Source organism: Kitasatospora griseola (assembly GCF_014648555.1).
Lineage (GTDB): Bacteria > Actinomycetota > Actinomycetes > Streptomycetales > Streptomycetaceae > Kitasatospora > Kitasatospora griseola.
Genome location: NZ_BMRI01000022.1, coordinates 38355 through 82262, shown reverse-complemented (window position 1 = coordinate 82262; position 43908 = coordinate 38355). Strand labels below are relative to the sequence as shown.

The 43908-nt window shown below is 73.7% G+C and carries 24 protein-coding genes and 1 pseudogene; 15 read left to right on the top strand and 10 right to left on the bottom strand.

Going from position 1 to position 43908, the window contains the following annotated elements; all coding sequences use genetic code 11:
• From IEZ12_RS39000 to IEZ12_RS24890, 6 genes are all read left to right on the top strand, one after another.
• Nucleotides 1-4551 (top strand): type I polyketide synthase (locus tag IEZ12_RS39000; RefSeq protein ID WP_229847940.1); only part of this gene is annotated, 4551 nt, incomplete at its 5' end.
• Nucleotides 4552-4582: 31 nt separating this feature from the next.
• Nucleotides 4583-10831, top strand: a complete 6249-nt coding sequence (locus IEZ12_RS24910; RefSeq protein ID WP_189274861.1) for a type I polyketide synthase — start codon at nt 4583-4585, stop codon at nt 10829-10831.
• Between the two features lie 17 nt (nt 10832-10848).
• On the top strand, nt 10849-11718 hold the full coding sequence (locus tag IEZ12_RS24905) for a 3-hydroxyacyl-CoA dehydrogenase family protein (protein WP_189274859.1): 870 nt from the start codon (nt 10849-10851) through the stop codon (nt 11716-11718).
• A 71-nt stretch (nt 11719-11789) separates the two neighbouring features.
• On the top strand, nt 11790-12071 hold the full coding sequence (locus IEZ12_RS24900; protein ID WP_189274858.1) for an acyl carrier protein: 282 nt from the start codon (nt 11790-11792) through the stop codon (nt 12069-12071).
• Nucleotides 12064-13179, top strand: coding sequence for an acyl-CoA dehydrogenase family protein (locus tag IEZ12_RS24895; RefSeq protein WP_189274856.1), 1116 nt, complete (start codon nt 12064-12066; stop codon nt 13177-13179). Before IEZ12_RS24900 ends, IEZ12_RS24895 begins: the two co-directional genes overlap by 8 nt.
• Nucleotides 13180-13214: 35 nt before the next feature.
• Entirely contained in the window at nt 13215-14315 is a 1101-nt protein-coding gene (locus tag IEZ12_RS24890) for an HAD-IIIC family phosphatase (RefSeq protein ID WP_189274854.1), read from the top strand.
• Between the two features lie 53 nt (nt 14316-14368).
• On the opposite strand, the gene IEZ12_RS24885 is transcribed toward IEZ12_RS24890, so the two are convergent.
• Complete coding sequence (locus IEZ12_RS24885) at nt 14369-15031, bottom strand: O-methyltransferase (RefSeq protein WP_189274851.1); 663 nt, start codon at nt 15029-15031, stop codon at nt 14369-14371.
• Between the two features lie 84 nt (nt 15032-15115).
• On the bottom strand, nt 15116-16942 hold the full coding sequence (locus IEZ12_RS24880) for an AfsR/SARP family transcriptional regulator (RefSeq protein ID WP_268250265.1): 1827 nt from the start codon (nt 16940-16942) through the stop codon (nt 15116-15118).
• A 648-nt stretch (nt 16943-17590) separates the two neighbouring features.
• Between IEZ12_RS24880 and IEZ12_RS24875 the strand changes: the two genes are divergently transcribed.
• From IEZ12_RS24875 to IEZ12_RS24865, 3 genes are all read left to right on the top strand, one after another.
• Nucleotides 17591-18352: a thioesterase II family protein gene (locus IEZ12_RS24875; RefSeq protein ID WP_189274848.1), complete on the top strand. Its 762-nt coding sequence runs from the start codon at nt 17591-17593 to the stop codon at nt 18350-18352.
• Nucleotides 18353-18817: 465 nt separating this feature from the next.
• Nucleotides 18818-19780, top strand: a complete 963-nt coding sequence (locus IEZ12_RS24870) for an ACP S-malonyltransferase (protein WP_189274846.1) — start codon at nt 18818-18820, stop codon at nt 19778-19780.
• On the top strand, nt 19777-20871 hold the full coding sequence (locus IEZ12_RS24865) for a phenylacetate--CoA ligase family protein (protein ID WP_189274844.1): 1095 nt from the start codon (nt 19777-19779) through the stop codon (nt 20869-20871). Before IEZ12_RS24870 ends, IEZ12_RS24865 begins: the two co-directional genes overlap by 4 nt.
• Nucleotides 20872-20970: 99 nt before the next feature.
• Here IEZ12_RS24865 and IEZ12_RS24860 read toward each other — a convergent pair whose 3' ends face one another.
• A complete protein-coding gene (locus IEZ12_RS24860; RefSeq protein WP_189274842.1) occupies nt 20971-22302 on the bottom strand; it encodes an NADH-quinone oxidoreductase subunit D in 1332 nt (443 codons plus the stop codon).
• 474 nt (nt 22303-22776) lie between these two features.
• Between IEZ12_RS24860 and IEZ12_RS24855 the strand changes: the two genes are divergently transcribed.
• The 3 genes from IEZ12_RS24855 to IEZ12_RS24845 are packed head-to-tail and all read left to right on the top strand — an operon-like array spanning nt 22777 to nt 25930.
• Nucleotides 22777-23193: a hypothetical protein gene (locus IEZ12_RS24855; RefSeq protein ID WP_189274840.1), complete on the top strand. Its 417-nt coding sequence runs from the start codon at nt 22777-22779 to the stop codon at nt 23191-23193.
• On the top strand, nt 23190-25067 hold the full coding sequence (locus IEZ12_RS24850) for a GMC family oxidoreductase (protein WP_189274838.1): 1878 nt from the start codon (nt 23190-23192) through the stop codon (nt 25065-25067). The genes IEZ12_RS24855 and IEZ12_RS24850 overlap by 4 nt, the downstream gene beginning before the upstream one ends.
• Nucleotides 25064-25930 carry a hypothetical protein gene (locus tag IEZ12_RS24845; RefSeq protein ID WP_189274836.1) on the top strand — a complete coding sequence of 289 codons (867 nt, stop codon included), beginning with the start codon at nt 25064-25066 and terminating at the stop codon, nt 25928-25930. Before IEZ12_RS24850 ends, IEZ12_RS24845 begins: the two co-directional genes overlap by 4 nt.
• Nucleotides 25931-26145: 215 nt before the next feature.
• On the opposite strand, the gene IEZ12_RS24840 is transcribed toward IEZ12_RS24845, so the two are convergent.
• Both IEZ12_RS24840 and IEZ12_RS24835 read right to left on the bottom strand, forming a co-directional pair.
• Nucleotides 26146-26685 (bottom strand): RICIN domain-containing protein, encoded by a 540-nt coding sequence (locus tag IEZ12_RS24840; RefSeq protein ID WP_189274834.1) that lies wholly within the window; start codon nt 26683-26685, stop codon nt 26146-26148.
• 1490 nt (nt 26686-28175) lie between these two features.
• Nucleotides 28176-28860, bottom strand: a pseudogene (locus IEZ12_RS24835) (APC family permease); the annotation flags it as partial.
• A 976-nt stretch (nt 28861-29836) separates the two neighbouring features.
• Here IEZ12_RS24835 and IEZ12_RS24830 point away from each other — a divergent pair.
• On the top strand, nt 29837-30472 hold the full coding sequence (locus IEZ12_RS24830; protein ID WP_189274832.1) for a phosphate signaling complex PhoU family protein: 636 nt from the start codon (nt 29837-29839) through the stop codon (nt 30470-30472).
• A gap of 16 nt (nt 30473-30488) precedes the next feature.
• On the opposite strand, the gene IEZ12_RS24825 is transcribed toward IEZ12_RS24830, so the two are convergent.
• On the bottom strand, nt 30489-31700 hold the full coding sequence (locus tag IEZ12_RS24825; protein WP_189274830.1) for a Rossmann-fold NAD(P)-binding domain-containing protein: 1212 nt from the start codon (nt 31698-31700) through the stop codon (nt 30489-30491).
• Between the two features lie 145 nt (nt 31701-31845).
• Between IEZ12_RS24825 and IEZ12_RS24820 the strand changes: the two genes are divergently transcribed.
• The gene (locus IEZ12_RS24820) at nt 31846-35451 is read left to right on the top strand and encodes a hydantoinase B/oxoprolinase family protein (protein WP_189274828.1); all 3606 of its coding nucleotides are present in this window, start codon (nt 31846-31848) and stop codon (nt 35449-35451) included.
• A 473-nt stretch (nt 35452-35924) separates the two neighbouring features.
• Here the strand turns inward: IEZ12_RS24820 and IEZ12_RS24815 are convergent, their stop codons facing one another.
• The 4 genes from IEZ12_RS24815 to IEZ12_RS24800 form a co-directional block, all read right to left on the bottom strand.
• Nucleotides 35925-36920, bottom strand: a complete 996-nt coding sequence (locus tag IEZ12_RS24815) for a carbamate kinase (RefSeq protein ID WP_189274826.1) — start codon at nt 36918-36920, stop codon at nt 35925-35927.
• A gap of 2 nt (nt 36921-36922) precedes the next feature.
• Nucleotides 36923-37927 (bottom strand): ornithine carbamoyltransferase, encoded by a 1005-nt coding sequence (gene argF / locus IEZ12_RS24810; protein ID WP_189274824.1) that lies wholly within the window; start codon nt 37925-37927, stop codon nt 36923-36925.
• Between the two features lie 23 nt (nt 37928-37950).
• A complete protein-coding gene (locus tag IEZ12_RS24805) occupies nt 37951-39174 on the bottom strand; it encodes an arginine deiminase (protein WP_189274822.1) in 1224 nt (407 codons plus the stop codon).
• Nucleotides 39175-39255: 81 nt separating this feature from the next.
• On the bottom strand, nt 39256-40683 hold the full coding sequence (locus IEZ12_RS24800; RefSeq protein ID WP_189274821.1) for an amino acid permease: 1428 nt from the start codon (nt 40681-40683) through the stop codon (nt 39256-39258).
• Nucleotides 40684-41109: 426 nt separating this feature from the next.
• Between IEZ12_RS24800 and IEZ12_RS24795 the strand changes: the two genes are divergently transcribed.
• Nucleotides 41110-43890, top strand: a complete 2781-nt coding sequence (locus tag IEZ12_RS24795; protein ID WP_189274819.1) for a SpoIIE family protein phosphatase — start codon at nt 41110-41112, stop codon at nt 43888-43890.
• Nucleotides 43891-43908: the final 18 nt, after the last annotated feature.

Here is a 43908-nt window from a genome sequence, read left to right as displayed (position 1 = left end):
GAGGTGGACGTGGTGGAGGCGCACGGCACCGGCACCACCCTCGGCGACCCGATCGAGGCGCAGGCCCTGCTGGCCACGTACGGCCAGGACCGGCCCGCCGAACAGCCCCTGTTGCTCGGATCCCTCAAGTCCAACCTCGGCCACGCCCAGGCGGCGTCGGGCGTGGCGGGGGTCATCAAGACGGTGCTGTCCATGCAGCACGGGCAGGTGCCCCGCACCCTGCATGTCGGCAAGCCTTCCGGCCACGTCGACTGGACGCGCGGAGCGCTGGCCCTCGCGACCGAGCAGCAGCCCTGGCCGCAGCACGGCCGCCCCTTCCGGGCCGGCGTGTCCTCCTTCGGCCTGAGCGGCACCAACGTCCACACCATCCTCGAACACACCCCCCTGGAGAACGACGGCCCGCCGGCCGAGCGCACCCCCGTGCCGGAGGTGCCCTGGCTGCTGTCGGCGAGGAGCCCGCAGGCACTGCGCTCCCAGGCCGACCGGCTGCGCCGCCACCTGGACGGCAACCCGGGTTCCGACCCGCGCGACATCGGGTCCGCCCTGCACGCGCGCACCGCCTTCGAGTACCGGAAGGCACTGGTCGGGAGCGGAGACGAACTCCGCGCCCTGCTGGGGCGGATGGCCGACGACTCGGGAGCGTGGGACGGCGGTCGGCCGGTCGACGGCCGTTCGGTGCTGGTGTTCCCGGGTCAGGGTTCGCAGTGGGTGGGGATGGCGGTGGAGTTGCTGTCCGGGTCGGAGGTGTTTGCCGGGCGGATGGCGGAGTGCGAGCGGGCGCTGGCGCCGTACACCGACTGGTCGTTGGTCGAGGCGTTGGGTTCGGAGGCGCTGTTGGCGCGGGTGGATGTGGTGCAGCCGGTGCTGTGGGCGGTGATGGTGTCGCTGGCGGAGGTGTGGCGTTCGTTCGGCGTGGTTCCGGACGCCGTTGTCGGCCACTCGCAGGGTGAGATCGCGGCTGCGTGCGTGGCGGGAGGTTTGAGCCTGGAGGACGGGGCGCGGGTGGTGGCGCTGCGGTCCCGTGTGATCGGGGCGTTGGCCGGTCGTGGCGGGATGGCGTCGGTGCCGTTGCCGGTGGAGGCGGTGCGGGAGCGCCTGGGCCGTCTCTCGGTGGCGGCGGTCAACGGCCCGTTGTCGACGGTGGTGTCGGGTGATGCGGTCGCGGTTGCCGAGTTGGTGGAGGAGTTTGTCGGGGAGGGGGTGCGGGCGCGCCTGATCGAGGTCGACTACGCGTCGCACTCCGCGCACGTGGAGGAGGTCCGCGAGCGCCTGCTCGCCGACCTGGACGGCATCACCCCTCTCTCGGGTTCGGTGCCGTTCTTCTCAACGGTGACGGGCGGCTGGCTGGACACGAAGTCGTTGGACGCCGAGTACTGGTACCGGAATCTGCGGGAGACCGTCGAGTTCGCGAACGCCACGGAGGCGTTGCTGGGTGAGGGCTTCCGTTTCTTCGTCGAGTCCAGCCCGCATGCGGTGCTGGGTGTGGCGGTGGGGGAGTCGGTGGAGGCCGCGGGTGTCGACGCCGTGGTGCTGGGGACGTTGCGCCGCGGTGAGGGCGGCCTGGCGCAGGTGCTGCGTGCGGTGGGCCGCGGGTGGGAGCGCGGGCTGGAGGTGGACTGGTCCACGGCGTTCCCGGGTGCCCGGCGGGTGGACCTGCCGACGTACGCCTTCCAGCGCACCCGCTACTGGCCCGAGCCGGCACCCGCCACGGTGGCCGATGTGGGCTCGGCCGGGCTCGACCCGGCCTCCCATCCCCTCCTCGGGGCGGCCGTCGAGCTGGCCGACACGGGTGAACTGCTGCTCAGCGGCCGGATCTCGCTGCGCACCCACCCCTGGCTCGCCGACCACGCCGTGGCCGGTGCGGTCCTGCTGCCCGGCGCGGCCTTCGCGGAACTCGCGGTACGCGCCGCGGACGAGGCCGGATGCCACGCGGTGGAGGAACTGACGCTCCAGCAGCCGCTGTTGATACCCGCCGACACCGCCGTCCGCCTGCAGGTGCGGGTCGGTGCCGCGGATGCGCACGGCGGCCGCTCGCTGGACCTGTTCTCCTGCCGGGAGGACGCGGCGACCCCGCACTGGACCGCGCACGCGACCGGTCGGCTCACCGCCGACGCCGCGACCCGTAAACCGCCGTCGGCACCCGTGCCGGACGACGCGGGCTCCTGGCCCCCGCCCGGCGCCGTCCCGATCCCCGTCGACGACCTGTACGAGCGGTTCGACGCCTCCGGTTACGGCTACGGACCCGCCTTCCGCGGGCTTACCACCGCCTGGCGCCGGGGCGACGAGATCTTCACCGAGGTACGCCTGCCCGAGGACCGGAACCGGTCCGCCGCCGATTTCGGCGTGCACCCCGCGCTCCTGGACGCCGCCCTCCAGGGGCTGTTCCTGAGCGCCGAGCCGGAGATCGGGCCGGGCCCGGACCGGCCGTCCGCCGGACTGCCGTTCTCCTGGAGCGGGGTCAGGCTGCACGCCACCGGAGCCACCGCGCTCAGGGTGCGGCTCGGCCTCCGGCCGGACGGATCGGTGTCGATCGACGCGACCGACCCGCACGGCCTCCCGGTCGTGTCGGTCGAGGCGCTCGCCGTCCGCCCGATCGACCTCGACGCCCTCCGCCCCGCCGGCGGCCCGGAATCGCTCTACCGGCTGCAGTGGTCGGCGGCGCCCGCCATCACCGCACCCGCCGCCCCCCTCGGGGCGTGGGCCGTCCTCGGCGGCCGGGGGCTCTTCCCGGACAGCCATCCGGACCTGGCCGCGCTCGGTGCCGCGCTGGACGGCGGAGTGCCGTCGCCCGCCGCGGTGCTGGCCTGGTGCGACCACACCCCGGACCTCCCGTCCCCGCCCGACGTCGCTTCTGTGCACACCGCGCTGGACGACGCCCTGCGGCTCGTCCAGGACTGGCTGGCCGACCCGCGCTGGGACGACGGCACCCGGCTCGTTCTCGTCACCCGGGGCGCGGTCTCCACGGCGGCCGGCGAGGAGGTCACCGACCTCACCGGCGCGGCGGTCCGCGGCCTGGTCCGCTCCGCCCAGTCCGAGCACCCGGACCGCTTCCTGCTGATCGACACCGACGACCCGGCCGCCGTGGCTGACCTGCTGCCCGAGGCGCTGGCCGGAACGGAGCCCCAACTGGCGATCCGCGCCGGACGGCTCCTCGCCGCCCGCCTCACCAGGGCCATCGTCCCGGTGGACCCGGACACCTCGTCCGGTATCGCGGCGGCCGGCGGAACCGTCCTGGTCACCGGGGCCGGCGGCGCGCTCGGCGGCCTGGTGGCCCAGCACCTGGTGACCGCGCACGGCGCACGGAACCTGCTGCTCGTCGGCAGGCGCGGTGCGGACGCCTCGGGCCTGGCCGACCTTGCCGCCGAACTGCGCGGACGCGGCGCCCGGGTGGACGTGGCGGCCTGTGACGTCGCCGACCGGGACGCGCTCGCCGCCCTGCTCGCCGGCATCCCCGCCGACCGTCCGCTGAGCGCGGTCGTCCACGCGGCCGGCGTCCTGGACGACGGGACGGTCGAGTCGCTGACCCCCGACCGGATGCGCCACGTCCTGCGGCCCAAGGTCGACGCGGCCCTCAACCTGCACGCCCTCACCCGTGAGCTGCCGCTGTCGGCCTTCGTCCTGTTCTCCTCCGCGTCCGCCACGGTCGGCAACGCCGGGCAGGGCAACTACGCCGCCGCCAACGCCTTCCTCGACGCGCTCGCCCAGCACCGGCGCGCCCTGGGACTGCCCGCCCAGTCGCTCGCCTGGGGCCTGTGGGCGCGCCGCAGCACCATGACCGGCACGCTCAGCGCCGCCGACCTGCGGCGGATGTCCCGGGGAGGCACCGCGGCCATCGACAGCGAAGAGGGCCTGGCGCTGTTCGACGCGGCGCTCACCCTGGACGAACCGCTGCTCGTCCCGGTCAAGATCGACCTCGGCCGGCTCCGGACGGCGGCCCGGACCGGGCCCGTCCCGGCCCTGCTCTCCGCCCTGGTCCCCGGGGCCGCACGCCGCCCCGCCTCCGGGGCGGACGCCGCCGAGGCGGACTCGCTGCGCCGCCGGCTGACCGAGCTCGCCCCGGAGGAACGCCTCGCCACCCTGCTCGACCTGGTGCGGAGCCGGGCCGCCGACGTCCTCGGCCACGGCGGGGCCGGGGCCGTCGACCCGGACCAGGCGTTCAAGGACCTCGGCTTCGACTCGCTCACCTCCGTCGAGCTCCGCAACCGGCTCGGCGCCGCCACCGGCCGCCGGCTGCCCGCGACCCTGGTCTTCGACCACCCCACCCCGGCTGCCGTCGCCGCCTACCTCGCCGGGCGCCTGGTCCCCGACGGGCCGGGCGGACCCGCCGCCACCGGGAAGGCCACCGGAACGGCGGGCCGGGCGGACCGCGCGGACCACGAGATCAGCTCCCTGCTCGCCGCGATCCCACCCGCCGCCCTGCGCCGGGCCGGGCTCCTCGACGCGCTCCTGGACCTCGCCGACCGGTCGGAAGCACCGGCCCCCGCCGCCGACATCAATGCCATGGCCGTCGACGACCTCGTCCGGATGGCCCTGGGCGGCGAACGTGACTGACCGACAGCCGCAGAAGGAGAAGCCCAACCCCATGCCCACCGACACGGACCAGGTGGTCGCCGCCCTGCGCTCCTCGCTGCTGGACAACCAGCGCCTGCGGCAGGAGAACCGGCGGCTCCGCGACGACTCCGCCGAGCCCATCGCCATCGTGGCGATGAGCTGCCGCTACCCCGGTGGCGTGCGCACCCCGGAAGACCTGTGGGAACTGCTGCTCAAGGAGCGGGACGGGGTCTCGCCGTTCCCCACCGATCGCGGCTGGGACGTCGAGGGCGGCTTCGACGCCGACCCCGACACCCCCGGCACCTTCTACGTCCGTGAAGGCGGCTTCCTCCACGACGCGACCGGCTTCGACGCCGGCTTCTTCGGCATCTCCCCGCGCGAGGCCCTCGCCATGGACCCGCAGCAGCGGCTGCTGCTGGAGGCGTCCTGGGAGGCGGTGGAACGCGCGGGCATCGACCCGGCGACCCTGCGCGGCAGCCGCACCGGCGTCTACACCGGCGTGATCTACAGCGAGTACGGGTCCCGTCTCGGCCGGGTGCCCGACGAAGTGGAGGGCTTCCTCGGCACCGGCACCATCCCCAGCGTCGCCTCGGGCCGGATCGCCTACACCCTGGGCCTGGAGGGCCCGGCGGTCACCCTGGACACCGCCTGCTCGTCCTCGCTGGTCGCCGTCCACCTAGCCTGCCAGGGGCTGCGCTCCGGCGACACCACCCTCGCCCTGGCCGGCGGGGTGACCGTGATGTCCACCCCCGGCCTGTACGTCGGGTTCAGCCGCCAGCGCGGCCTGGCGCCCGACGGGCGCAGCAAGTCGTTCTCGTCCGCGGCGGACGGTGCCGGGTTCGGGGAGGGCCTGGGGCTGCTCCTGCTGGAACGGCTCTCGGACGCCCGGCGCGCGGGGCACCCCGTCCTGGCCGTCATCCGCGGCTCGGCCGTCAACCAGGACGGCGCCAGCAACGGGCTGACCGCCCCGAACGGGCCCGCGCAGCAGCGCGTCATCAACGGGGCGCTCGCCCACGCCGGACTCGCCCCGTCCGAGGTGGACATGGTGGAGGCGCACGGCACCGGCACCGTCCTCGGCGACCCCATCGAGGCCCAGGCGCTGATGGCCACCTACGGGCAGGACCGGCCCGCCGGGCAGCCGCTGCGGCTGGGGTCGCTGAAGTCCAACCTGTCCCACACCCAGGCCGCCGCGGGCGTCGGCGGGGTGATCAAGTCGGTGCTCGCGATCCGGCACGGCGTGATGCCGCGCACCCTGCACGTCGACCGCCCCTCGCCCCGCATCGACTGGACCGAGGGCGCCGTCTCCCTGCTCACCGAGGCCACCCCGTGGCCGGAGACGGAACGGCCGCGCCGGGCCGGGGTGTCCTCCTTCGGCGCCAGTGGGACCAACGCCCACGTCATCCTCGAACAGGCCCCCCTGGAGGACGACGGCCCGCCGGCCGAGCGCACCCCCCTGCCGGCGGTGCCCTGGGTCCTGTCGGCGCGCACTCCGGACGCGCTGCGCGCCCAGGCGGCGGCGCTGTACGAGCGGGTGGCGGCGGAACCGGGCCTGAGCGTGCTGGACGTGGGCCATTCGCTGCTGACGGGCCGTTCGCGGTTCCCGGAGCGCGCGGTGGTGGTGGGCGCGGACCGCGACGAACTGCTGGCCGGTGTCGCCGCCCTGTCGCGGGGCAAGGGCTCGGCGGCCGTGCCGGTCGGCGGCGGGCCGCTTCCGGGCCGATCGGTGCTGGTGTTCCCGGGTCAGGGTTCGCAGTGGGTGGGGATGGCGGTGGAGTTGCTGTCCGGGTCGGAGGTGTTCGCCGGGCGGATGGCGGAGTGCGAGCGGGCTCTTGCGCCGTATGTCGACTGGTCGTTGGTGGAGGCGTTGGGTTCGGAGGCGCTGCTGGCGCGGGTGGACGTGGTGCAGCCGGTGCTGTGGGCCGTGATGGTGTCGCTGGCGGAGGTGTGGCGTGCGTTCGGCGTCGTTCCGGACGCGGTGGTGGGCCACTCGCAGGGTGAGATCGCCGCCGCCGTGGTGGCGGGTGGTCTGAGCATCGAGGACGGGGCGCGGGTGGTCGCGCTGCGTTCCCGTGCAGTCGGGGCGTTGGCCGGTCGTGGTGGCATGGCCTCGGTGCCGCTGCCGGTGGAGGCGGTGCGGGAGCGGATTGCGGGACGCCTCTCGGTGGCGGCGGTCAACGGCCCGTCGTCGACGACGGTGTCGGGCGACGCGGACGCGGTCACCGCGCTGGTGGAGGAACTCCTGGACGAAGGGGTGTGGGCGACTCCCATCGAAGTCGACTACGCGTCGCACTCCGCGCACGTGGAGGAGATCCGTGAGCGCCTGCTCGCCGACCTGGACGGCATCACCCCCCTCCCGGGCGCGGTGCCGTACTACTCCAGCGTGACCGGCGGCCTGCTGGACACGAAGGCCCTGGACGCCGAGTACTGGTACCGCAACCTCCGGCAGACCGTCGAGTTCGAGCAGGCGACCCGCGCGCTCCTCGCGGCCGGGCACCGCGTCTTCATCGAGTCCGCCCCCCAGCCGGCCCTGATGTACGGGATCGAGGACACGGCCGCCGACGAGGGCGCCCCCGAGACGGTGGTGCTCGACACCCTGCGGCGCGGAGCCGGAGGGCTCCGCCGGCTCCAGCTCGCCCTCGCCGGGGCACACGTCCGGGGCCTGCGCGTCGACTGGGAGCGGCTGTTCGCGGGAACCGGCGCCCAGCGGGTGGACCTGCCCACCTACGCCTTCCAGCGCCGCCGCTACTGGCTCGACGCCCGGCCGGCCGACCGGGACCAGGCGGCCGCCGGCCAGTTGGCCGCGGACCACCCGCTGCTCGGCGCCGCGATCGAACTGCCCGACGACGCGGGCACCCTCTTCACCGGCCGGCTCTCGACGGCCACCCACCCCTGGCTCGTCGACCACGCCGTGGCCGGAACCGTCATCCTGCCCGGCGCGGCCCTGGTCGAGCTGGCCGCGTACGCGGGCCGCCGGCACGGCTGCGCCCTCGTGGAGGAACTGACCCTCGCCACCCCGCTGGTGCTGCCCGACGACCACGCCGTACAGCTGCGCGTACGGGTGGGGGCCGAGGACGGCACGGGCCGGCGCCCGGTGGAGTTCCACTCCCGGCCCGAGGCCGACCCCGGCGCCGCCGACCGGCCCTGGACCCGGCACGCGACCGGCACGGTCGGCCCCCGGGACGCCTCGGCCGACCAGGGACCCTCGGCCGATCTGGACGACATGGCCGGGGCGGCCGGCGCGTGGCCCCCGCCCGGCGCGGTCCCGCTGGACGTGGACGAGCTGTACGGGCTGCTCGAAGCCCGTGGCGTCGCCTACGGCCCGGCGTTCCGGGGCCTGCGCGCCGCCTGGCGCACCGCGGACGCGATCCACGCCGAAGTGGCCCTGCCCGACGGCCTCCTCGACAGCGCATTCGTCATGCACCCGGCCCTGCTGGACGCCGCCCTCCAGACGACCGGCCTGCGCGAAGGCACCGCCGTCGGCGGGCCTGCCGACGGCGTCCCCCTGCCGTTCTCCTGGCAGCGCGTGGCGATCGAAGCCTCCGACGCGCCGGTCCTGCGCGTCCGGCTGCGCCCCGACGGCCCCGACGCCGTCGCCGCGCGGATCACCGACCCCGCCGGACGCACCGTGGCGACGGTCGGCTCGCTCACCCTGCGCACGGCGTCCACCGCCGCGCTGCGGGCGTCCGCCGGCTCCGTCTTCCACGTCGGCTGGACGCCGGTCGCCGCCGGGCCCGGCCCGCGCCCGGTCACCCGCTGGGGCCTCCTCGGCCCGCGGGACGAGCGGCTGCTGCCGGCCGCCTTTCCCGTCGAATCCGGGTCCGCGACACCGGACGCGGTGCTGCTGACCTGCCCCCCGTCCGCCGACACCGCGAGCGCGGACGCGGACCCCGCGGCGGTGCACGCGGTCGCGGCCGGGGTGCTGGACCGCGTCCAGGCCCACCTGGCCGACGACAGCACCGCCCGGACGCCCCTGGTGGTGCTCACCCGGGGCGCGACCGGCCCGCTCGGCGCGCGGCCGGCGGACCCCGGCGCGGCGGCCGTCTGGGGCATGCTCAGGGCCGCTCAGCTCGAACACCCCGACCGGTTCGTGCTGCTGGACACCGAAGGGCCGGACCAGGACGGCCTCGGCGACGCGCTCGCCGACCTCCTCGCCACGGGCGAACCGCAGGCGGCCCTGCGCGGCGGCGTCCTGTACGCCCCCCGACTGGTACGGCCCACGGCCCCCGCCCCCGCGACCCGCTCGGCCGGCGCGTTCGGGCCGTCCGAGGGGACGGTGCTGCTGAGCGGCGGCGGCGCCCTCGCGGCCGTCCTGGCGCGTCACCTGGTCGCCGCGCACGGGGTGCGCCACCTCCTCGTGCTGAGCCGCCGCGGCGCCGACGCCCCCGGCATGCCGGAGCTGACGGCGGAGCTGGCCGGGGCCGGAGCCGAGCTGACCGCCCTGGGCTGCGACGTGTCCGACCGCCGGGCCCTGGCCGCCGCCCTGGCGGCCATCCCCGAGAACCGCCCGCTGTGCGCGGTGGTGCACACCGCCGGAGTGCTCGACGACGGCCTGCTGGACGGGCTGACGGCGGAGCGGACGGCCGCCGTCCTGCGGCCGAAGTTCGACGCCGCCCGCCACCTCGACCAGCTGACGCGCGGAGCGGACCTCGCCGCGTTCGTCGCCTTCTCCTCCGCCGCCGGCGTGCTGGGCAGCCCGGGCCAGGCGTCCTACTCGGCCGCCAACGCCGCGCTCGACGCCCTCGTCGCGGAACGCCGGCGGCTCGGGCTCCCCGGCCTGTCCCTGGCCTGGGGGCCCTGGGAGCGGGTGAGCGGGATGACGGCGGAGTTCGACGGCCCCGACCGGCGGAGGATCGACCGGCGCGGCGCCCGCGGCCTGTCCGACGAGGAGGCCATGGCCCTGCTGGACACGGTGTGCGCCGCGGACGCCGCCCCGCCGGGAGACGGGAGCCCCGTCGTCCTGGCCCACCTCGACCTCACCGTGCGCGGCGACGGCCCGGTGCACCCGATGCTGCGCTCCCTGGTCCGCCGCGGCCCGGCCGCGACGACCGGAGCGAAGGCGGCGCCGAGCGCCGCCGCAACGCTGCGGCAGCGGCTCGACGCCGCCGCCGACGCGCAGGAACGCGAGCTGGTGCTGCGCGAACTCGTCCTCGCCGAGGCCGCCGAAGTCCTCGGCCACACCGACGCCGGGGCACTGTCCGCGACGGCGCCCTTCCTCTCCGTCGGATTCGACTCGCTGACCGCGGTCGAGCTCCGCAACCGGCTGGCCGCCGCCACCGGAGTGCGGCTGCGGCCCTCCGCCGTCTTCGACAGCGCCACCCCCGCCGCGCTCGCGGCGCGCCTCGCCGCCGAGGTCCGGACGGACGACACCCCCCGGCCCGAAGCGGCACCCGCGACCGGCGCCGAGGCCGCCGACACCGACCCGGCGAGCGTGCTGTTCCGCCGGGCCTGCGCACTCGGCCGGATCGACGAGGGCATCGCCCTGCTCAAGCACGCCTCCGCCCTGCGCCCGGCCTTCCACAGCGGCAGCGACCTCGCGGCCGCCGGCGCCGGCCCGCAGCTGCTGCGCCTGAACGAGCGCGCCGACGCCCCCGTGCTCGTCTGCTTCGGCTCCGTCGTCGCCCTCGGCGGCGCCCACCAGTACGCCCGCTTCGCCTCCCGCTTCCGGGACCGCTACGCCGTCGCCGCGCTGGACGCCCCCGGGTTCACCCCCGAGGAGGAACTGCCCGCCGACATGTCGGCCCTGCTGGACCTCCAGGCGACGACCCTGCTCCGGGAACTGCCCGGCCGGACCCTCGTCCTGGCAGGCTCCTCCTCCGGCGGCACGCTCGCCCACGGAGTGGCCGCCGAGCTGGAGCGGCGCGGCGCGGGCCCGGCGGCCGTGGTGCTGCTGGACACCTACCTCTCCGACAACCAGGGGATCACCCAGTTCAACGATGTCCTGCTGGGCGGCATGTTCGCCCGCGAGGACCGGGCGGCCCCGATGGACGGGACCCGGCTGACCGCGATGGGCGGCTACTTCCGGCTGCTCGACGACTGGAAGCCCCCGGCGGTCCGCGCCCCGCTGCTGCTGGTCCGCGCCTCCACCCCGCTCGGCCGCCCGTCCGCCGACGCCGGTGACTGGCGCGCGTCCTGGGACGGCGTCGACACCGTCGTCGACGTCCCCGGAGACCACTTCTCGATCATGGAGCAGCACGTCGCGACCACCGGCGACGCCGTCGCCGACTGGCTCGACGCCACCCTGCGCACCCCCGACACCCTCCGTACCCCCGAAGACCAGTGAGAACGAAGGAGAACCCGTTGACCACGGCCCCGTACGACGATTCCCCCGCGCAGCACGCCCTCACCGTGCTGGGAGCCGGGGTGATGGGCGTCGGAATCACCGTCCTCGCCCTCGGGCACGGCCTGCCGGTCCACCTGGTCGACGTCGACCGGGAACGGCTCGACCGGGCCGCGGAGCTGATCGGCGACGACCTCCGGCTGGCCGAGCTGATGGGCGCGCTGCCCGCCGGGACGCCCCTCGGTGCCCTGGCCACCGGCACTTCGCTCAAGGCCGCCGCCGGAGCCACCGCCGTCGTCGAGGCGGTCACCGAGAACGCCGCGATCAAGGCCGCCGTCCTGTCCGAGGTCTCCGGACTGGTCCGGCCCGGCACCCTGCTGATCACCAACACCTCCTCCATCCCCGTCGACGAACTGGCCGGGGCCCTGGAGCGGCCGGAGGAACTGGTCGGCACCCACTTCATGAACCCGCCCTACCTGATCGGCACCGCCGAGGTGGTCCGCGGCGTCCGGACCGGGGACTCCGCGATGGCCGCCGTGGCGGCCCTGCTCACGGCACTGCGGCGGAAGGCGGTCGTCGTCCGGGACGCACCCGGCTTCGTGACCAGCCGCATCCTGCACCCGATGATCAACGACGCCGCCCGGGTCGTGCAGGAGGGCACGGCGACCGCCGCGGACGTCGACGCCCTGATGCAGGGCTGCCTGGGACACCCCACCGGCCCGCTGCGCACCGCGGACCTGATCGGCATCGACAACCTCGTCGACTCCCTCACTGTGCTGCACGAGCGCACCGGCGACGACGGCTGCCGCCCCGCCGAACTGCTGCTCCGGCTGGTCCGCGAGGGCCGGCTGGGCCGCAAGTCCGGGCGCGGCTTCTACGACTACACCTGATCACCCCGACCAGACCCGACCACACCCGACCACCTCTGATCACCCCTGATCACCCCGACAAGGAGACGGCCATGAGCACGGCGAACACGCCCGACACCCACACCCTGGAGAAGGAACTGCTGGAGTTCCTGGAAGGACGCACCGGAACCGCCTGGGACGCCGACACCGACCTGTTCGACGCCGGCGGGCTGTCGTCCCTCTTCGCCATGCAGGTGGTGGTGCACCTGGAGAAGACCTACGCCATAGCCGTCCGCGGCGCGGACCTGCGGCTGGACAACTTCCGCACCGTGCGCCGGATGGCCGAGCTGGTGGCCCGGCTCCAGACGCCCGCCGCCGGGGGCGAGCGTGGGTGAGGACCTGAGCGGCGCGATGACCGCTGTCACCCTGCGGGTCGGCGACCTGGCGGGGGAGTGGGACCGGACCGGTCTCATCCCGCGGGCCCTGCTCCGCGAGCTGGGCGCCGAGGGCCGGCTGTGCGCTGAAGTCCCGTCGCAGTACGGCGGCTGGGGGCTCAGCAGCACGGACAGCGGCGCCTACACCGCCCACGTGGGGGGCCTGTGCAGCTCGCTGCGCAGCGTGATGACCTCCCAGGGCATGGCGGCGTGGACCATCCAGCGCCTGGGCACCGCCGAGCAGGCGGCCGCCCACCTGCCCCGGCTGACCGGCGGCGAGCTGGCGGCGGTCGGCTTCAGCGAGCCCGGCGCCGGCAGCGACCTCTCGGCGATGACGACGACCGTCCGCCGCGACGGCGACACGGTCGTCGTCGACGGGCACAAGAAGTGGGTGACCGCCGCCCACTACGCCGACCTGCTGGTCGTCGTCGGCCGCTACGAGGACGGCGCGGTGGCCGTCGTGGTGCCCGCCGACGCGCCCGGCGTCCGGATCGAGCGGATCGCCGACCCGCTCGGCTGCCGCGCGGCCGGCCACGCCGACGTGCACCTCGACGGGGTGCGGCTGCCCGTCGACAGCGTCCTGGGCGGGCACGGACTGCCGCCCGCCCTGCTGGTGACGACCGCGCTGGCCTACGGGCGGATGTCCGTCGCCTGGGGGTGCGTGGGCATCCTGCGGGCCTGTCTGGCCGCGGCCACCTCGCACGCCGCCGGACGGGAGCAGTTCGGCAGGCCGCTCGCGGAGCACCAGCTCGTCGCCGGGCACCTCGCCGACCTCTACACGGCCGAGCAGGTGGCCACCCGGGTCTGCGAGCACGCCAGCCGCTGCTGGGACGAAGGCTCGCCGGACCAGGTGGTGGCGACCGTGCTGGCCAAGCACGTCAGCGCGACCCAGGCCGCCCACGGCGCGGCGACGGCCGTCCAGGTGCTGGCCTCGGCCGGCTCCCGGGACGGGCACACGGTGGCCCGGGCGTACCGGGACGCCAAGCTGATGGAGATCATCGAGGGCAGCAACGAGCTGTGCCGGCTGATGCTGGCGCAGCACGCCCTCTCCGCTCCGGGGGCGCCGTGAGCGGGCCCGCGGCCGACGAGACGAGGAAGGACGACATGGCTGCAACCGTCAAGTGCCTGGTCTGGGACCTGGACGGCACCCTCTGGCAGGGCACCCTGCTGGAGGACGGCGAGGTGCACCTGCCGGACGAGGTGCGCAAGGTGGTGATCGAGCTCGACTCCCGCGGCATCCTGCAGTCCGTCGCCAGCCGCAACGACCACGAGCACGCCTGGGCCCGGCTGGAGGCGTTCGGCCTGGCCGAGTACTTCGTCCTGCCGGAGATCGGATGGGGCGCCAAGTCCGAGTCGGTGCGCCGGATCGCCGACCGGCTGAACTTCGCGCTCAGCACCATCGCCTTCGTCGACGACCGGCCCGCCGAACGCGCCGAAGTGGCCTTCCACCTGCCCGACGTGCGGTGCTACCCGGCCGAGCAGGTCCTGGACCTCCCCGACCTCGCCGAGTTCACCCCCGCGACCAGCACCGTCGACTCCCGGCGGCGGCGCCGGATGTACCAGGCGGGCTTCCTCCGCGAGGCCGAGCGGGCGGCCGCCCCCGGCCCCGACGAGGAGTTCCTGCGCTCCCTGGACCTGCGGATGCGCATCGGCCGGGCCACCGGCGAGGAGCTGTCCCGGGTCGAGGAACTCACCCTGCGCACCAGCCAGATGAACGCGACCGGGGTCCACTACCCGGACGCGGTGCTGCGCGGCCTGATCACCGACCCCGGGCACGAGGTCCTGGTGGTCACCCTCGCCGACCGGTTCGGCCCGCACGGCGCGGTCGGCGTCCTGCTGCTGGAGCGGCGCCCGGGCCTGTGGCACCTCAAGCTGCTCGCCACCTCCTGCCGGGTCGTCGCCTACGGCGCCGGCGCGACCCTGCTCAACTGGCTGGCCGATGCCGCCGCCCGGTCCGGGGTCCACCTGGTCGCGGACTTCCGGGCGACCGAACGCAACCGGATGATGGAGATCGCCTACCGGTTCGCGGGCTTCGAGGGCCTGGACGAAGCCCCGTGCCCGTGCGCCGACGCCCTCGCACCGGCCGCGGAGGACAGCGGACTCCAGCGCCTGCACCTGATCCCCGGCCCGCGTGTGGTGTCCACCGTCATCAGCGTGGACGCACCCGACCTGAGCACGCCGGAAGGGGGCCCGGGAACGCCGTGACGGCCGCGGGGCCCGGCGCTCCCAGGAGCGCCGGGCCCCGGCCCGTCGTTCTTTCAGAGCTTGCGGACGAGGGTGATCCCGTCGGCCATCGTCAGCAGCGACAGCTCCACCCGGGGGTCCTCGTGCAGCACCCGGTTCAGCGCCCGGACCCCGGTGGTGTCCGGATCCACGGCGGCCGGATCGGCGACCCGGCCGAAGAACAGGGTGTTGTCGACCACGATCAGACCGCCGGGGCGCAGCAGCGCCAGCGAACTCTCGTAGTAGCGGACGTAGTTGGTCTTGTCGGCGTCGATGAACACCAGATCGAAGCTCTCCGGCCCGCGCTCCGCCAGCAGCGCGTCCAGGGTCGCGGCGGCATCGCCGATCCGCAGGTCGACCCGCGAGTCGACCCCGTCCCGCTTCCAGAACTCGGCGCCGATGGCCGGCCACCGCTCCTCGATGTCGCAGGACACCAGCACCCCGTCGGCCGGGAGGGCGCGGGCCATGCACAGGGTGCTGTAGCCGGTGAAGGTGCCGATCTCCAGCACCGCCCGGGCCCCCGTCAACCCGACCAGCAGGGCCAGCAGTTGGCCCTCCTCCGCCATCACCTGCATCGCGGTCCCGCCCGGCAGGTCCGCGGTGGTCTCCCGCAGCTCCCTGAGCAGGTCGTCGTCGCGGAGGGAGACCTCCCGGACGTAGGCGAGCAGGTCGCGGGTGGCTGTCGTCTGGTCGGCCATGGCGAAGGGTCCTCTCGGAGGGGATCGGATCGGTGGACATCGGGTCGAAAAGGATCGGGCGAAGGGGAGCGGGCTGCCGGGAGGTCACCCGGCGCGCATGTACGGGTGGTCGTGCTGCTGTACGGCGACCGCCTGCGCCCGCTCATGGGCGTAGGCCCCCAGCAGTGCGTCCAGCCGGTAGCGGCCCCCCGCCGGCGCGCCCAGCAGGTTCGCCTCGACCAGGGCGTCCAAGGCCTCCTCGGCCTGCTCCTCGGAGCAGCCGAACATCACCGCGACCCGGCCGGCGGAGACCGAACTCGCTCCGGCGGCCCCCAGCGCGGTGAACACCTCGGCCGGGTCGACCCCGGCCGGAGCGGTCCGCCGGAGTCCGGCGTGGTCGGCGTCGAGGCAGGGCCGGACGCCGAGGTCGCCCGCGTGCAGTTCGTCCAGCAGCCGCGGGGCCTCGGTGAGCCGCCGGGCGAAGTACCCGATGCTCCAGTGCGGGCGCTCCAGCAGCCGGGTCCCCGCGATCCGGATCGCCAGCGGCAGGCCCGCACAGACCGTCAGCACCGTACGGGCCGCCTGCGGTTCGGCGCCGACCCTGGCCGGGCCGACGATGCCGCCCAGCAGCTCCAGCGACCCGGCCTCGTCGAGCGGGCCGAGCTGGAGGGTGTGCGCCCCGTCCAGGTCGGCCAGTCGCCGCCGGCTGGTCACCAGCAGCCGGCTGCCCCCGCTGCCCGGAATCAGCGGTCGTACCTGCGCGGTGCTGGAGGCGTTGTCGAGCACCACCAGCAGGCGGCGGCCCGCGGTGAGCGAGCGGTACAGGCTCTCCCGCTCCGACGCCTCCTCGGGTATCTCGTCCCGGGGCACCCCGAGGTCGGCCAGGAACCGCGGCAGGACCGCCCGGGCGGTCAGCGGCCGCGCGGCTCCGCCGAGATCCGCGTAGAGCTGGCCGTGCACCGAGGAACCGCGTACGGCGTGCGCCACGTGCAGGGCCAGCGCGCTCTTGCCGACACCGCCCCGGCCGGTCACCACCGCCGTCGCCACCATGCCCGCGGGCATCGAGCCGGTCGTGAGGAAGTGCTGCAGCCTGGCCAGCGCACCGGAGCGGGCCGACAGCGGCAGCGGCACCGAGGGGAGCTGCGCCGGACTCGGCCAGCGGGATCTCTCCCGGGCGGCGGCCGGCGTCGGCGCGGGGGCCGCCGCCCGGGCCGGCGCGGGCTGCTCCTGCGGGCCGGGCGTACGGGGCCGGTCGTGGACCGAGAGGATGCGCCGGTGGACCTCGCGCAGATCGGCGCTCGGTTCGGTGCCGAGCTGCTCGACGAGCAGCACCCGGGTGCGCCGGTAGAGGTCCAGGGCCTCCGACTGCCGTCCCGAGCGGAACAGCGCCAGCATCAGCTTGCCCACCAGGGCCTCCCGCAAGGGGTGCTTGCGCACCAGCCGCACCAGCTCCGGCACGACCTCGGCGTGCCGCAGCAGCGCCAGCTCCGTGTCGAACCGCAGCTCCATCGTCTGCAGGCGGAGTTCCTGAAGGTAGCGGCCCTCCACGTCGCGCAGCGTCTGCGACGGGATGTCCGCCAGCGGCTCCTCGCGCCACAGGGCGAGCGCCTCGGCCAGCTCGGTGGAGGAGCCCTCCAGGTCTCCGCGCTCGGCCAGCTCCGCCGCGCGCCGGCGGTGGGCCGTGAACTGCCCGAGATCGCTCTCGTGCTCGCCGAGTTCGAGGAGGTAGCCGGGCGCCCGGGTGAGGATCCGGGCGGACGCGATCTCGCCCAGCGACTGCCGCAGGCGCATCACGTAGGTGCGGATGGTCGCGGCGGCACTCGGCGGCGGGGCGCCGTCCCAGACGTACTCGGCGATCCGGTCGACCGAGATCACCCGGTTGGCGTTGAAGAGGAGCGCTGCCATGACCACGCGTTGCCTCGGCGCGGACACGTGCACCTCACACGCGTTCAACCGGATGGAAAGCGGGCCCAGCAGCAGGAATTTCAAGGGAGAGTCCTCTTCGTCACGCGGCCGGCGGGCAAGACTGCCTCCGGCCTCTTTGGGGGCCGTGTACGCGTCAACACGGTCCTGTCGGGTCTACGGGTCCTGTCGGGTCCAGGGGGTGCTTGGAGTGCGGGTCTTGCGCTCGTGCCGGGTCTGCGCTGCGCGACACCGTCGCGACGGTCGGGACCGCCCGCCCGTCCGCCGCGGGCTCACGGCAGTGGCTCGCGGCAGTGGCCGACCACCCCGGCCGGATCCGCGGGGCGCGGTCCGGACGGGGTGGTGCCGCCGAGTCGGTGCCCAGTAAATCCCACGGGATTGCTCCGCATCGCAACGTCCTCACCAATCACCGAAGAGATGGCCGGAATTGAACCCGGTCCTGAGCGGATCGATGCGCTCCGGTGAGTACTTGCTGACATTCCGAGCGGTATGGCAGGCTGTCATATGCGGTGCCCGTGAGTGTCCGATCACCGTCGATCGAAGCTCCCTGTATAAGCGCGCACGAGACGGCCCGCCGGTGCGAAGGATGTCCTGCCCGATCACCACACCCCGCCCGTCGGCACTGCGCGGATTTCGAGAAGAGAATGAAAGGCCGACATGACCTCCCTCTCTTTGGACAGCGACCTGTGGTGCCGTCGCTTCCATCCCTCGCCGACGGCCGCGCGCCGACTGGTCTGCTTTCCGCACGCCGGCGGCTCGGCGAGTTTCTACTTCCCGGTGTCCGCCGCACTGCACGGCCCGGTCGACGTCCTGGCCGTGCAGTACCCCGGCCGGCAGGACCGTCGGGAGGAGGCCGGCATCCACGACCTGCACCGGGTGGCCGACGAGGTGCACGAAGCGCTGCGCCGCTGGGACGACCTCCCCCTGACCCTCTTCGGGCACAGCATGGGCGCGCTCGTCGCCTTCGAGGTGGCCCGGCGGATCGAGCGCGCGGGCGGCCGGATCGACCACCTCTTCCTCTCCGGCCGCAAGGGGCCGTCCGCGGACCGGCCCGACGCCTCCCACCCGGTCGACGACGCGGGCATCGTGGCCGAGCTCAAGGCCATGAGCGGCACCGACGCCCGGCTCCTGGAGGACGAGGAACTGCTGGGGATGGTGCTGCCCGCGCTGCGCGGCGACTACCGCGCGGTGGGGGCCTACCGCGCCGACCGCGACGCCGCGGTCAGCTGCCCGGTCACCGCCCTGGTGGGGGACCAGGACCACTGGGCGCCGGTCCCCGAGGCCGCCCGCTGGCGCGACCGCACGACGGCCGCGTTCGACCTCAAGGTCTTCCCCGGCGGGCACTTCTACCTCACCAGCCGGGCGGACGAGGTGACCGCCGTGCTCCGCGACCACCTCACCGGCGCGCTGCGCGCCTGACAGCACGGACGGCGAGGGAGGGGGGTCGGGGAGTGGCGCCGTCGGCGACCTCCGAGCAGGTCGGGCCGGGCTGATTCGCCGCTTCCAGGCCGGGAAACCGGCCCGCGCCGGCTTCCCGGGCGCACTCCCTCGGGGTGCCCGGCGTCAGGATCCGGCCACCTCGCGTTCTCCCGGAATTCCTCGATTCCCGGAAGAGGGAGAGGTGCGCCGTTCCTCCGTCCCCCGTCGCGGGAGCCCCGGAGTGCGGGCCGGGAAAATCCCTTCCGAATGAGGTGAATACCCTCCGCCACTGTGTTGCCGGGGATTTTCCCAGATCCGGATATCGTCTCGATATCGCATCGCGAGACACGTTGCCGAGCGTCCGTCGGACGCCGGATTCTGCGGCATTGTGCGGTTCACTTCTGCCGCACTACGCCCCAGCCGCACCACCGTTCCCTCCTTTCACACCAATTCACAGGAGCTGTCATGAGTCTGGGGTACCTGTTCGGCGGCGGCGTCGGGACCGAGCCGCACGGCCTGGAGCTCTACCGGACCTACGAGGTCGTGCAGGGCTGGTACGAGCAGGTCTCCGCGTGGACCGGGCTGACGGTCGGACAGATCCTGGAGGAGGACCTCCCGACCGCCCAGGAGGAGCGCCAGAGCGTCGGCACGGTCCGCGAAGCCGCCCTCGCGATCGGCGTCCACGACCTGCTCGCCTCGTTCAACCTGCGCCCCGCGGCCATCGGCGGCCTCAGCCTCGGCGCGATGACCGCCAGCTGCCTCGCCGGATCGCTGGGGCGGCGGGAGCTGTTCGAGATGCTGGCCGGATCCCGCGACACCCCGGAACCGCCCGCCGACGACCCGCAGCAGGGCATAGCCATCGCCTTCGGCTCCCTCGCCGACGGCGCCCCCGCCCACCCCGGCGAGAACGTCCCCGGCGTCTACCTGGCGGGCGACTTCGGCCCCACGGTCGACGGCACCAAGCGCATCATGATGCTCGCCGGCCACGCCGAAGCGCTCGGCGCGCTCGCCGCCGAGGCCCCGCCGGGAACGGTCGTCCCGCTCCCCGGCCGCACCATCGCCGTCCACACCCCGCTGCGCCGGCCCTACCGCGACTTCATGGCCCCGCGGATCGACGCGATCCCCTTCAGCGCCCCCGAGATCCCCCTGCTGTCCTGCCTGGAGTCCAAGGTCCTGCGCACCGCCGACGACGTCAAGGACCTCTTCCAGCGCAACTCCACGGACCCGATCAGCCTGGTCGACGTCTACACCGGGATGAAGGAGCAGGGCGTGCAGCTCGGGCTGGTGATGGGCCCCTCGATTCCCGAGGGCATCCTGGCGTTCCCCTTCCCGGTGGTGCACATCGAGCGGCCCGAGCACGTCGAGCAGGCCCTGACCACCGCCTACGAGCTCGGCATCGACCTCACCGGCGCCCCGGCCCTGTCGTGACCGCCGCCACCGCCGCCACCGGCGCCGACCCGGACGCGGACGCCCAGATCGCGCGCTGGCTGGACACCGACCTCGACGAGTGGACCCGCACCGTGGTCCGGCGGCACTTCGACCCGGTGTCCGGAAGCCCCTACTGGCTCGCGCAGGCCCCCCGGCTGGACTTCGACCCGCGCGACATCACCCGCTACGACGAGCTCGTGGCCTTCGGCCCGTTCCCGCTCGACCGGCTGCGCACGGAGGACCCCGCGGACCTCGTCCCGCTGGCGGTGCCCAGGCCGCTCGTCGGCCGGGTCTGGGACTCCGGGGGCACCACCGGCACCCCCTGCCGGGCGTTCTACACCCCCGACATGCTGCGGCACCGGGCGCTCTGGCGCCGCTGGTCCTTCGTCCGGGAGGGCTTCGCGCCGGGCCGCACCTGGCTGCAGGCCACCCCCACCGGACCGCACCTGATCGGGAACGGCGTCCACGAGGTCTCCGAACTCCACGCCGGCCAGGTGTACGCCGTGGACATGGACCCCCGGTGGGTGAAGCGCCTGATCCGGGCGGGACGCCTCTCCGAGGTCGGCGACTACACCACCCACCTGCTGGAGCAGATCGCCGACGTCCTCGCGCCGGGCCGGGTCCACTACGTCAACACCACCCCGGCCCTCTTCCAGGCCCTCCGCCAGCGCCGGCCCGACCTGGTCGCCGCCCTCGACGGCGTACGCCTGAGCGGTACCCAGATCAGCGCCGACATGTACCGGACCTTCACCGCCGCCCTGCAGGGCGGGATCTGCGGGCTGACCTACGGCAACACCTTCGGCAACGCGGCCTGCCTGGACATCGAGCGGGACGGCGAACTGATCAGCTACGTCCCGAACTACCCGCAGGTCACCATGGCGGTGGTCGACAAGGCCGACCCCTCGACCCAGGTCGCCCCCGGCGCGGTCGGCCAGGTCCGGCTCACCGTCCTCCACGAGGACCTCTTCCTCCCCAACATCCTGGAACGCGACCAGGCCCTCCGTCACCCGACCGACCGCTGGCCCACCGACGGCGTCGCCAACGTCCGCCCCCTCCAGATCGCCAGCTCGTCCCCCGAGGGCCTCTACTGAACCGTCGCCCCACGGCGACGGCGGGTCGCAGGGGGCGCCCGACGCCGGCCGTCGGCGGGCGCCCCCGGGCCGGATGCGGTCAGGAACACGCGGCCGTGCTCACCGGTCCACGCCTCCCATCACCGGGTCGATGCTCGCCACCGCGACGATGACGTCCGCGAGCATGCCGCCCTCGCACATCGCCGCCATCGACTGGAGGTTGGTGAAGCTCGGGTCGCGGAAGTGCACCCGGTACGGCCGCGTGCCGCCGTCGGAGACGACGTGCGCGCCCAGCTCGCCCCTGGCGGACTCGACCGCCGCGTAGGCCTGGCCGGCCGGGACCCGGAATCCCTCCGTCACCAGCTTGAAGTGGTGGATCAGCGCCTCCATGGACTCGCCCATGATCTTCCGGATGTGGTCGAGCGAGTTGCCCAACCCGTCCGGGCCGAGCGCCAGTTGGGCGGGCCAGGCGATCTTCTTGTCGCCCACCATGACCGGGCCGGGGGCCAGCTTCTCCAGGCACTGCTCGACGATCCGCAGCGACTGGCGCATCTCCTCCAGCCGGATCAGGAACCGCCCGTAGGCGTCCGCGGTGTCGGCCGTCGCGACCTCGAACTCGTAGTTCTCGTAGCCGCAGTAGGGGTCGGACTTGCGCAGGTCGTGCGGCAACCCGGTGGCCCGCAGGATCGGCCCGGTGGCACCCAGCGCCAGGCAGCCGGCCAGGTCCAGGTGGCCGACGTCGACCAGTCGGGCCTTGAAGGCCGGGTTCCTGGTCGCCAGTTTGTTGTACTCGTGCATCCGCGAGCGCAGCAGCTTCACGCCCTCGCGGATCTTGTCGACGGCGTCGGCAGGCAGGTCCTGCACCACGCCGCCCGGCCGGACGTAGCCGTGGTTCATGCGCAGGCCGGTGACCAGTTCGAGGATGTCGAGAACGACCTCGCGGTCCCGGAAGCCGTAGACCATCAGCGTGGTGGAGCCGATCTCCATCCCGCCGGCGGCCAGCGCCACCAGGTGCGAGGAGATCCGGTTGAGCTCCATCATCAGCACCCGGATGACGTCGGCCCGCTCCGGGATCTGTTCGGTGATGCCGAGCAGCCTCTCCACCCCCAGGCAGTAGGCGGTCTCGTTGAACAGCGGCATCAGGTAGTCCATCCGGGTCACGAAGGTCGTGCCCTGCACCCAGTTGCGGAACTCCATGTTCTTCTCGATGCCGGTGTGCAGGTAGCCGATACCGCAACGGGCCTGTTTCACCGTCTCACCGTCGATCTCCAGGATCAGCCGCAGCACGCCGTGCGTGGACGGGTGCTGCGGCCCCATGTTCACGATGATCCGCTCGTCGTCGGCCTGCGCGACGGCGTCGACCACCTCGCCCCAGCCACTGCCGGTGACGGTGTAGACGCGGCCCTCGGTGGTGTCCCGCGCTCCTGACGACTCCTGCTCGCTGCCGCTCATCAGCCGTATGACCTCCGCTCGGGTCGCCGGTGGCGCCCGATGTGCCGGTGTCGCGGCGCGTGATCGGTCACGACAGGACCGCGGCCGTCCGAGCGGGCGCGAATCGGCGGCTCGGGCTCATCGAGTCCAGGATCGCGCACATCGGCGACGAGGCCGAGACGGCGAGCCGGACGGGCCCGAACGAATTCGCCGCCGGAAGCCTTGCCCGTGTCGTGCTCCTTGCCCTGGTGCTGGCGGCCGCGGCTGGTGGCGGTGTTCCCGGCGCCGGCGGTGCGGGGTCCTGGCCCGGGCTCTCCTGTGAACACCGGTCGGGGCGCGCGGGGTGCGGGGGCGGCGCGCGGGTCGTGGCGCACGCCGTGTGCCGGCGGCGGTGTGATCCGGCCGATTCGCGAGGGTGCGCATGATCGTGGCCGGCCCGAGGAAGGATCACGGCGGCATTGGCGTCATGTGCATGGTGATCAATGGGGGCGGACTGTGGCTGTCGATCGGTTCATCGCGGTGTCGGTGGAGCTGACCGGCTTCAGTGCCGAGGAACTGCGCGCGACCGGTATGGCGGATGACTATCGGGCCGTGGTGCTGGAACGGGCGGGCGCGGAGCGGCTCGGCCGGCTGGAGGCCGCGGCGGCCGGTGGCTCGGCGGAGCTCCTCCGGGAGCCGGTACGGGAGTTGGCCCGGGCCGTGGCCCACCTGTGGTACCTCGGGGCATGGCCCGGGCTGTCGGACAGGGAGCCCTTCGTGGTCTCGTCGCGCGCCTACGCCGAAGGCCTGGTGTGGCGGACCTTCCACGGGCACGCGCCGGGCACGGTGGCGCAGGGGCACGGCAGTTGGTCCGCCGCGCCGCCCTTCGGAGCCGCAAGCGACGCGAACGCCGCATCGGTGGAGCAGTGGTGAGCGCGCCGGGCGCGCGGCACTGGGACGTGATCGTGGTCGGCGCCGGGTTCGCCGGATCCCTGGTCGCCGGGCAGCTCGGTGCGCGGGGCTGGCGAGTCCTGGTCCTGGAGGCCGGCCAGGGCGCACCCGATGCCGAGCAGGGCCATCTCGATGCGGTGGAGTCCTACCGTTCGGCCCTGGCAAAGGTGCCCAACTCTCCTTATCGATCCGGTCATTGGATCGCCTCGCCGGACGTGACGGATCTCGTCGGCGAGGCCGGCGGCGGGTTCCGCTCGGACGGGTACTTCGTGCAGCGCGGCCCGCTGCCGTACGCCAGCGGATACCTGCGGGCCAACGGCGGCACCGGGCTGGCCTGGACGGGACTCGCGCCGCGCATGCACCCGGAGGACTTCAGCGCCGCGGACTTCGGGTACGGCCGGAGCTGGCCGATCGGCTACGGAGACCTGGAGCCGTACTATCGGGCCGCCGAACGGGAGCTCGGGGTGGCCGGCGACGTCGACGAGCAGCGTGAGGGCGTCGGCCTGCCGTTCCCCGACGGGTACCGGTTCCCGACGCGGTCGATCCCGCGCAGCTACCTGGACGAGGTGATGGCGAAGGCACTGGACGGCAGGTCGGTGCAGGACCCGGGCGCGCAGGGCCCGACCCGGCTGCGGGTCGTCACCACGCCGCACGCCCGCAACGGACTGCCCCACCCGGACGCCGACCCCCGGGAGCCGGCCCCCGGGCGGCCGTGCCAGGGCCACGCCAGCTGTGTGCCGATCTGCCCGTCCCGCGCCAAGTACACGCCCCTGCGGACCCAGGCCCGGTGGGGCCCGTCGGTCACCCTGGTCACCCGGGCCGTCGTGACCCGGGTGCGGATCACCGGCAACGGCCGGGCCGCCGGTGTCGAGTACCGGGCCTGCCGCGACGGCGCCGTCACTCCCGCATCGGTGAGCACACACACCGCCGACGCCGACCTCGTCGTACTGGCCGCGCACGCGATCGAGAACGCGAGGCTGCTGCTGGCCTCCGGCGCGGCCAACAGCAGTGACCAGGTCGGGCGCAACCTGATGGACCACCCGGTTCTGCTGACCTGGGGACTGATGCCGCATCAGATCGGCCCCTACCGGGGCCCCGGTTCGACCTCCGGCCTGGAGGGCTTCCGCTTCGGGGCGGCCAGGGCCCGTCGCGCCCCGTTCCGGATCGAGATCGGCAACTGGGGCTGGAGCTGGGCGCTCGGCCCGCCGGACGGCCGGGTCGCCGAACTCCTGCGCAGCGGCGGCCCGGACGGCCGCGGCCTGTTCGGCCCGCGACTGCGGCGCACCCTGGCCGACCGGATCGGCCGGGAGTTCGCGTTCCAGTTCGAGATGGAACAGGACGCCGACCCGGCCAACCGGGTCACCATCGACCCCCGCCACCGGGACGCGCTGGGCAACCCGCGCCCGGTGCTCCACTACGACCTTTCCGACCACGTCAAACGCGGCATCGTCGCCGCGAAGAGCGTCTCCGACCAACTCTTCGGCCTGCTCGGCGCCGAGGACCACACCCGCTTCGAAGCGGGACCGGCCTGGCCGGGCCACTTCGAGTACGAGGGCCGGTCCTACGCCTACCGGGGCGCCGGGCACGGGGCGGGCACCCACATCATGGGCGACTCGCCCGCGACCTCCGTGGTCGACGAGTGGCAGCGCTGCTGGGACCACCCCAACCTGTACGCCGTCGGTTGCGGCAGCATGCCCACCGTCGCCACCTCCAACCCTTCGCTGACCATGGCCGCCCTCGCCCTGCGCAGCAGCGACGAGATCCACCGCGACCTGCTCGCCCGCCGCCGCCCCGGCTCCGTCCGCGGGCCGGGCGGCCCTGCCGACCCCGTACTCCGAGGAGCCGACCGCCGATGAGCCCGGACCAGCCGCTGCCCCTGCCGCCCGTCCCTGCGCCGTACCAACTGCCGTTCCACTACGGAGCGTTGCACAACATCGGCCTCGACTGGCTGACCGATCCGGGCCCCGTCCGAGAAGTCCTCGCCGAGCACCACCCCGACCTGGTCGCCGCGGACTTCGACGGGCGGGCCTGCGTCTCGCTCAACTACCAGCTCTACTTCGCCCAGTACCCGAACGGCGGCGGCATCACCCAGGAGATCGAGGTCAACATCGTCGCCCACCCCGCAGGCGCCGTCGGCCGCCTGCCGGAGGTCGACTACGAGCAGTACGCGCGGGGCTTCGACCAGACCAAACTCCTGGGCATCGCCCGCATCCACGTCCTGTGCGACAACCCGCTCGCCATCGACGCCGGCCGCAGGCTCTACGCCGAACCCAAGTACCCGGCGTGGTTCGAGACCACCATGCCCTCCCTCAACGGCCCGACGCACCACCGGACTTGGTCGGTCACCTGCCGACAGGCCGGATTCACCGAGGACCGTACCGGCATCGACCGCCAGGACCGTGCCCTGTTCTCCTTCGAGGCCGACCTGACCGGCCTGACCCCCGAGCCCGTCAACAACACCCCCATCACCGGCTACGGCACCGACCCGGTGGGCGGCCTGCTCGCCGGTCCGATGAACGTCTACCAGCCCTACCAGTACCACCTGCTCGACGACACCACCCGCGCTCGGATCCGACTCACCGTCACCGACCCCGCCGACGGCGTCGGCCGCCACCTCACCGACCTCCTCGCCGGCTCCCGCGCCGCCGGCGTCTGGACCTACCAGTCGGCTCCCGTGGCCGCCCACAACCGCCCCTACTACATTCCCGCCAAGGGCTGATCGAGCGAGAAGACGCCAGACGAGACGCCGGGCGCCGCCGCCGGGGCGCGGGCGGCGAGCCGGACGGTCAGGCCGCCTCGGCGGTCGGCGCACCGTCATGTCCGAGGGACGGGCGCGCGAGGCAATCACGCGCAAGGGAAGCCGAGTCGGGGTCGTCCGCGATCGGGCGAGGCGTGTGCCGCCCGGGTGATGGGCGGGCGGCACACGGGCATCGGCTATACGTCGGTCCAGATCTGGTACGGGTTGTCGGAGTTGGAGGGGACGGATGCGTAGACGCTCGAACCGTTCCCGTCCAGGAGTCGACCCGTAGCCGCGTTCTGGAAGCTCGCGCTGTTGAACGGGCCCTGGCGCCAGTGCTGGTAGGGATTGTCGGACGGCCCGCAGACCGAGGTGCAGACAGCTCCGGCGCCGTTGCTGTCCAGGCAGCGGTTGGTCGCGTACTGGACCACGGTGTACTTGCCCGTGGCGTCCAGGGTGATGTTCCACCGCTGGTAGGGGTTGTCCGAGGGCCCGCAGGGCGACTCGTAGACACTTCCGGCGCTGTTCCCGTCCAGGCAGTGACCTGTCGCGTACTGGACGATGGTCGTGTAGCTGATGTTGGCGGGCAGGAGCGTGCCCGCAGTGGTGGGGCTTCCCGGGGTGGTGCTGTGACTTGCCTGGGGGCCGGCCGCGTTGGCCGGTGCTGCGGTGGTGAGGCCCGCGGCGGCGATTGCTGCGAAGGCGGCCATGCCGGCGAGGTTCCTGTGCAAGTTCACGATCTTCTCCTGGGGGAGCGGCGGAATCGTGGGGCCAACGAACCCAGTCGGCCGTCCGGGCGCCGGCAGGTGGGCGATCGAGCGGCGGGAACGGCGTGGCCTGCCCGGACTTCCCGACAGCGAGTCAATTTCCGACTCGTCGTCGCCGGCAGGCACCGACTGCAGCCGCGCCCCAAGTGGCGCACCAGGCCGAGTACTTGAGGAGCGGTGGCAGTCGATCCTGCTCGAAACCTCTGACTGCTCAGCAACAGGTTGCGTGTCCAGCACTGGAAGGAATGGCAAACTTTTTCGGGATGATCCGGAGCATCGGATGCCGGGCAAGGCATCGAGGCGGCACCGAGCCGAATCCACAGATCCAGTGTCCGGGGTAATCAATTCCCTTGCTGCGGCGGTGAAGTGGAGTTCGTGGCGGCGGACGGTGCTCCCCGACGACCCCGGCGACCTCCTGGCGGTGGGAGTGACCCGGGCGGGATGACTGCGCCGCGGCATGCGCCCCTCGGTCACGGCCCACTGCGTCAGCCAGGCCGCGTGCCGGGACTGGTGGTGCCCAAGCCCGAGCTGCAGCTGGAACGCGGCCGCGCCCGGTGGCAGTGGTGGCCGTCGGACCCGGGGACGGAGCGTGCGATTGCCTCACGGACGGGCTGTCACCCCGCACGGTCGGCGGCCTCGACCGGCTGACGGCCGCCTGCTGCGTCGCAGACCGCGCTAATGATCCGTCAGCATCCGCTGTCCGCACGTCAGGGCGCCGTCAGGGCAGCCAGGATCGGCCACCCGTCGCCGTAATGTCTCTTCCGGACAGCGGCTCGCCCCGATCCGACGAGGATCGGGCGGGCCGCGGGCCGGAAACCCAACACCCCGGTCAGTGACCGGGGCCGAATTCCGGCGGCCAGAGGGGATAAGGGGGACGCGCGGCCTCGGGCGCGCACGGCACGACAGTTCGACCGGGCACCGCCGTCTCGGGGGAGACGGCGGCACCGCGAACGGCCGCGCCGGCGCCACTGCCGCGCGTCCGCCGTCCGCCACGGCTGCTGCGCGCCCGGTGGAACACCTCGCGCCCGGTCCGCGCGCTCACCGCCACCGCCTCCCACCTCGGTGCTGCTCCTCGCCGCCGTCCTGCCGCCGTCCTGGCGCCCGTCCTCGGCGGCGCGTGCAGCGGCATCGACGCCATCGGCCATCGGGGGCACCGCACGCCGTCCGCCCCGCCGACCTGTCCTTCGCGCTGAACGAGCTGGACGCTCAGGCCGCCGACCTGCTGCTGTTCGGCGCCGACCCCGACTTCACTGCCCTGTGCCGGCAGACCCTCGATGCGTACGAGCAGCGCCGCACCGAGGCGGGCGGCGACCTCCGGAGACGATCCGGCAGTCCGGCCGGTCCGTCATCGATCAGCTCGGCCGCTACGAGGCGCCGGCTACCTTCCGGCAGGCGACGGACCTGCTCCGCCGGCGGCTGGCACCGGCCGCGGACCGGGTCAATGCCGTCGGGACAGCCGCCGCCCGCCGCGAACGCTCGTAGCAGCAGCAGCGCGCCGACCGTCGACGCACTGCCGGCAAGCGCGGAGGCGTGCCCGGCGGCGGCCGCCGTGGACGCCGGCGCGTCCCGGAACAGGCCGATCGCGATCACCGCCAGGATCGAGCCGACGAACACCGCCGTGGGCGCCATGAACCAGCGCGCCGACTCGGCGATGCCGCGCAGGTTGACCGCCGTCACCACCGCCAGCACGCCCAGGCACAGCCACACCCGGTGTCCGTACAGTTCCGGGAACGCGGAGGTCAGCGCCGCCACGCCGGCCGTCACCGACACCGCGACGTTCAGCACGTAGTCGACCACCAGCGAGGCCGCCGCCACCAGCGCGGTGCGCCGCCCCAGCTGGGCCTTCGCCACCGCGTACGCGCCGCCGCCGTCCGGGAACGCCGCGATCACCTGCCGGTAGGACGCGACCAGTACCGCCAGCAGCACCGCGATCGCCACCGTCACCGGCAGCGTGAACCCGAGCCCGTACGAGCCGGCCGCTGCCAGCACCAGCACGATCGACTCGGGTCCGTACGCCACCGAGGCCATCGCGTCCAGGGAGAGCGCGGCCAGGCCGCCGAACGCGGTGAGCCGGTGCCGCTCCTCGACGGCTGCGGCCTGCTCGGCTCCGACCTCGGGTCGGACCTCGGTGGATGCCGGATCCATCGGGACGAACATCGGGGGGACCTCCGCGGATCGAGGAACTGTCACCGTGATCGTCCGCGCGGTCCCGCCTGCGGGAGCCGCCCGCTACGGCACCTTGACGGCGCGGGCTGCGATTTTCATACGGGCCTGACGGTGCCCGGCCGCACGGAACCCCCGGAGCCGGCCGTCTCCCGGGGGTCCGCAGGGTGCGCCCGTTGTCGGTGGCACGCGGCAGCAGGTGGATCAGAGGACGGCGGGCCGCTGCCTGTCCGGCCCCCGGGCGGTCGGCCGGTTCGCCCGGACAGCGATCGGTCCGCTCGCCCCCGGTTTCCGGATGGGGCGGCGGGAGTATCGTGGGAAGAAGCCTGCAGGGCGAGCGAGGGAGTTCGACCGGATGGCCCTGGCGTTGAGCGGAGACGCCGCGCGGGACGTCTGTCGGCGGTCGGGCTGAGAGGCTGGAAGGTCTGTGAGACCGGAAGGCGACCTCCACCACCTGATCCGGACAATGCCGGCGAAGGGAGCCCACCTTGCAGGTTTCGCCTGTCCGGGCGAGATTCCTGCCGGACGCGACCAGCGACGGGGGAAGGCGGAGCCGTCCACTCCGCAGTGGCGCCGACCATGGCCTCCGCCGCGGACGGCCTCGACGGCCCGCTCGATCAGCTCGTCCGGGAAGACGGTCGGCGCGCCGTGGCCCGGACCGGAGCTCGTCCGTGAGGCAGGTGCCGACCCGCGACGGACCGGAACGGCAGATGTCGCCTCGTACCTGCGTCCTTTCCGGCGCTTCGCCATGCTCCTCGCCTGACCGGAAGCGAACCGCCGAGCGCCGCGGTGCTTTCGCGTGGAGTGGTCGGCTGGACGTGGAGCGTGACGGTCGCGCCTCGCGGCTGTCGCCAGGGGTGGTTGCCGGGCGGTCGGCGGGAGGAGACTGTCGGGGAGGGGCTGCGCGACGTGGCCGAGCGGGCGGGCGCGGTGTTCCGAGCGAGACGGGAGCCGACCGATGTCGGATACCGGTGTTGGTGAACTGCGGGCTTTTGTCGGCGAGTTGGCGGATCTGGTCCGGCTCGCCGCAGAGGCGCTGGACGGGGCGACCGCGGCGCTGACGGCCGAGGTCGGGGCGGCGGACGGGGTGGTGCGGTCGGAGAAGGCGCTGGCGGAACTCCGTGGACGGATCGAGGAGGACGCGGGTGCCGCGCCCGCGGGGGTGCGAGCCGTGGTGGCCGGCGTTCAGGTGGGCCGCGAGGTGGAGTGGCTGGGGGTGCTCGCCGAACGGCTGCTGGAGGTGGCCTGGGCACGGCAGCAGGACCGCGAGCCGTTTCCGGAGCAGCTGCTCACGAGCCTGCGAGCCATCGCCGATGCGGCCGTCGGCTTGGTCGGCCGGGCGGCCGACGTCCTGGAGCAGGCCGCACCGGAGGCCGTCGCGGACCTGCTGTCGGACATGCCCGAGACGGCCCGGCGGCAGCGCCTGTTGTACGAGAGGCTGCTCGCGGCAGAGGCTCCGGTCGACCTCGGCACCGCCGCCGACCTGGTCCTGCTGTCCGGGCACTACCAGCAGTGCGCGGAGCACGCCGGTGCGATCGGGCGGTACGCCCTGCTGTTCACCGGCCCCTCGTCGCCAGGACGGGGTCGAAGCTAAGGCGGCAGGGCCGAAGCTAAGGCGGAGGCGGACCGGCGGCCGCCGTCGCGTCGGCGAGCAGTCGCCGCGTCGCGGCATGTCGGACGGCTCCGTGGTGGGTCACCACCATGGCGTCCTGCACCGGATCGGTCGGATCGACGCGGAGCCCGTCGCGCCGGGTCAGGTGGGTCAGCAACGCCAGCACGTTGTGCGCGTACGCCTCCGAGGCCGTCCCGGGGACTTGGGCGGCGAGCTCACCGGCGCCGATGACGATCACCCCGTCGCCGACCAGCGTCGTGGCGCCCGGCCGGGCGCACTCAAGGTTGCCCTGCGCCCAGCTGTCCGTGGGGGCGGGGACGTGGGCGGGCCCGGCCGTCAGGTCGACCAGGACCGACCCGGGGCGCATGGCCGCCACCTCGTCGGTGCGCAGCAGCATCGGCGGCTCCCCGCCGGGCACGTCGAGTGCGGTCACCACGAGGTCGTAGCGGGGCACGACGGCCGCGAGCACCTCGCCCAGCGCGGAGCGGCGGTGCGCCAGCGCCTCGCCCAGTTCCAGGTCGCCGGCCACCGGGTCGAACCCGGGCAGGGCCACCAGCTCGGCACCGAGCGCGACGGCCTGAGCCCGCTCCTGGCGGCGCAGTTCGACGACCTGTACGCGGGAGCCGAGGCGGCGGGCGGTGTCGACGGCCTGGAGCCCCTCGGGCCCGGCGCCGACCACCAGCGTCCGGACCGGCTCGAACGCCGTGTCCGCCGTGCCCCACGGTGGCAGGCACCGGCCCAGCCGTTCGGCCGCGAGCAGCACCGCCCGGTAGCCGGCGATCCGCGCCTGGGACGTCGTGGCGTCCATCGGACGGGCCTCGGGCAGCCGGGTGTCCGCCAGGTCGAGGCCGATCGCGGTGACCCCCCGGTCGGCCCACTGCCCCACCGGGCGGGGGATCGCGGTGGGGCGCAGGAGCGCGATCAGCAGCTGCCCGGGGCGCAGGTCGTGCAGTCGGTCGAGGGCCGGCGGATGCACCCCGAGGAGTACGTCGGCACGGTGCAACAGCTCGCCGTGTCGGGCGAGTTCGGCTCCGGCCGCGAGGTACGCCTCGTCATGCAGCCAGGCCTGGGCGCCGGTGCCGGGCTCGATCAGGACCGTCAGCCCGAGCCGTCCGACGGCGGGAACCACGTCGGGCACCAGGGCCACCCGTCGCTCGCCCGGCACGGTCTCCCGGAAAACGCCGACGGTCCGGGGTGCTCCGGTCTCCATGTGCGTCTCACCGTCCTCCGGGACTGGCCGTATGTTCAGTATGTCCTTGTTTGCGACCCCGGCTCCTCCGGGCGGATACTCGACGAGGGGCGCCGTCGGGCGTGGCCCGCCGAACCTGCGTCCCGAGGCGGCGGAAGGGGCCGAAATGCCCGGCCGGGGCTGGCAGTTCTGGGTGGACCGCGGCGGCACCTTCACGGACGTGGTCGCGCTGGCGCCCGACGGCCGGCTGCTGACCCGCAAGCTGCTCTCGCACGACCCGGCCCGCTACCGCGACGCGGCGGTCGCCGGCATCCGGGCCCTGCTCCCGTCCGGCGACGAGCGAATCGACTCGGTGCGGATGGGTACCACGGTGGCCACCAACGCCCTGCTGGAGCGAGCGGGTGAACCGACCGCCCTGGTGGTGACCCGTGGCTTCGCTGACGCGCTGCGGATCGGCTACCAGAACCGCCCGCAGATCTTCGCCCGGGAGATCACCCTCCCCGAACCGCTGTACGCCCGGGTGATCGAGGTGGACGAGCGGATCACCGCCGACGGCACGGTACTGCGCCGGCTCGACCTGGACCGGCTCGAAGCGGAGCTGCGCCAGTGCCGCAGGGACGGCATCGGCGCGCTCGCGGTGCTCTGCCTGCACAGCTACCTTCACCCCGCGCACGAGCGGGAGATCGGCCGGCTGGCCGAGCGGCTCGGCTTCGGCCAGGTGTCGCTGTCCAGCGAGGCGAGTCCGCTGATGAGACTGGTGCCGCGCGGCGACACGGCCGTGGCCGACGCCTACCTCTCGCCCGGCCTGCGGCGCTATGTCCGGCAGGTGGAAGGGGAGTTGAGCGGTGTGCCGGTGATGTTCATGCAGTCCAACGGCGGTCTCGCCGCGGCCGGCCACTTCCGCGGCAAGGACGCGATCCTGTCCGGCCCGGCCGGCGGCATCGTCGGCATGGTGCGGATGTCCCGACTGGCCGGATTCGAGCGGGTGATCGGCTTCGACATGGGCGGCACGTCCACCGATGTGTCGCACTACGCGGGCGAGTTCGAGCGGGTGGTGACCACCGAGGTAGCCGGCGTGCGGCTGCGGGCGCCGATGCTGGCGATCCGTACGGTGGCGGCCGGTGGCGGCTCGGTGCTGCGCTTCGAGGGCGGGCGGCTGCGGGTCGGCCCGGACTCGGCCGGCGCCGACCCCGGCCCCGCCTGCTACCGGCGGGGCGGGCCGCTCACCGTCACCGACGCCAACCTGCTGCTCGGCCGGATCCAGGCCGAGCACTTCCCACGCGTCCTCGGGCCGGACGGCGACCAGCCGCCCGACCTCGACCTGGTCCGCCGTCAATTCACCGCCCTGGCCGACCGGATCACCGCGGACTCGGGGACGGGTTGCTCGCCGGAACAGGCCGCGGAAGGCTTTCTGCGGATCGCGGTCGGCAACATCGCCAACGCGATCAAACGGATCTCGGTGCAGCAGGGCCACGACGTCACCAGGTATGCGCTGACCACCTTCGGCGGCGCCGGCGGCCAACACGCCTGCATGGTTGCCGAGGCGCTCGGCATCCGCACGGTGCTGGTCCCGCCGATGGCCGGGGTGCTCTCCGCACTCGGCATCGGCCTGGCCGACACCACCGTGCTGCGCGAGCACGCCGTCGAACGCCGGTTGGAGGCCGAGGCCATGGCGGACCTGCGCGCGCTGTCCGAGGAACTGGCGGCGGGCGCCACGTCCGAGCTGCGTGAGCAGGGGATCGCGCCGGACCGGATCCGGCTGGCCCGCCGGGCCCGGCTGCGGTACCACGGCACCGACACGACCCTGGATGTCGCTCTCGGCGAACTCCATGACATGGAAAGGGAGTTCAAGGAGCGGCACCGGGCCACCTACTCCTTCCTGATGGACCGTCCGATCGTCGTCGAAGCCCTCGCGGTGGAGGCCACCGGCCTCACCGAGCAACCGGACCTGGGCGCGCCGCAGGTCCACCGGAACGGACCTGCCGAGCTCCCCGCCGTCCGGATGGCCACCGGCGGCCAGTGGCGCGAGGTGCCGCTGCTGAAACGCGAGTGGCTGCGCCCGGCCGACACCGTCACCGGGCCGGCCGTGATCGCCGAGGCCGGTGCCACCACGGTGGTGGACGACGGCTGGCGCGCCACCGTCACCCCCGCCGGCCACCTGCAGATCGAGCAGATCGCCGACCGGGCCGGGCCCGCAGTCACCGCCGAGGCAGACCCGGTGCTGCTGGAGGTGTTCAACAACCTCTTCATGGCGATCGCGCAGCAGATGGGAGCCCGGCTGGAGTCGACCGCCCAGTCCGTCAACATCAAGGAGCGACTGGACTTCTCCTGTGCACTGTTCGATCCGGAGGGCAACCTGGTCGCCAACGCCCCGCACATCCCGGTGCACCTGGGCTCGATGGGCACCACCGTCAAGGAAGTGCTCCGCCGCCGCGGGCCGGAGATGCGGCCGGGCGACTCCTACGCCGTCAACGACCCCTACCACGGCGGCACCCACCTGCCCGACATCACCGTCGTCACCCCGGTCTTCGACCCGGCCGGCCGCGAGATCCTGTTCTTCGTCGCCTCCCGCGGGCACCACGCCGAGATCGGCGGGATCACCCCCGGCTCGATGCCGGCGACCAGCCGGGAGATCGAGCAGGAAGGCGTCCTGTTCGACAACTGGCTGCTGGTGGCGGACGGCCGGCTCCGCGAGGCCGAGACGCTGCGCCTGCTCACCGACGCGCCCCACCCCTCGCGCGACCCGGCCACCAACCTCGCCGACCTGCGGGCCCAGATCGCCGCCAACCGCAAGGGAATCGACGAAGTCAACGCGATGGTCGAGCAGTTCGGACTCGACGTGGTCCAGGCCTACATGCGGCACGTGCAGGACAACGCCGAACGGGCAGTGCGCGAGGCGATCGGCGAACTCGCCGACGGCTCCTACCGGTACGAGACCGACACCGGCGCGGTGATCGCGGTACGGATCCGGGTCGACCGCCGCCGGCGCACCGCCACCGTGGACTTCACCGGCACCTCGGCCCAACTCGACAGCAACCTCAACGCGCCGTCCGCCGTGGTGAACGCCGCGGTGCTGTACGTCTTCCGCACCCTGGTGGCCGACGACATCCCGCTCAACGACGGCTGCCTGCGCCCGCTGCGGATCGTCGTCCCACCCGGCTCGATGCTCGCCCCACGCCCGCCGGCCGCCGTCGCCGCCGGCAACGTCGAGACCTCACAGGCCGTCACCGGCGCGCTCTACGCCGCCCTCGGCCTCCAGGCCGAAGGGTCCGGCACGATGAACAACCTCACCCTCGGCAACGACCGCCACCAGTACTACGAAACCATCGCCTCCGGCGCCGGCGCGGGCCCCGACTTCGACGGAGCCACCGCCGTCCAGACCCACATGACCAACTCACGGCTGACCGACCCGGAAGTCCTGGAGTGGCGACTGCCCGTCCTCCTCGACGAGTTCGCCGTCCGGTCCGGCAGCGGCGGAACAGGCCGCCATCGGGGCGGTGACGGCGTGGTGCGGCGGATCCGCTTCCGCGAGCCGATGACGGTCAGCATCCTGTCGAGCCACCGCCGCGTCCCCCCGTACGGCATGGCCGGCGGCGCACCCGGTGCCCTCGGCTCCAACCGGCTGCTGCGCCGGGACGGCACGGTCGAGCCACTGGCCGGCTTCGCGACCGTGCACGTCGAACCGGACGACGTCCTGGAGGTCGAGACCCCGGGCGGCGGCGGATACGGCGAGCCGGAACCACCGGAACGGCCCGTTCGGAGAGGTGCGTAGCGGCCGCCTGGAGCGCTCCGCGCCAGGTGGACACGCTTGTCCGGGGCGTTCTTCAGCGGAAGAAGACCCCCCGGCTGCACGACCGGATATGCCGTGGGGGCACGACAGTGTCAGCAAGTCGCGCGGTGCGGGTGATCCCGCCGAGCGGGTTGCGCGGTCGTCGTCGGGGTCGGCGAGGGGTTGGTGTCCGTGACGCGTTGGACGAGAGGTCATGCCCTCGTGCAACGCGTCACGAGTGTTCCGGCCTGCCGAGGGACCGACGGCGGTCATGTCCCGTGATCAAGGCCGCAGAAGTACGTCGCTCATCGGGAAATCCCGCGGCAGGCAGGTGTCGTGATCAGGCACTGGACGGGGCCGTGAGCCCGAGATGCGGTTCGGCGACGGGGCCGTCCCCGGTTCGTTGCCGCGCGGTCGTGCGCCTGCGGGTGCCGGGTGTCACCTGCGCCTCGTGACGCGGGAGTGATGTGGTGGCTTCAGACTGCTGGGTGCGCTTCGGCACGGCCTTGGGCCGAAGGGGTCGTCGGCAGGGCCCTGGGTTCCGGCTTCGCGGCTTCCGGGGCGGTCCGGCAGGTGGTGCCGGTGGTGCCGAGGAGCGTGCCGAGCGCGTCGTCCAGCGGCCCGATGGCGGCCGACCTGCCGGTGTGTTCGACGAATTCGGCAACCGCCTCGGCCTTGGGGCGCATCGATCCGGCCGGCAGGTCGAGTCCGCGCAGCTGCTCGGGGGTGGCGCTGGTGACCGGCCTGGGCCGGAGGGTGCCGAAGCCGCGGAAGACGTGGGTGACGTCGGTGAGGATCAAGAGGGCGTCGGCGTCCAGCCGTTCGGCGAGCAGGGCGGCGGTGCGGTCCTTGTCGACGACGGCCTCGACGCCGCGCAGCAGGCCGGTGTCGGGGTTGCGGACCACCGGGACGCCGCCACCGCCGGCCGCGATCACCACCGTCCCGGTCGCCAGCAGCGTGCGGATGGCCGACACTTCCACGATCTCCCGGGGCAGCGGCGACGGCACCACCCGCCGCAGCCGCTCGCCGTCCCGGGCACAGCTCCACCCGCGCTCGCGCTCCATCGACCGGGCCTGCTCCTCGGTCAGTTGGCCGCCGATGAACTTGTCCGGCAGGCCGAAGGCGGGGTCACCGGGGTCGACCTCGGTGTGGGTCACCAGGGCGGTGACCGCTCGGCCGGGCAGCCGGCCGGCGAGTTCCCGGGCCAGCAGGGTGCCGATCATGCCCTGGGTCTGCGCCCCGAGCACGTCGAGCGGGTAGGGCGCGCTCAGCGCCGGGTCGGTCTCGCTCTCCACGGCGAGGAGGCCGATCTGCGGCCCGTTGCCGTGGGTGATCACCACCTCGTGGCCGGCGAGCGCGAGTTCGGCGAGCGAGCGGCCGGCCTCGTGGACGTGGTGCTGCTGGACGACGGCGTCAGGGTGTTCGCCCCGCTGGAGCAGGGCGTTTCCACCGAGGGCGGCGACGATGCGCATGGTCAGTCCCTCCCCAGGGTGGCGACCAGGATCGCCTTGATGGTGTGCATGCGGTTCTCGGCCTGGTCGAAGACCAGCGAGGCCGGCGACTCGAAGACCTCGTCGGTGACTTCGAGGCCGTCGAGCCCGTGTTCCTCGGCGAGTTCGGCGCCGAGGTCGGTGCGGCGGTCGTGCAGGGCGGGCAGGCAGTGCAGGAAGGCGGTGTCCGGGTTGCCGGTCGCTGCCAGCGTCTTGGCGTTGACCTGGTACGGCAGTAGCTGGGCGATCCGCTCGGGCCACTGGGCATGGTTCTCGCCCATCGACACCCACACGTCGGTGTACAGGTAGTCCGCCCCGCGTACGGCCTCTTCGACCTCGTCGCTGAGGGTGATCCGGGCGCCGCTGTCCCGGGCGAGCCGCCGGCACTCGTCGACGAGCGCCGGGGCGGGCCACAGCTCGCGCGGAGCGGCGACGCGCACGTCCATGCCGAGCAGACTTCCCATCATGAGAAGGGAGTTGGCGGTGTTGTTGCGGGCGTCACCGAGGTAGCAGAAGGAGATCTCCTGCACCGGCTTCCCGCTGTGCTCGCGCATGGTGAACACGTCGCACAGGCTCTGGGTGGGGTGGCACTGGTCGGTCAGGCCGTTGAAGACCGGTACGCCGGCGTGGTGGGCGAGGTCGGTGACGGTCTGCTGGGCGAAGCCGCGGTACTCGATGCCGTCGTACATCCGGCCGAGGACCCGGGCGGTGTCGGCGATGCTCTCCTTGTGGCCGATGTGCGAACCGTCCGGGCCCAGGTAGGTGGTGGTGGCGCCCTGGTCGGCGGCGGCGACCTCGAAGGCGCAGCGGGTGCGGGTGGAGGCCTTCTCGAAGATCAGGGCGATCCTGCGGCCGGTCAGCCGCGGCGTTTCGGTGCCTGCCCGCTTCGCGGCCTTCAGTTCGGCGGCGAGGTCGAGCAGGTGGTGGATCTCGGCGGCGGTGAAGTCGAGCTCGCGCAGCCAGTGGCGGCCGTTCAGGTCGATGTTCATGATGAACTCTTTCGTGGTGGTGGTCAGTTGGCGGGGTCGCGCTGGATCGGGCAGCTCATGCAGCGCGCGCCGCCGCGGCCGCGGCCGAGCTCCGAACCGGCGATGGTGACGATCTCGATGCCCTGCTTGCGCAGGTAGGTGTTGGTGGTGGTGTTGCGTTCGTAGCCGACGACGACCCCGGGTTCGAGGGTGAGGAAGTTGGTGCCGTCGTCCCACTGCTCGCGCTCGGCGGCCCGCACGTCCTGGTCGGCGGACAGGAAGCGGATCTTGTCCAGGCCGAGGGCCTCGGCGAGCGAGGCGGCGAGGTCGGTGTCGGCTCGTACGTCGAAGCCGGCGGCCCGCTCGGGGGCCGGGGTGAGGGTCCAGGAGCGCAGCTGGTCGGCCAGGCCCGGGTAGAGGGTGAAGGTGTCCCGGTCGATCATCGTCATCACCGTGTCCAGGTGCATGAACGCCCGGCTGGCGGGCAGTCGGACGGCGATCAGCCGGTGCGCGGTGTTGGTCAGGAAGAGCTGCTGGGCGATGGTCTCGACGGCCTGCGGGGTGGTGCGCTCGCCCATCCCGACCATGACCACGCCGGGGGCGAGGACGTGGACGTCGCCGCCCTCCAGGCTCAGCCCGCTCGGCGTGGTGGTGCCGTCGAGCAGCGGCGGGGCGGTCTCGGAGAACAGCGGGTGGAAGCGGTAGATCGCTGCGGTGTGCAGGGTCTCCCGTCGGCGGGCCGGCTTCGCCATCGGGTTGAGGCTGTAACGCGCGCCGATCCAGCAGGAGTTGTCGCGGGGGAAGAGGTGGTTGGGCAGCGGCGGCAGGGCGAAGTCCTGGTTGCCGACGGTGTGCCAGACCAGGCTGTGCGGGCTGTGCAGCGGCAGATCGTCCTTGAGGACACCGCCGATCAGGTACTCCGCCAGGGTCTCGGCGTCCAGGTCCGCGCACAGTTCGAGCAGCGGGTCGACCAGCGCCGGGCCGACGGCGGCGGGGTTGACGACCTGACCGAGCAACCAGGTCCGGGCCTGCGGGAGTTCCAGGGTCTCGGCGAGCAGCCGGGCGTAGTGGTGGACGCGCACGCCGTGGTCGCGCAGCACCTGCGCGAAGGCGTCGTGCTCCTCGCGGGCGCGCTTGGCCCACAGGATGTCGTCGAAGAGCAGCTCGTCGACGTTGCGCGGGGTGAGCCGGGACAGTTCCAGGCCCGGGCGGTGCAGGATCACCTGGTGCAGGCGGCCGGCCTCGGAATCGACACGCAGGGTGGACATGGAGGTTCTCCTCTCAAGGGGGTGGTCAGTACTGCGGGGGTTTTCAGTGCGGGTGATGCGCGGCGCAGGAGGGCGGGCCGCCTACGGCAGCGGCGACGCCTCGGCCGGGTCGGCCGCGGCGGCCGGACCGGGCACGGCCGTGGGTTCGGCCGCGGCGGCGGCGCCGTGGTGCGGACGCTCCACCCAGATGTAGGCGGGGATGCCGAGCAGAACGGTGAACAGGCCGTAGTAGACGGTCTGGTAGCCGCTGCCCTGGATCGACCAGTAGGAGAAGGCGAGGGCGAGCAGCGTGACGGTGACGTCCTTGACCAGCCGCCGTCGGTCGAGCTGCTCGCGGCCGTGCTGCACCAGCCAGTAGAGCTGCGCGGCCGCCGAGACCAGGTACGGGATCACCGCGGTCAGCACGCTCAGCAGCACGATCTCGGTGAACACCTTGGTGAAGCGGGTGTAGCTGAACACGGTCAGTACCGAGGCGAGCACGGTCGCCGAGACGATGCCGAAGGCCGGCACCTCGCCACGCCCCCTGGTGGCGGCGAACACGGGCGGGAAGAGGCCGTCGCGGGCCGCCGCCATCGGCATCTCCGCGCAGATCATCGTCCAGCCGTTGAGCGCGCCGATCCCGGAGATGATCGCCGCGACGGCGACCAGGTTGCCGGCCCAGTGGCCGCCCGCGATGTTGTTCAGGGCGTCGGTGAACGGCGCACTGGAGGAGGTGAGTTGGTCGTGCGGCACGGCGCCGAAGACGGCCAGGGTGCCGAGCAGGTAGATCGCGGCGCAGGCCAGCGTGCCGTACACGGTCGCCCTCGGCACGTTGCGCCGTGGGTCGCGCACCCGCCCGGCCGCCACCGAGGCGGTCTCCAGTCCGATGTAGCTGAACAGCGCGATCGCGCCCGCCGCAGAGATCGCGCCCATGGCGGAGCCGCCGCTCGCGTTGAAGGCGCCGAAGTTGCCCGCCTTGACGAAGAGCAGGCCGGCCGTGGCCATGAACCCCAGCGGCAGGAACTTCAGCACCGTGGTGACCACCTGGAAGGCGCCGATGTTTCGCACCCCGGTCAGGTTGACGATCGCCGGCACCCACAGGCCGACCAGCGCGATTGCGATCGACGCCCCGGTGTGGTGGCCCTTGTTGACGAACACCTCGACATAGCCGACCCAGGCGACCACGATCGCCGCGTTGCCGGCCCAGGCGGTGATCCAGTAGGACCACGCGGTGAGGAAGCCGGCGAACTCGCCGAACGCCTCCCGGGCGTAGACATACGGCCCGCCACTGCCCGGCACCCGCTCCGACAGCCGCCCGAAGGTCACCGCCAGCGCCAGCGCCCCGACGGTCACCAGCACGAACGCGACCAGCGCGATCGGCCCGTAGGGCGCGAGCGCGGACGGCAGCGCGAACACCCCGGTACCGATGATGCTGCCGACCACCAGCGCGGTCGCCGCAGGCAGTCCGAAGGTCTTGTTCCCCTGCGCGGGTGGCTCGGCTGCTGGTCTTGCACGGTCGGGCGCGGACATGATCTGACTCCTTGGGCCATGGGCTGGGAGGACGGGACGGGACGCGGTGACGGTTGTCGTCCGTCGAAAGAGATCCTCGACCGGCCGGGCGAAGCGGCCCAGGGACCGACGGTCCCTGATCGTGCCGCCACCGGTCCCAGCCGCAACGGCCTGACGGCCCCTGTCCCGGACCGGCAGCCGCTGTGACAGGTCTCGAACAGAACAACCGCCACCTGCTGGTTCGCCCGTGCCGCACCCCGTCGAGGGCCCGGTCCACCTGCGCGCCCAGCTGATCCGGGACTGAGGCTCCCCGCTGCGCGGAGCACCCTCGGCTCGCACCTGGTCGGCGTCCTCGTCGGACCTCTGGTGATTCCCCCGCTGTGCGCGACATCGGGCGGAGTGGCAGCGTGGAGAGAGCTGAGACCCGGACGTGCGGGGATGGCCTGGATGAATGCAGCGGACGGCGATGCCGCTCGGGGTGCTGGACCGGGCGGGTCGGACGGACAGCGATCCGCCCGCGGCGGGCTGGGCTCGCGGCTGCGGGTGCGCACCGTCGCCGGGCAGGTGTTCGTGGTTCTGCTGGTGGTCGTGCTGCTGCTGGTCGGCGCGGCGCTGGCGGCGCTCGTGCTGCAGGCCCGGCGGTCCGCCACCGGTGAGGCCGCGGGCCGCACCCGCGTCGCGGCCGTCGCCCTGTCGCAGGCCCCCGGCGTGGTGAGCGCGATGGACGGTCCCGATCCGACCGCGGTGCTGCAGCCGTTGGCGGACAAGGTCGTGCAGGAGGGTGCCGTCGACTACGTGGTGTTCGCCAACCCGGCCGGGATCCGCTACTCGGCCCAGAGCCCCGACCTGATCGGGAAGCACGTCATCGGCCCGTTCGAGCACGCCCTCGCCGGGCCGACCACCGACAGCTTCCGGACGCCCGTCGGACGGGTCGTCGAGTCCGGCGCGCCGATCCACCGGCCGGACGGCTCGGTCGCCGGCGTGGTCCAGGTCGGAATCACCGTCGCCCACGTGGGCAGCGCGGTGGGCCGGCAGCTGCCGATCCTGATCGGCGGTGCGGCGGCCGCGCTCGCGGTCGGCACGGGCGGGGCGGCGCTGGCCCGGCGGCGGTTGCGACGCCAGACGCACGGCCTGGGCCCGGCCGAGATGACGCGAATGTACGAGCACCACGACGCGGTGCTGCACGCCGTCCGCGAGGGTGTGCTGATCGTCGGCGGGGACGGACGGGTGCTGCTGGCCAACGACGAGGCCCGCCGGCTGCTCGAACTGCCGCCCGAGGTGGAGGGACGGGCCGTTTCCGAACTCGGGCTCGCCCCCGCGCTGGCCGAGCTGCTGGCGTCCGGGCGGGCCGCCACCGACGAGGTGCACCGGGCCGGGGACAGGCTGCTCGCCGTCAACAACCGCCCCACCGCACCGTTCGGCGGAGAGCCGGGCAGCGTCGCGACCGTCCGCGACACCACCGAACTGCGGGCACTGGCCGGGCAGGCCGAGACCGCGCGGGCCAGACTGCAACTGCTCTACGACGCCGGGCTGCGGGTCGGCACCACCCTGGACGTCGTGCGGACCGCGCAGGAGCTGGCCGAGGTGGCCGTTCCCGGTTTCGCGGACTTCGCCACGGTCGAGCTGGCCGATCCCGTGCTGAACGGTGAGGAACCCCCGGACCCGGGCACCGCGCAGGGCCCGCAGATCCGCCGCGTCGCGGTCGGCGGCGTCGGCGAGGACGGGCCGTTCCTCCCGGTCGGCTCGCGGCTCGATCCGCGCCCCGGCACGCCGGAGGAGACCACGCTGGAGACCGGGCGCGCCATGCTCGTCGCCGACCTGCGCGGGTCCGACGACTGGCGGGCGCCCGGACAGGAGGCGGCCGACCGGGTGCTCTCGTACGGGGTCCACTCGCTGATCTGCGCACCCCTTCGGGCACGTGGCACGACCCTGGGCACGGTCCACTTCTGGCGGGCGGGGTCGCCACCGTTCGAGGAGGACGACCTCTCCTTCGCCGACGAGCTGGCCGCCCGCGCGGCGGTCTGCCTCGACAACGCCCGCCGGTACACCCGCGAGCGCACGATGGCCGAGGCGCTGCAGCGCAGCCTGCTGCCCGGAGCACTGCCCGAGCAGAGCGCCCTGGAGGCGGCCTACCGCTACCTGCCGGCGCTGCACGGGGTGGGAGGGGACTGGTTCGACGTCGTTCCGCTGCCCGGCTTCCGCGTCGCGCTCGTCGTCGGGGACGTCGTCGGCCACGGCCTGCACGCCGCCGCCACCATGGGCCGCCTGCGCACGGCCGTCCTCAACCTCTCCGCCCTCGACCTGCCCCCGGACGAGCTGCTCGCCCGCCTCGACGAACTGGTCACCCGCCTCGACCAGGCGGAGACCGCCGGGGAAGAGCGGGACACGGGGAGTCGGGGCGAGCGGGCGGCCGTCACGGGCGCCACGTGCCTGTACGCGATCTACGATCCGACGTCCGGCGAGTGCACCATGGCGCGGGCCGGACATCCACCGCCGGTGCTGGTGGAGCCCGACGGCAGCGCCGAGTTCGTCGACCTGCCGGCCGGGCCGCCGCTCGGCGTGGGCGGGCTGCCCTTCGAAACCACCGAGCTGCGGCTGGCCCCCGGAACCGCCCTGGTGCTCTACACCGACGGGCTGGTCGAGAACCGCGACCGCGACCTGGGAACCGGGCTGGAGGCACTGCGCCGCTCCCTGGCCGGCGCCGACGTCCGGCGCTCCCCGGACGACATCTGCCAGGCCGTGTCCGACGCGCTGGTGCCGCCGCGCCCCACCGACGACATCGCGCTCCTCGTCGCGCGCACCCGGCTGCTGGAGCCCGACCAGGTGGCCGGCTGGGACGTGCCGCTCGACTTCGCCTCGGTGTCACGCATCCGGAAGGAGTGCGCCGACCGACTGTCCGCCTGGGGACTGGAGGACCTGTCCTTCACCGCCGAACTGATCCTCAGCGAGCTGATCACCAACGCCATCCGCTACGGCACCGAGCCGATCCGGGTCCGCATGCTGCGCGACAGCAGCCTCGTCCACGAGGTCTCGGACGGCAGCAGCACCGCCCCGCACCTGCGCTACGCCGCCACCACGGACGAGGGCGGCCGGGGCCTGTTCCTGGTGGCGCAGACGGCCGAACGGTGGGGGACCAGGTACTCGGCCCGGGGCAAGGTCATCTGGGCCGAACAGTCGCTGACCGCACCGGAGTTCCGGTTCGAGGACTTCGGCGAGCTGCACCTGTGATCCGCCGCGGGCGAACGA

What these genes read in the sequence shown, in the direction of transcription:
- IEZ12_RS24875 (WP_189274848.1), top strand. Translation starts at nt 17,591, where the DNA reads ATGACCTCCCTCTCTTTGGACAGCGACCTGTGGTGCCGTCGCTTCCAT.
- IEZ12_RS24805 (WP_189274822.1), bottom strand. Translation starts at nt 39,174, where the DNA reads ATGTCCACCCTGCGTGTCGATTCCGAGGCCGGCCGCCTGCACCAGGTG.
- IEZ12_RS24910 (WP_189274861.1), top strand. Translation starts at nt 4,583, where the DNA reads ATGCCCACCGACACGGACCAGGTGGTCGCCGCCCTGCGCTCCTCGCTG.
- IEZ12_RS24795 (WP_189274819.1), top strand. Translation starts at nt 41,110, where the DNA reads ATGAATGCAGCGGACGGCGATGCCGCTCGGGGTGCTGGACCGGGCGGG.
- IEZ12_RS24885 (WP_189274851.1), bottom strand. Translation starts at nt 15,031, where the DNA reads ATGGCCGACCAGACGACAGCCACCCGCGACCTGCTCGCCTACGTCCGG.
- IEZ12_RS24870 (WP_189274846.1), top strand. Translation starts at nt 18,818, where the DNA reads ATGAGTCTGGGGTACCTGTTCGGCGGCGGCGTCGGGACCGAGCCGCAC.
- argF (WP_189274824.1), bottom strand. Translation starts at nt 37,927, where the DNA reads ATGAACATCGACCTGAACGGCCGCCACTGGCTGCGCGAGCTCGACTTC.
- IEZ12_RS24900 (WP_189274858.1), top strand. Translation starts at nt 11,790, where the DNA reads ATGAGCACGGCGAACACGCCCGACACCCACACCCTGGAGAAGGAACTG.
- IEZ12_RS24800 (WP_189274821.1), bottom strand. Translation starts at nt 40,683, where the DNA reads ATGTCCGCGCCCGACCGTGCAAGACCAGCAGCCGAGCCACCCGCGCAG.
- IEZ12_RS24845 (WP_189274836.1), top strand. Translation starts at nt 25,064, where the DNA reads ATGAGCCCGGACCAGCCGCTGCCCCTGCCGCCCGTCCCTGCGCCGTAC.
- IEZ12_RS24825 (WP_189274830.1), bottom strand. Translation starts at nt 31,700, where the DNA reads ATGGAGACCGGAGCACCCCGGACCGTCGGCGTTTTCCGGGAGACCGTG.
- IEZ12_RS24860 (WP_189274842.1), bottom strand. Translation starts at nt 22,302, where the DNA reads ATGAGCGGCAGCGAGCAGGAGTCGTCAGGAGCGCGGGACACCACCGAG.
- IEZ12_RS24830 (WP_189274832.1), top strand. Translation starts at nt 29,837, where the DNA reads ATGTCGGATACCGGTGTTGGTGAACTGCGGGCTTTTGTCGGCGAGTTG.
- IEZ12_RS24815 (WP_189274826.1), bottom strand. Translation starts at nt 36,920, where the DNA reads ATGCGCATCGTCGCCGCCCTCGGTGGAAACGCCCTGCTCCAGCGGGGC.
- IEZ12_RS24890 (WP_189274854.1), top strand. Translation starts at nt 13,215, where the DNA reads ATGGCTGCAACCGTCAAGTGCCTGGTCTGGGACCTGGACGGCACCCTC.
- IEZ12_RS24820 (WP_189274828.1), top strand. Translation starts at nt 31,846, where the DNA reads ATGCCCGGCCGGGGCTGGCAGTTCTGGGTGGACCGCGGCGGCACCTTC.